Source organism: Streptomyces sp. NPDC048002 (genome assembly GCF_040653275.1).
Classification (GTDB): Bacteria; Actinomycetota; Actinomycetes; order Streptomycetales; family Streptomycetaceae; genus Streptomyces.
Genome location: NZ_JBEZNL010000006.1, coordinates 54,472 through 111,250, shown reverse-complemented (window position 1 = coordinate 111,250; position 56,779 = coordinate 54,472). Strand labels below are relative to the sequence as shown.

At 71.6% G+C, this 56,779-nt stretch carries 49 protein-coding genes, 1 tRNA gene and 1 pseudogene (1 of these 51 cut by a window edge); 15 read left to right on the top strand and 36 right to left on the bottom strand.

Features of this window, described 5'->3' with window-relative positions:
- From AB0E07_RS11065 to clpS, 4 genes are all read right to left on the bottom strand, one after another.
- Positions 1-134, bottom strand: the 5' end (the start) of a protein-coding gene (locus AB0E07_RS11065; RefSeq protein ID WP_362248525.1) for a M67 family metallopeptidase. The gene continues 289 nt to the left of window position 1, outside the view; the window shows 134 of its 423 coding nt (coding positions 1-134); its start codon is at positions 132-134; its stop codon lies off the left edge, out of view.
- Between the two features lie 98 nt (positions 135-232).
- Positions 233-1,657, bottom strand: coding sequence for an amino acid permease (locus tag AB0E07_RS11060; protein ID WP_362248522.1), 1,425 nt, complete (start codon positions 1,655-1,657; stop codon positions 233-235).
- 331 nt (positions 1,658-1,988) lie between these two features.
- Positions 1,989-2,591 carry a DUF2017 domain-containing protein gene (locus AB0E07_RS11055; protein ID WP_362248519.1) on the bottom strand — a complete coding sequence of 201 codons (603 nt, stop codon included), beginning with the start codon at positions 2,589-2,591 and terminating at the stop codon, positions 1,989-1,991.
- A 12-nt stretch (positions 2,592-2,603) separates the two neighbouring features.
- Positions 2,604-2,921, bottom strand: a complete 318-nt coding sequence (clpS, locus tag AB0E07_RS11050) for an ATP-dependent Clp protease adapter ClpS (RefSeq protein WP_351701234.1) — start codon at positions 2,919-2,921, stop codon at positions 2,604-2,606.
- A 58-nt stretch (positions 2,922-2,979) separates the two neighbouring features.
- Here clpS and AB0E07_RS11045 point away from each other — a divergent pair, with 58 nt between their 5' ends.
- From AB0E07_RS11045 to AB0E07_RS11035, 3 genes are all read left to right on the top strand, one after another.
- Positions 2,980-4,326 (top strand): nicotinate phosphoribosyltransferase, encoded by a 1,347-nt coding sequence (locus AB0E07_RS11045; RefSeq protein ID WP_362248515.1) that lies wholly within the window; start codon positions 2,980-2,982, stop codon positions 4,324-4,326.
- 101 nt (positions 4,327-4,427) lie between these two features.
- The gene (locus tag AB0E07_RS11040; protein WP_362248512.1) at positions 4,428-5,018 is read left to right on the top strand and encodes an isochorismatase family protein; all 591 of its coding nucleotides are present in this window, start codon (positions 4,428-4,430) and stop codon (positions 5,016-5,018) included.
- Between the two features lie 44 nt (positions 5,019-5,062).
- Positions 5,063-5,937 (top strand): IS5 family transposase gene (locus AB0E07_RS11035; RefSeq protein ID WP_362248509.1). Its coding sequence is split into 2 segments (ribosomal slippage): positions 5,063-5,450 and positions 5,450-5,937, totalling 876 coding nucleotides; the frame shifts between segments, so codons are not numbered across the junction.
- A 41-nt stretch (positions 5,938-5,978) separates the two neighbouring features.
- Here AB0E07_RS11035 and AB0E07_RS11030 read toward each other — a convergent pair.
- Together AB0E07_RS11030 and AB0E07_RS11025 are read right to left on the bottom strand one after the other, a co-directional pair.
- Positions 5,979-6,326 carry a hypothetical protein gene (locus tag AB0E07_RS11030; RefSeq protein ID WP_362248506.1) on the bottom strand — a complete coding sequence of 116 codons (348 nt, stop codon included), beginning with the start codon at positions 6,324-6,326 and terminating at the stop codon, positions 5,979-5,981.
- Between the two features lie 121 nt (positions 6,327-6,447).
- Complete coding sequence (locus AB0E07_RS11025; RefSeq protein WP_362248503.1) at positions 6,448-8,802, bottom strand: immune inhibitor A domain-containing protein; 2,355 nt, start codon at positions 8,800-8,802, stop codon at positions 6,448-6,450.
- A gap of 398 nt (positions 8,803-9,200) precedes the next feature.
- On the opposite strand from AB0E07_RS11025, the gene AB0E07_RS11020 reads away from it, so the two are divergent.
- Positions 9,201-9,479, top strand: a complete 279-nt coding sequence (locus AB0E07_RS11020; protein ID WP_362248500.1) for a hypothetical protein — start codon at positions 9,201-9,203, stop codon at positions 9,477-9,479.
- An 87-nt stretch (positions 9,480-9,566) separates the two neighbouring features.
- Here the strand turns inward: AB0E07_RS11020 and AB0E07_RS11015 are convergent, their stop codons facing one another.
- Together AB0E07_RS11015 and AB0E07_RS11010 are read right to left on the bottom strand one after the other, a co-directional pair.
- Positions 9,567-10,241 (bottom strand): RDD family protein, encoded by a 675-nt coding sequence (locus tag AB0E07_RS11015; protein WP_362248497.1) that lies wholly within the window; start codon positions 10,239-10,241, stop codon positions 9,567-9,569.
- 95 nt (positions 10,242-10,336) lie between these two features.
- Positions 10,337-12,163: an RDD family protein gene (locus AB0E07_RS11010; protein ID WP_362248494.1), complete on the bottom strand. Its 1,827-nt coding sequence runs from the start codon at positions 12,161-12,163 to the stop codon at positions 10,337-10,339.
- Between the two features lie 272 nt (positions 12,164-12,435).
- Here AB0E07_RS11010 and AB0E07_RS11005 point away from each other — a divergent pair, with 272 nt between their 5' ends.
- Complete coding sequence (locus AB0E07_RS11005; protein WP_362248491.1) at positions 12,436-12,912, top strand: SsgA family sporulation/cell division regulator; 477 nt, start codon at positions 12,436-12,438, stop codon at positions 12,910-12,912.
- 25 nt (positions 12,913-12,937) lie between these two features.
- Here AB0E07_RS11005 and AB0E07_RS11000 read toward each other — a convergent pair whose 3' ends face one another.
- Positions 12,938-14,326 carry an FAD-linked oxidase C-terminal domain-containing protein gene (locus AB0E07_RS11000; RefSeq protein WP_362248488.1) on the bottom strand — a complete coding sequence of 463 codons (1,389 nt, stop codon included), beginning with the start codon at positions 14,324-14,326 and terminating at the stop codon, positions 12,938-12,940.
- A 98-nt stretch (positions 14,327-14,424) separates the two neighbouring features.
- On the opposite strand from AB0E07_RS11000, the gene AB0E07_RS10995 reads away from it, so the two are divergent.
- Complete coding sequence (locus AB0E07_RS10995) at positions 14,425-15,843, top strand: tetratricopeptide repeat protein (protein ID WP_362248485.1); 1,419 nt, start codon at positions 14,425-14,427, stop codon at positions 15,841-15,843.
- Here AB0E07_RS10995 and hppD read toward each other — a convergent pair whose 3' ends face one another.
- Positions 15,844-16,989 carry a 4-hydroxyphenylpyruvate dioxygenase gene (hppD, locus tag AB0E07_RS10990; protein WP_362248482.1) on the bottom strand — a complete coding sequence of 382 codons (1,146 nt, stop codon included), beginning with the start codon at positions 16,987-16,989 and terminating at the stop codon, positions 15,844-15,846.
- 123 nt (positions 16,990-17,112) lie between these two features.
- On the opposite strand from hppD, the gene AB0E07_RS10985 reads away from it, so the two are divergent.
- Genes AB0E07_RS10985 through AB0E07_RS10965 form a run of 5 tightly spaced genes read left to right on the top strand, consistent with a single transcriptional unit; the run spans position 17,113 to position 21,326 of the window.
- Positions 17,113-17,592, top strand: a complete 480-nt coding sequence (locus AB0E07_RS10985; protein ID WP_362248480.1) for an Lrp/AsnC family transcriptional regulator — start codon at positions 17,113-17,115, stop codon at positions 17,590-17,592.
- 33 nt (positions 17,593-17,625) lie between these two features.
- On the top strand, positions 17,626-18,273 hold the full coding sequence (locus AB0E07_RS10980) for an ABC transporter permease (protein ID WP_362248477.1): 648 nt from the start codon (positions 17,626-17,628) through the stop codon (positions 18,271-18,273).
- Entirely contained in the window at positions 18,266-19,504 is a 1,239-nt protein-coding gene (locus AB0E07_RS10975) for a betaine/proline/choline family ABC transporter ATP-binding protein (protein ID WP_362248474.1), read from the top strand. Before AB0E07_RS10980 ends, AB0E07_RS10975 begins: the two co-directional genes overlap by 8 nt.
- Positions 19,501-20,364, top strand: a complete 864-nt coding sequence (locus AB0E07_RS10970; RefSeq protein WP_362248470.1) for an ABC transporter permease — start codon at positions 19,501-19,503, stop codon at positions 20,362-20,364. Before AB0E07_RS10975 ends, AB0E07_RS10970 begins: the two co-directional genes overlap by 4 nt.
- Positions 20,361-21,326, top strand: a complete 966-nt coding sequence (locus AB0E07_RS10965) for a glycine betaine ABC transporter substrate-binding protein (protein ID WP_362248467.1) — start codon at positions 20,361-20,363, stop codon at positions 21,324-21,326. The genes AB0E07_RS10970 and AB0E07_RS10965 overlap by 4 nt, the downstream gene beginning before the upstream one ends.
- Positions 21,327-21,347: 21 nt before the next feature.
- Here AB0E07_RS10965 and AB0E07_RS10960 read toward each other — a convergent pair whose 3' ends face one another.
- The 4 genes from AB0E07_RS10960 to AB0E07_RS10945 form a co-directional block, all read right to left on the bottom strand.
- A complete protein-coding gene (locus AB0E07_RS10960) occupies positions 21,348-22,139 on the bottom strand; it encodes a S16 family serine protease (RefSeq protein ID WP_362248464.1) in 792 nt (263 codons plus the stop codon).
- Positions 22,140-22,261: 122 nt separating this feature from the next.
- Positions 22,262-22,903 carry a helix-turn-helix domain-containing protein gene (locus tag AB0E07_RS10955; RefSeq protein ID WP_362248462.1) on the bottom strand — a complete coding sequence of 214 codons (642 nt, stop codon included), beginning with the start codon at positions 22,901-22,903 and terminating at the stop codon, positions 22,262-22,264.
- A gap of 309 nt (positions 22,904-23,212) precedes the next feature.
- Positions 23,213-25,006, bottom strand: a complete 1,794-nt coding sequence (locus tag AB0E07_RS10950) for a DEAD/DEAH box helicase (protein ID WP_362248459.1) — start codon at positions 25,004-25,006, stop codon at positions 23,213-23,215.
- A gap of 103 nt (positions 25,007-25,109) precedes the next feature.
- Positions 25,110-26,618, bottom strand: a complete 1,509-nt coding sequence (locus AB0E07_RS10945; protein WP_362248456.1) for an MFS transporter — start codon at positions 26,616-26,618, stop codon at positions 25,110-25,112.
- Between the two features lie 189 nt (positions 26,619-26,807).
- Between AB0E07_RS10945 and AB0E07_RS10940 the strand changes: the two genes are divergently transcribed.
- Positions 26,808-26,882 (top strand) — tRNA-Cys (locus AB0E07_RS10940).
- 73 nt (positions 26,883-26,955) lie between these two features.
- Here the strand turns inward: AB0E07_RS10940 and AB0E07_RS10935 are convergent.
- From AB0E07_RS10935 to AB0E07_RS10890, 10 genes are all read right to left on the bottom strand, one after another.
- A complete protein-coding gene (locus AB0E07_RS10935; protein ID WP_362248454.1) occupies positions 26,956-27,486 on the bottom strand; it encodes an SUKH-4 family immunity protein in 531 nt (176 codons plus the stop codon).
- Positions 27,487-27,566: 80 nt separating this feature from the next.
- Positions 27,567-29,879: a molybdopterin cofactor-binding domain-containing protein gene (locus tag AB0E07_RS10930; protein ID WP_362248451.1), complete on the bottom strand. Its 2,313-nt coding sequence runs from the start codon at positions 29,877-29,879 to the stop codon at positions 27,567-27,569.
- Positions 29,876-31,516 (bottom strand): 2Fe-2S iron-sulfur cluster-binding protein, encoded by a 1,641-nt coding sequence (locus AB0E07_RS10925; protein ID WP_362248449.1) that lies wholly within the window; start codon positions 31,514-31,516, stop codon positions 29,876-29,878. The genes AB0E07_RS10930 and AB0E07_RS10925 overlap by 4 nt, the downstream gene beginning before the upstream one ends.
- The gene (locus AB0E07_RS10920; RefSeq protein WP_362248446.1) at positions 31,513-32,406 is read right to left on the bottom strand and encodes an FAD binding domain-containing protein; all 894 of its coding nucleotides are present in this window, start codon (positions 32,404-32,406) and stop codon (positions 31,513-31,515) included. The genes AB0E07_RS10925 and AB0E07_RS10920 overlap by 4 nt, the downstream gene beginning before the upstream one ends.
- 226 nt (positions 32,407-32,632) lie before the next feature.
- Positions 32,633-34,258 (bottom strand): beta-N-acetylhexosaminidase, encoded by a 1,626-nt coding sequence (locus AB0E07_RS10915; RefSeq protein WP_362248443.1) that lies wholly within the window; start codon positions 34,256-34,258, stop codon positions 32,633-32,635.
- Between the two features lies 1 nt (position 34,259).
- The gene (locus tag AB0E07_RS10910) at positions 34,260-35,105 is read right to left on the bottom strand and encodes a carbohydrate ABC transporter permease (RefSeq protein WP_362248440.1); all 846 of its coding nucleotides are present in this window, start codon (positions 35,103-35,105) and stop codon (positions 34,260-34,262) included.
- Positions 35,102-35,992: a sugar ABC transporter permease gene (locus AB0E07_RS10905; protein WP_362248437.1), complete on the bottom strand. Its 891-nt coding sequence runs from the start codon at positions 35,990-35,992 to the stop codon at positions 35,102-35,104. The genes AB0E07_RS10910 and AB0E07_RS10905 overlap by 4 nt, the downstream gene beginning before the upstream one ends.
- A complete protein-coding gene (locus tag AB0E07_RS10900) occupies positions 35,989-37,284 on the bottom strand; it encodes an extracellular solute-binding protein (protein ID WP_362249051.1) in 1,296 nt (431 codons plus the stop codon). Before AB0E07_RS10900 ends, AB0E07_RS10905 begins: the two co-directional genes overlap by 4 nt.
- A gap of 225 nt (positions 37,285-37,509) precedes the next feature.
- Positions 37,510-37,800 (bottom strand): DUF3039 domain-containing protein, encoded by a 291-nt coding sequence (locus tag AB0E07_RS10895; protein WP_351931262.1) that lies wholly within the window; start codon positions 37,798-37,800, stop codon positions 37,510-37,512.
- Positions 37,801-37,830: 30 nt separating this feature from the next.
- Positions 37,831-38,403: a YqgE/AlgH family protein gene (locus tag AB0E07_RS10890; protein ID WP_362248433.1), complete on the bottom strand. Its 573-nt coding sequence runs from the start codon at positions 38,401-38,403 to the stop codon at positions 37,831-37,833.
- Positions 38,404-38,655: 252 nt separating this feature from the next.
- Here AB0E07_RS10890 and murA point away from each other — a divergent pair, with 252 nt between their 5' ends.
- Complete coding sequence (gene murA, locus AB0E07_RS10885; RefSeq protein WP_362248430.1) at positions 38,656-40,002, top strand: UDP-N-acetylglucosamine 1-carboxyvinyltransferase; 1,347 nt, start codon at positions 38,656-38,658, stop codon at positions 40,000-40,002.
- A gap of 153 nt (positions 40,003-40,155) precedes the next feature.
- Here murA and AB0E07_RS10880 read toward each other — a convergent pair whose 3' ends face one another.
- The 6 genes from AB0E07_RS10880 to AB0E07_RS10855 all read right to left on the bottom strand — a co-directional run bounded on the left by AB0E07_RS10880 (position 40,156) and on the right by AB0E07_RS10855 (position 47,206).
- Positions 40,156-40,437 carry an HU family DNA-binding protein gene (locus AB0E07_RS10880; RefSeq protein ID WP_007382399.1) on the bottom strand — a complete coding sequence of 94 codons (282 nt, stop codon included), beginning with the start codon at positions 40,435-40,437 and terminating at the stop codon, positions 40,156-40,158.
- 330 nt (positions 40,438-40,767) lie between these two features.
- A complete protein-coding gene (locus AB0E07_RS10875) occupies positions 40,768-42,192 on the bottom strand; it encodes an NAD-dependent malic enzyme (protein WP_362248427.1) in 1,425 nt (474 codons plus the stop codon).
- Positions 42,193-42,558: 366 nt separating this feature from the next.
- Positions 42,559-44,856, bottom strand: a complete 2,298-nt coding sequence (locus tag AB0E07_RS10870) for a UvrD-helicase domain-containing protein (protein ID WP_362248424.1) — start codon at positions 44,854-44,856, stop codon at positions 42,559-42,561.
- Positions 44,857-44,939: 83 nt separating this feature from the next.
- Positions 44,940-45,701: a zf-HC2 domain-containing protein gene (locus AB0E07_RS10865; protein ID WP_362248421.1), complete on the bottom strand. Its 762-nt coding sequence runs from the start codon at positions 45,699-45,701 to the stop codon at positions 44,940-44,942.
- Between the two features lie 50 nt (positions 45,702-45,751).
- Positions 45,752-46,336: a sigma-70 family RNA polymerase sigma factor gene (locus tag AB0E07_RS10860; RefSeq protein ID WP_186287205.1), complete on the bottom strand. Its 585-nt coding sequence runs from the start codon at positions 46,334-46,336 to the stop codon at positions 45,752-45,754.
- Positions 46,337-46,603: 267 nt separating this feature from the next.
- Positions 46,604-47,206: a CGNR zinc finger domain-containing protein gene (locus AB0E07_RS10855; protein ID WP_362248417.1), complete on the bottom strand. Its 603-nt coding sequence runs from the start codon at positions 47,204-47,206 to the stop codon at positions 46,604-46,606.
- A gap of 166 nt (positions 47,207-47,372) precedes the next feature.
- On the opposite strand from AB0E07_RS10855, the gene AB0E07_RS10850 reads away from it, so the two are divergent.
- On the top strand, positions 47,373-47,939 hold the full coding sequence (locus AB0E07_RS10850; RefSeq protein ID WP_362248414.1) for an anthrone oxygenase family protein: 567 nt from the start codon (positions 47,373-47,375) through the stop codon (positions 47,937-47,939).
- Positions 47,940-48,416: 477 nt separating this feature from the next.
- Here AB0E07_RS10850 and AB0E07_RS10845 read toward each other — a convergent pair whose 3' ends face one another.
- The 3 genes from AB0E07_RS10845 to AB0E07_RS10835 all read right to left on the bottom strand — a co-directional run bounded on the left by AB0E07_RS10845 (position 48,417) and on the right by AB0E07_RS10835 (position 52,012).
- On the bottom strand, positions 48,417-49,577 hold the full coding sequence (locus tag AB0E07_RS10845) for a uroporphyrinogen-III synthase (protein ID WP_362248411.1): 1,161 nt from the start codon (positions 49,575-49,577) through the stop codon (positions 48,417-48,419).
- Positions 49,578-49,698: 121 nt separating this feature from the next.
- Complete coding sequence (locus AB0E07_RS10840; RefSeq protein ID WP_362248408.1) at positions 49,699-51,081, bottom strand: nitrate/nitrite transporter; 1,383 nt, start codon at positions 51,079-51,081, stop codon at positions 49,699-49,701.
- 166 nt (positions 51,082-51,247) lie between these two features.
- A complete protein-coding gene (locus tag AB0E07_RS10835) occupies positions 51,248-52,012 on the bottom strand; it encodes a hypothetical protein (protein WP_362248406.1) in 765 nt (254 codons plus the stop codon).
- A gap of 81 nt (positions 52,013-52,093) precedes the next feature.
- Here AB0E07_RS10835 and AB0E07_RS10830 point away from each other — a divergent pair, with 81 nt between their 5' ends.
- Positions 52,094-52,243, top strand: a complete 150-nt coding sequence (locus tag AB0E07_RS10830; RefSeq protein ID WP_362248403.1) for a hypothetical protein — start codon at positions 52,094-52,096, stop codon at positions 52,241-52,243.
- A 63-nt stretch (positions 52,244-52,306) separates the two neighbouring features.
- On the opposite strand, the gene AB0E07_RS10825 is transcribed toward AB0E07_RS10830, so the two are convergent.
- From AB0E07_RS10825 to AB0E07_RS10815, 3 genes and pseudogenes are all read right to left on the bottom strand, one after another.
- The gene (locus tag AB0E07_RS10825; RefSeq protein WP_362248401.1) at positions 52,307-53,611 is read right to left on the bottom strand and encodes an acyltransferase; all 1,305 of its coding nucleotides are present in this window, start codon (positions 53,609-53,611) and stop codon (positions 52,307-52,309) included.
- The gene (locus tag AB0E07_RS10820) at positions 53,608-55,773 is read right to left on the bottom strand and encodes a glycosyltransferase (protein ID WP_362248398.1); all 2,166 of its coding nucleotides are present in this window, start codon (positions 55,771-55,773) and stop codon (positions 53,608-53,610) included. The genes AB0E07_RS10825 and AB0E07_RS10820 overlap by 4 nt, the downstream gene beginning before the upstream one ends.
- Positions 55,773-56,779, bottom strand: a pseudogene (locus AB0E07_RS10815) (hypothetical protein); the annotation flags it as partial. The gene AB0E07_RS10820 and the pseudogene AB0E07_RS10815, both read right to left, overlap by 1 nt.

The following is a 56,779-nucleotide window of genomic DNA, read 5'->3' as shown; positions in this document are numbered from 1 at the left end:
TTCAGCATGGGGATGAAGCGCTCGGGTCGGTCGGCCCCGGCCGCCCCGGCGACGACGCCGCACGCCTCGTCGGGGTGGTCCTTGCGCGCGTGCGCGACGATCCGGTCGACCAGGTCCTGGGTGATGGTCAGCATGCGAGCAGGATAAGCAGAAGGGCCACCCCGTACCGAAGAGTGGTACGGAGCAGCCCAAATGCCGGACAACTGAAGCCCCCAGGGGCGCGGGGCTCCGATCAGCCGATCTTCTCGAACTCCGTCTCGCGGCGCCGGGTGGCCTCGGGGTTGCGGGACCTCAGGGCGTACCAGCCGATGCCCAGGGCCGCGGCCCAGCCGGCCATCACGTACAGGCAGATCCTGGAGTCCGCGTCGTAGGCGATGAGGCCGGTGACGAAGAGGAGGAAGACGATGGCGACCCAGCTGCACCTCGCGCCGCCCGGGGCGGGGAAGGACGAGGCGGGCAGGCGCCCGGCGTCGACCGCGCGGCGGTACCGGACGTGGCTGATGAGGATCATGAGCCAGGTCCAGATGCCGGCCGCGGTGGCGACGGAGACGACGTAGCCGAAGGCCTTCTCCGGGACGATGTAGTTCAGGACCACGCCGATGCCCATGAAGACGACCGAGATGCTGATGCCGAGCGCGGGCGTCCTGGTGGAGGACAGCCTGCTGAAGACCTTCGGGGCCTCGCCGTTGTCGGCCAGCGTGCGCAGCATGCGGCCGGTGGAGTACATGCCCGAGTTGCAGGAGGACAGGGCGGCGGTGAGGACGACGAAGTTGACGATGCCCGCGCCGGCCGGGATGCCGATGACCGCGAAGGCCTTCACGAAGGGGCTGACGCCTTCCGCGAACTCGGTCCACTCGACCACGCACAGGATGACGGTGAGGGCGCCGACGTAGAACAGGGCGATCCGCCAGGGCAGGGTGTTGATCGCCTTGGGGAGGGTCTTCTCCGGGTTCTCGGACTCGCCCGCGGTGACGCCGACGAGTTCGACGGCGAGGTAGGCGAACATGACGCCCTGGAGGGTCATCAGGGACGAGCCGATGCCCTTGGGGAAGAAGCCGTCGAAGGCCCAGAGGTTGGAGACGGCGGCGGTGTCACCGGCGGAGCTGAAGCCGAAGGTGAGCACACCGAGACCGATCACGATCATGCCGATGAGCGCGGTGACCTTGACCATCGAGAACCAGAACTCGATCTCGCCGAACAGTTTCACCGAGATCAGGTTCGCGGCGAACAGCACCAGCAGGAACACCAGGGCCGTGACCCATTGCGGGACTTCCGGGAACCAGTAATTGACGTAGATCGCGGCGGCCGTGAGTTCGGCCATTCCGGTGACGACCCACATCAGCCAGTACGTCCAGCCGGTGAAATAGCCGAAGAACGGGCCGAGGAATTCGCGGGAGTACTCGGCGAAGGAACCCGAGACCGGGCGGTACAGGAGCAGCTCACCGAGCGCCCGCATGATGAAGAAGATGATGACGCCGGCGAGGGCGTACATGAGGATGAGGCTGGGGCCGGCCTTGGCGATGTTCGCCCCGGCGCCCAGGAAGAGGCCGACGCCGATGGCGCCGCCGATGGCGATCATCTGGACCTGGCGGCTGCCGAGGCCGCGCTCGTAGCCCTCTTCCGGAGCCTTCTCCGTGTCGGCCTGAGCGGAGGTCATGTATTCGTGCGCCTTTCTCCACGCCGGACCGGGCCTCTGGTCGGCCGCGGACCGGTTTTCGATCCCCCCGGATTGATGGAGCTTTGTGCCTGACCGGCGGTCTGCCGGTGAGTGGCGCACCCGGGCGGAACATGGGTGGTGTTCGCCGGGCGATCATGAAGATCTATCACGATCGCAACGGAGTTCACCTTGGCGCACTGTGGCTCACACCACAGGGAGAAGAGGGCAAAGGGGACACAAAAGGGGCACAGCACGCCGGGAGGGTGACGTGATCGTTATCCGGATTTGAGCGTCCGCTGAGCGAACGCAAACGCCTGTGCGCGGGGTCCGGTCAGGGCAGCAGCGTGGCGACCAGGGTCTCCTGGAGTCCGCCCAGCCAGAGGTAGGCCATCACCATCGGCTTGCGGGGGTCGTCGTCGGGGAGCCGGTAGAGCAGGTCGGTGTCGTCCTCGTCGAGGATGTCCAGCCGCGAACCGATCGCCAGCCGCAGGTCGTTGAGGGCGCTGAGCCACTGCTTGGAGTCCTCGGCGGACAGCTTCAGCACCGCGCCGCCGTCGCCGGCGGAGCTGAGCCCGTCGAGGGAGCGGATCACCGCGAGGGCGTTCTCCCGCTTGCCGGCCCGCAGGTCGTTCTCGGTGTACCGGCGGAACTCGGCGGAGTACGCGCGCTGCTCCTCGGCCTCCTGGGGGCCGGGGGTGCCCTCGGGGTCGCCGTAGGCGTCGGGGAAGAGCCGGCGCAGCACCGGGTCGGCGGGCGGCTCGCTGGGGCCGTCGGCGAAGAGTTCGGCGAGGGGGTCCTCGGGGCTGTCCCCGCCGGGCCCCGGGCCGATCAGCTCCAGGAGCTGGACGGCGAGGGACCGGATGATCGAGATCTCGACGTCGTCGAGCGCGACGGCGGCGCCGCCGCCCGGGAGGGGTTCAAAGGTTCCTGGCATCAGCGGTGGTCGCTACTTCCGGTCCTGCTGGAGGGTGGCCCACAGACCGTAGCCGTGCATGGCCTGCACATCGCGCTCCATCTCCTCGCGGGATCCGCTGGAGACGACCGCCCGGCCCTTGTGGTGGACGTCGAGCATGAGCTTGGTGGCCTTGTCCTTGGGATAGCCGAAGTACGTCTGGAAGACGTACGTCACGTAGCTCATGAGGTTGACCGGGTCGTTGTGGACGATCGTGACCCAGGGGACGTCGGGCTCGGGTACGGCGAAAACCTCTTCCGCCGACTCGGTGCGTTCGATCTCTACGGGAGCGGGTGACGTCACATGGCCCATGCTGCCACGCGCACGACAAATCGTCACACTGACGCGAAGTGGGTGTAGCATGCTTGCCATGAACACAGCGGACCTTGGGCTGCCGGTGGACGTTCCCTCTACGGCGCTCTTCACGGACCAGTACGAGCTGACCATGCTCCGGGCGGCTCTGAAGGCGGGCACGGCCGAACGGCGGAGCGTCTTCGAGGTCTTCACCCGACGGCTGCCGAACGGCCGCCGCTACGGCGTGGTGGCGGGCACCGGCCGGGTGCTGGACGCCGTGGAGAACTTCCGCTTCGACGCGGACGTCATCGCCTTCCTGCGCGAGCGTGCCGTCGTCGACGAGGAGACCCTCCAGTGGCTCGCCGACTACCGCTTCGGCGGTGACATCTGGGGCTACCCCGAGGGCGAGGTGTACTTCCCCGGTTCGCCGATCATGCGGGTGGAGGGCTCCTTCGCCGAGTGCGTGCTGCTGGAGACGGTGATCCTCTCGATCCTCAACCACGACTCGGCCATCGCCGCCGCGGCCTCCCGGATGTCCTCGGCGGCCGGGGAGCGGCCGCTGATCGAGATGGGCGCCCGCCGCACCCACGAACTGGCCGCGGTCGCCGCCGCGCGCGCCGCGTACATCGGCGGCTTCGCCACCACCTCCGACCTCGCGGCCGGCTTCCGCTACGGCATCCCGACCGTCGGCACCTCCGCGCACGCCTTCACCCTGCTGCACGACCGCGAGCGGGACGCCTTCCAGGCCCAGGTCGACTCGCTCGGCCGGGGCACCACCCTGCTGGTGGACACCTACGACGTGACCGAGGCGGTCCGTACGGCGGTGGAGGTCGCCGGGCCCGAGCTGGGCGCGGTCCGCATCGACTCCGGTGACCTGCTGCTCGTCGCGCACCGGGTGCGGCAGCAGCTGGACGAGCTGGGCGCCCGGGACACGAAGATCGTCGTGACCTCCGACCTCGACGAGTACGCCATCGCCTCGCTGGCCGCCGCCCCGGTGGACGCGTACGGGGTCGGCACCCAGCTGGTGACCGGCTCGGGGCACCCGACGTGCTCGATGGTCTACAAGCTGGTCGCCCGCGCCGAGTCCGCCGACCCGGCGGCGCCGCTGGTGCCGGTGGCGAAGAAGTCCTCGGGCGGCAAGACCTCCGTGGGGGGCCGCAAGTGGGCGGCGCGCCGGCTGGACCCGTACGGCGTGGCGGAGGCCGAGGTGGTCGGCACCGGGGAGGTCCCCGGCGAGCTGGCCGACCGGCAGCTGCTGGTGGAGCTGGTCAAGGGCGGCGAGGTGGTGGCCCGTGAGCCGCTGGACGTCGTACGGGACCGGCACGCGGCCGCCCGGGCGGGGCTGCCGCTGTCCGCGACCCAGCTGTCGCGCGGGGAACCCGTCCTTCCGACGGAGTACCTCACGGGGCGCTCGGGTAGCTAAAGCTGGTGCGCCCTCCCGTAGTGCCCTCGCAGTCCCTAGGCTCGTAAGTTCACTCTCCCCCGGGTTTCGGAAGAGCCGGGGCCCATCGAAGGACGTCCACCATGCGCCGCGCCTTGATCGTCGTTGACGTGCAGAACGACTTCTGCGAGGGGGGCAGCCTCGCGGTGGCCGGCGGCGCGGATGTCGCCGCCGCCATCACCGAGCTGGTCGGGCAGGCCGCCGGTACCGGCTACCAGCACGTGGTCGCCACCCGTGACCACCACATCGCACCCGGCGGTCACTTCGCCGACAATCCCGACTACGTCCACTCCTGGCCCGCGCACTGCGTCGCGGGCACGGAGGGGGTCGGCTTCCACCCGAACTTCGCCCCGGCGGTCGCCTCCGGCGCGATCGACGCCGTCTTCGACAAGGGCGCGTACTCCGCGGCGTACAGCGGCTTCGAGGGGGTCGACGAGAACGGCGCGACCCTGGCCGACTGGCTGCGGGCCAGGGAGGTCACCGAGGTGGACGTGGTCGGCATCGCCACCGACCACTGCGTACGGGCCACGGCCGTGGACGCGGCCCGGGAGGGCTTCCGTACGCATGTCCTGCTCGACCTGACAGCGGGGGTCGCCGAGGAGACCACCGAGCGGGCGCTGGAGGAGATGCGCACGGCCGGCATCGAACTCACCGGCAAGCCCGTCGTCGCCTAGGGTCTGTTGCGAAAGTGGATCTTGTTCGGTGATGATCACGTCCTGTGGGACGTGGGGATCTGACGAACGGCCAGTGGGCCCGGCTTGAGCCTCTGCTGCCGACGGGCATCAAGCCGGGTCGGCCGCAGGTGTGGACGCGGCGGCAACTGATAGACGGCATACGGTGGCGGACCCGGACCGGTGCTCCGTGGCGGGACGTGCCCGAACGTTATGGGCCGTGGGACCGGGTCTATGACCTGTTCCGGCGCTGGCAGCGCGATGGCACCTGGGCGCGGATCCTCACGCAGCTCCAGGCCGAGGCGGACGCGAAGGGCCTGATCACCTGGGAGGTCAACGTCGACTCCACCGTCTGCCGGGCCCACCAGCACGCCGCCGGGGCGGCGAAAAAGGGGAGCTCCAGAAGGAGCCGCCCGGCGGAATCTTCGTCGAGCCGGCCGACCACGGCCTCGGACGCTCCCGCGGCGGACTGACCAGCAAGATCCACCTCGCGGTCGAGCAGGGGCAGAAGCCCTTGTCGATAGTGATCACGGCCGGGCAGCGGGGCGACTCCCCGCAGTTCGAGCCGGTCCTGGAAGCCATCCGAGTGCCGAGGCTGGGGCTCGGCAGGCCCCGCAGACGTCCGGACCGGGTCCGGGCCGACAAGGCGTACGACTCCCGCAGCAACCGCTCCTACCTGCGCAGACGCGGGATCAAAGCCACCATCCCGGTTCCGGCCGACCGGGTCCGCAACCGCCTCAAGCGCGGCTCGCGCGGCGGACGGCCGCCGAAGTTCGACAAGGACGACTACAAGCAGCGGCACGCGGTCGAATGCGGGATCAACCGGCTCAAGCGCCATCGGGCCGTGGCCACTCGGTACGACAAACTCGCCGTCCGCTACGAAGCGACCGTGCTGGTCGCAGCCATCAACGAGTGGCTGTGACCAGCACTTTCGCAACAGGCCCTAGGCCGTTTCGGCGAACCCTAGGCGGGAGCCGTCGGGCGTCTGAGCAGGGATCTGATCGGGCGCCACAGCTCCTGCGCGGGCTGCGGGCAGGCCGCCGCGACAGCGTTGTCCGGTGTCGTGCGCCATATGAGGCCGTCGGGATGGTGCAGGACCGCGGTGATCTCGTCCGGGGTGGGCGGTGCCGCGTTGCCCCGGAGGTAGACCGCGCGCAGCCCGAGGTTCCGGAGCCTGGTCAGGGCCCGGGCCCGGTTGCGGGCATGGACGAGGACCCGGACCGAGCCGATGCCGTCCACGGTCGGTTCGGGCAGGTTAAGCGCCACCACCACGCTGCCGGTCGGCAGCTTGCAGAAGCCTCCTGCGGCCATGCGGTCACACCCCCGTGTGCGTCGGTGTCAATAAGAGAGTCACAGGACGCACCTAAACACGGATCGGCGGCAACCCGCCAGGGTTTGCCGCCGATACGCTTCTGACCTGCGAATATGTCGTTTACTTGCCCGCGGGGCCGACCTCGACCGAGATCGTGGAGCCGTTCTTGGCCTCCTTGACGATCTTGATCTTGGTGTTGGTGTCAGTGATCTTGACACCGGCCAGCGGGGTCGCCGCGTCGTAGTAGGTGCTGGTGCGGTCGTTGAAGACCGGCACACCCTTCGACCCCTTGATCCGGGTCTTGACGTCCGCGTTGTGCAGCGTGATGCCGTCGGTGCCGTAGAGGCTGAACGGCGAGTCGTACGCCTGGATCCGGCTGCGCATCGGCGTGCCGTCGGCCCACTTCAGCGCCTTGTAGTGGGAGTCGACCGGCAGGATCAGACCGGTGCCCGGGTGCTGGCTGGTGTTGTTGTCCGCCTGGGAGGTGTCCCACTTCCAGATCAACAGACCGTTCTGGTACGGGTAGTGCTCCACCCAGCTCGGACGGGTCGTGGAGAAGCCGAAGTTGTACGGGCCGACCTTGAGGGTCTTGTCGTACGAGACGTACTGGCGGTTCTCCGCGATGTAGTACTGGGCGTAGTCCTTGGTGAAGGAACCACCCATGCGCTGGAAGCCGTTGGCCGTCCAGGCGGCGTCCGCGGTCTCGGCGTTGTCGGTGAACAGCGCCGTGCCGTCCGCGGTGACCGAGATGCGGTCGGCCGCGAAGCCCTTCTCGGCCACGCCGCCGTCGGTGGCGTAGCGGAAGCGCAGGTCGATCTTCTGGCCGGCGTAGGCGTCCAGCGGGAAGTTCAGCTTCTTGTAGGTCTCGGAGAAGCCGTCGAGCGCGGGCTTGTCGCTGCCGTCCCGGGAGATCGGCGAGCCGTCGGCGGTGCCGTCCAGGGCGGTCCAGTTGGCGCCGCCGTCGGTGGACACCTCGGTGTAGAGGTAGTCGTAGCCCGCCTCGATGGCCCACCAGCCGTCGAGGGTCAGCGCCGCCGAGGACTTGCCGGTGAGGTCCACCGAACGGGTCAGCGTGTTCTTGAGGTTGTCGCCGCTGCCGCTCCACCACTGCTGGGTGCCCTCGGCCGGGGCGACGATCTCGGTGGTGACCGCCTTCTTGGGCAGTTCGACGACGAGCGCCTGCTTGTTCTTGGTGTTGTACTCGGCGACGCCCAGCTTGTGCTTGGACTTGGTCGCGGCCTTGGCCGTGGCGAAGTCGAGCCAGCCCAGCTGGAGCTTGTCCCAGGCGGTCATGTCGCCGGGGAGGTCACCGATGGCCTCCTTGCCGGTGCCGAGCCAGGAACCGGAGGACATCAGGGTCCAGAAGCCGGTGGAGTTCTCACCGCCGCCGGAGGTGTCGTAGTGGTCCGGCAGACCGAGGTCGTGGCCGTACTCGTGGGCGAAGACGCCGAGTCCGCCGTTCTCCGGCTGGACCGTGTAGTCGCCGACCCAGATGCCGGTGGAGCCGATCTGCGCGCCGCCCAGCCGGTTGTCGTCCGGGCCGGTGGCGCCGGCGTCGGTGCCGAAGGCGTACCAGCGGTGCGCCCAGATGGCGTCCTCGCCCTGCGCGCCGCCGCCGGCGGACTCGTCCTCACCGGCGTGCACGACCTGGAAGTGGTCGATGTAGCCGTCGGACTCGTTGAAGTCGCCGTCGCCGTCGAAGTCGTAGCGGTCCCACTGGTCGAACTGCTTGACGTCGGCCGCGATCTGGGCGTCGGTCCGGCCGGCCGCCTTCTGCTGCGCGACCCAGGCCGTCACACCGTCGCTGACGATGTTCCAGACGCTCGTGCAGTTGGTCTGGCCGCAGGCGTTGTTGCCGTAACGGGCCTCGTTGTAGGGGACCTTGACCCAGTCGGAGACCTCGCCCTCGATGGAGTAGCGGCCCGAGGACTGCTTCTCGTAGTACTTCTTCATCGACTCGGCGCGCTTGCCGGTGCCGAAGTAGAGGTCCTCGAAGTGCTTCTGGTTGTAGTCCGCCTGCCAGGCCGTGCTGTTGTCCTGCGCACGGTCCGGCTCGGCTATCTGGTTGTGCAGCGGGCCGGGCGTGCCGCCGAACTCGGGCTTGGTCTGGTCCCCGAACTCGACCAGGATCGTGAAGATCTTGTCGGTCTTCTCGCGGCCCAGCTCGACGTACTTGCTGTCGCCCTTCTTGCTCTTGAGCTCGACGACCTGGGAGCCGCCGCGCTCCTTCACCTGGGCCTTGCCGGATATGACCTGCTTCAGCGCCTCTTCGCGCTGGGCCTCCTGGGTCCGGCTCAGCGGACCGTCGAGGTCGTGCTCCTGTTCCTGGTGCACCGGCGCCGGGTCCTGCCGGTCGATGCCGCTCGCGGCCGTGTCGTCGGCCTGAGCCATGGTGAACGTCGAGAACGTGGCGGTGGCCGCCGCGAAGGCGACAGCCGTCGCGGCCGCTCTGAACGTCCAAGATCTGCTGGTCACTTGAGATCCTCCCCCGCGTTCTGGCGCGCGCGACGGGGGGTCCTGGTCATGGAGATTCGCGCACGCGTGATCAACGCGTGTAGTCAAGTGACGACATTTGACTAGAGGTTCAGGAGAAAAGACAGACCTTGACTTGAACAGGTCAACTGCACTATGCGGAGTCGAGATCCGCTTTACGGACACCCGCGGACCGCTCGACGGGCGCGCGACCCCGTCCACGTGGTGGACGTCATGACTCCGTGCGCCCCCCGTGCACCGGTACTGTTGGTTAGGTCACGCTTACTGTTCGTTCCGCTCGGGCATGCACGCGGTTAGAGTCAGCTGGCGGAACGCCCGGAAGTTGGCGGAATGCCAGGCCCACACCCCCGTGTACCCCCGATTCCGAGGACACGATTCACATGCCTCGTCCGACCGCCGCACAGCTCGCCTACGGTTCGTGCACCGTGCTCTTCTCGACCCTTGCCATGCTGCTGCTGTCACAGACGAGTTCGGCCGTGGGGATCTCGCTCGTCGCCTTCGCCGCACTCGCCCTCGGCCTGCTGGTCGCGCTGGCCGTACCCACCCCCAAGGCCCGCGTGATCGCCTTCCGCAAGCCGGCCCAGGCCCACACGTCGGCACCCGGGCCGGCCCCGGTCGCCGTGGCGCCGGAGCCGGTGCGCGAACGCGCGGCGTCCTAGCACCAGGGCGTGTTGGGAAAGTCCCGTCGTTCGCCCGAAGGGCGGGGCAGGCGGGACTTTCGCAACACGCCCTCGGCGTGCTCGGGCTCAGCGGGTGCTGACCACGACCGTCTTGGCCGCCTTGTCGTGCAGGCCCTGCTTGTAGGGCTTGTCGAAGTAGCTCCAGCCGCCGCAGATCGCGGTCCAGACGCAGGCGCAGCAGAACGCGAACGGGATCCACAGCACCAACGAGCGGACCAGCGCGGTCTGCACGGAGGGCGTGGAGCCGTTGTCGAGGTTGGCCACCCGCATGCCCAGCCACTTCTTGCCGAGCGTCTGGCCGGACCTGGAGATCATCACGGTGTCGTAGCCGACGTAGAGCAGGGCCGCGATCAGGGACTGGCCGAAGGACTTGCCGTAGTCCATGTCGTCGGCGTTCACGTCCAGTTCGTTGACCCGGAACACCAGGGTGAGCAGCCACACCACGACGGCCACCATCACCATGTCGATGATCCGGGCCAGGGTGCGCCTGCCGCTCTCGGCGAGCGGCGGCATGCCGGCCAGCGGATCGGCCGGGTATCCGCCGCCGCCGTAGGGGTCACCGCCCTGCGGACCACCGCCGTAGGGACCACCGCCCCCGTAGGGGCCGCCCTGGTACGGAGGCGGCTGACCGCCGTAGGGCGAGCCGCCGCCCGCACCGGAGTCGCCGGACGGGGGCTGCTTCCTGAACGGGTCGTCTTCCGGCGGCTGGCCACCGGAGCCGGGGGGCGGTTCGCTGCTCATGGCCCGAGTCGACCGCGAACCCTCCCTCCGCGCATCCGGCGAGGGGCCGTCCGGGCTACGGGATCACCCGGACCCCGCGCCGGCGGCTCACCGGGTCATCCCGTGACGAACGTATGGGCCGCCTTGTCGTGCCAGCACTGGCGCCACGGCTTGTCGAACAGGCACCACAGGACTCCGACGACTCCGATCACCAGCAGCCCGGGGACGCTGTACACGAGCCAGCGGCGCAGCGCCCCGCCGAAGGTCGGCGGCTCGTGCGCCTCGATGTCCCGCACCTCCAGGCCGAACAGCCGCTTGCCCAGGGTGCGGCCCCACTTGGCGGTGGGCAGCGCCTCGTAGAGCGCGCCGAAGACCAGCAGGACGGCCAGCACGATGCCGAGGTACACCGACGTCGTGCCGTCCAGCAGCCACACCGTGACGGTCTCGCCGGACGCCTTCGCCGCGTCGATCTTCGCGTCGACGTGGTCGATCGCCCGGGTGCCGAGCGGCACGGCGGCCGCGGCGGTGACGCCGAGGAGCACCACGGTGTCCAGCAGACGGGCGGCGAACCGCTTGCCGAGGGAGGCGGGGCGGGCGGCCGCCTGGCGTCGGGCCGCCGCCTGGAAGACGTCCTCGACCGGGGGCTTCCAGGGCGCGACGGGCTGGTCGTCGTCGGAGGCTCCGGCGAGCCGGTGCACCTGCTGGGCCCAGGAGGGCTGTCCGCCGCCGACTCCGGTGGTCACCGGGGCGGAGCCGGGCGGGCCGTCCCCCGCACCGGCCGCCGGAGCGGGCTGCGCGGGCGCCTGGGAGACCGGCTGCGGGCCGGACTGCTGGGGAACGGAAGGGGCGGCCTGCGGGCCGGAGAGGCCCGTGGGGGCGGCGGCCTGCGCCCGCTCGGCGGCGGCCTTGCCGGCGGCGAAGCCGGGCCCCTGCGGGGCGGCTGCCGCGGCGGCGCCGGCGTGAGCGGCGGGCGCGTGGCCCGCCGGGCCCTGCGCGAGCGGGCCCTGGGCCCCGTGACCCACCGGGCCCTGCGGGGAGGGGACCTGGCCCACGGGGCCCTGGGCGGCCGGTGCCTGGGCAGTCGGGCCCTGGCCCGACGGGCCTTGCGAGGCCGGGCCCTGTGCCGCCGGGGCCGGGGCGCCGGCTCCCTGCGCCGGGGGGCCGAAGTTCGTCGGAGCCGGGCCGAAGCCCTGGGCCGGACCACCGGCGGCGGACGCCCCTGGCCCGGTACCCGCACCCGCGCCCGCGCCCGCACCACCCGATGCCGAGGGAGCCGGCCCGAAGCCCGCCGCACCCGCACCACCGGCCCCCGCGGACGCGGAACCCCCCGACGGGGCGGCCGTGCGCCCCTGTTGTGCTCCGGGCGCGTCGTCCTGGGCGCCCGTGCGCGGGGACAGCGCACGGAAGGTCATGGTGCCCTCGTCGCCCGCGGGGCGGGAGGCGTCCACCGCGGCGGGACCGGGCGTAGGCCGCCGGAAGACGAAGGTGTTGCCGCCGGCCTGCGCCGCGTCGGCGGGCGGGATGGTCGCCGTGCCCTCCGTCCCGGTCGTCGCGCCCTCGGCCGGGGCCGGGGTGCGCGGGTCGGGCGTACCCCAGGAGACCCGGCGGTCCGGGTCGCCGCCGAAGCCGGACTGGCGGGCCCGGTCGGCGCCCCACGCCGAGGCGGGCTCGGGACGGCTGCCGTGCTGGGAACGGCCCGGCTCGGACCCGGGCGGGCCGACCGGGTCCTCGTCGAAGAAGTGCGGGCCCGTCTCCTCGACCGGCGCCGGAGCGGGCGCGCCGGACGGCGGGCTGAGCGGTTCACCGCCCGCCGGCGCCGGACGGCTGGTGCCCGGTACCCACGAGGCACCGTTCCAGTACCGGACATATCCAGGAATGGACGGGTCCGGGTAATACCCTTCGCGGGGCCTGTCGTCGCCGGGGGCCGGGGTTGGGGCGCTCATGTCCGTCGTCCCGTATCTGCTCGGGGGTCATTTGGGGGGCTCCACATCTATCAGACGCGGGCAACCCCCACCGCCAGTCCCGCGGTACCCGCCCCTTTCCGGGCAAGCTCGCGCACCGCGGCCACAGGCCCGGAAGGAAGTGTGGAAAAACTTTCGCGAACCCGCGTAATGCCACGGGCCGAACCCGCTCTCCACTCGTACGGGCCCGCTTCGGGATCCGTACCAGAGCCAGACGAGAGCCATGAACGTCGTGAGAGAGGACACCGGACGTCATGTACCCCACCGTGGTTGAGCGGGAGCTGGAGCTGAAGCTCGTCCTGTCGCCCGAGCGCAGCATCCCCGTGCCCGCCCTGCTGAGCTACACCAGCGACGACCCCTTCGCCGTGCACATCACCTTCCACATCGGCTCCGACCACCCCGTCAACTGGACCTTCGCCCGCGAACTGCTGGTGGAGGGGGTGTTCCGGCCGTGCGGCCACGGTGACGTGCGGGTCTGGCCGACGAAGGTCGAGGGCCGCAGCGTCGTGCTGATGGCGCTGAGTTCGCCGGACGGCGACGCCCTGCTGGAGGCCCCGGCGGCGCAGGTGTCGGCGTGGCTGGAGCGGACCCTGCGGGTGGTCCCCCCGGGCTCTGAGGCCGAGCAGCTCGGTATCGACGACGGCCTCGCCGAGCTGCTCGCCCCCACCCCGGCCGACGACCTGTGGCTGGGCGACCCGTGGCCGGGCGACGAGTCCAAGGACGGTGAGTGACGGCCGCCCGGCGCGGCCCGGGGGGTCAGAACAGCTTGCCCGGGTTGAGGATGCCGAGGGGGTCGAAGACCTGCTTGACGGCCCGCTGCATCTCCAGGCCCACGGGGCCGATCTCGCGGGCCAGCCACTCCTTCTTCAGGACGCCGACGCCGTGCTCGCCGGTGATGGTCCCGCCGAGTTCCAGGCCGAGCGCCATGATCTCGTCGAAGGACTCGCGGGCGCGCCGGGACTCGTCGGCGTCCTGGGCGTCGAAACAGACGGTGGGGTGGGTGTTGCCGTCCCCGGCGTGCGCCACGACCCCGATGGTCAGCCGGTACTTCTCGGCGATCCGCTCGACGCCGTCGAGCATGTCGCCGAGCCGGGAGCGCGGCACGCACACGTCGTCGATCATCGTCACCCCGCGCACCGCCTCCAGCGCGGTCAGGGACAGCCGCCGCGCCTGGAGCAGCAGTTCGGACTCCGCGGTGTCCTCGGCGGGGACCACCTGGGTGGCGCCGGCCGCCTCGCAGAGCGCGCCCACCGCGGCGAGGTCGGGTCCGGGGTCGGGGGTGTCGAAGGCGGCGAGGAGCAGCGCCTCGGTGGACTCCGGCAGCCCCATGTGCGCGAGGTCGTTGACGGCCTTGACGGTCGTGCGGTCCATCAGTTCGAGGAGGGACGGGACGTGCCCGCCCGCCATGATCCGGCAGACCGCGTCGCAGGCGGCGGCCGCGGACGAGAACTCCGCCGCCAGCACCAGTTGCCGGGGCGGGCGGGGCCGCAGTGCCAGGACCGCCCGTACGACGACGCCGAGGGAGCCCTCGGAGCCGACGAACAGCCGGGTCAGGTCGTATCCCGCGACGCCCTTCGCGGTGCGCCGGCCGGTGCTCATGAGCCGTCCGTCGGCGAGGACGACGTCGAGGCCGAGCACGTACTCGGCGGTCACCCCGTACTTCACGCAGCACAGTCCGCCCGAGGCCGTGCCGATGTTGCCGCCGATCGTGCACTGCTCCCAGCTGGAGGGGTCCGGCGGGTAGTACAGGCCGTGTTCGTCGACGGCGCGGGACAGGGCCGCGTTGACCACGCCCGGCTCCACCACGGCGATCCGGTCGACCGGGCTGATCTCCAGGATCCTGTCCATCCGGGTCAGCGACAGGACGATGCAGCCGTCGGTGGCGTTGGCGCCGCCGGACAGTCCGGTGCGGGCGCCCTGCGGGACGACCGGCACGCGCAGCTCGGTGGCGGTGCGCATGACGTGCTGCACCTGTTCGACGGTGCGGGGCAGGACCACCACGGCGGGGGCGCCGGCCGGGCAGAAGCCGGCCATGTCGTTGGCGTAGGAGGCCGTGACGTCGGGATCGGTGAGCACGGCCTCGGCGGGCAGACCGGCGAGCAGCCGGTCGGTCACATCGGCGTGCGGCACTTGGCTGTGGCTCATGATCACAGCGTCGCACCGGGGGCCATCGGTGTGAACCCCGCAAGCGGGGGGCTTTCGGTGCGGGAACGGGGTCGCCGTGCTGACGCACAGTGAGCGCCATGGAGAAGCAACAGCAGGAGCGGCGCCGGCGGCCGAGCCGACGGGTGCTGGCCGGTTCGGTCGTGGGGTGTGCCGTGCTCGGGGGCGTGCTGACGCTGCTGCCGTGGGGGCAGCGGACGGGCCCCGCCGCTCCGGCGCCGGGGGCGCAGGCGCTGGCCGCGGTGACCACGGGGGTGCCGGCCGCGCTGCCCGATCTGGCGGTGCTCATCGAGGAGCGCGAGAGCCATCTGCGGGAGCATCCCGAGGACGCCGAGTCCTGGGCGGTGCTGGGGTCGGCCTATGTGGAGCAGGGGCGGCGCACCGCGGACGCGGGGTACTACCCGCGGGCGGAGCGGGCCCTGCGCAGGTCGTTGCAGGAGCGCGCCGGGGGCAACGTGGAGGCGCTGGGCGGGCTGTCCGCGCTGGCCGGCGCCCGCCGGGACTTCCCCGCCGCGCGGAAGTGGGGCGAGGCCGCGCTGAAGGCGGCGCCGAAGCGGTGGACGACGTACCCGCCGCTGATCGACGCCTACACCGGGCTCGGCGACCACCAGGCGGCGAAGAAGGCGCTGGACCGGCTGCTGGAGCTGCGCACCGGACCCGCGGTGCTGGCGCGCGCGGGCGGTGTGTACCGGGACCACGGCTGGCGGGAGGACGCGGCGGCCTCCCTCTCCGACGCGGCTGCGGGCGCCGAGACCCCGGCCGAGCGGGCGGCGTACCTGGAGCGGGGCGGGCAACTGGCCTTCGAGCGCGGCGACCGGAAGGCGGCACTGCGCCACTTCCAGGAGGCGGTGCGGCTCGACCCGGACCAGCGGGCCGCGCTCGCCGGACAGGGCCGGGCACTGGCGTCGCTGGGCCGTACGACGGAGGCGCTGAACGCCTACCGGGTCGCCCTGGCCAAGCAGCCGCTCCCCCAGTACGCGCTGGAACTGGGCGAGCTGTACGAGTCGCTCGGGCTCGGGCAGGCCGCCCGGGTGCAGTACGACACCCTGCGCGACCAGGTGCGGCGGGCCGCGGCGGGCGGGGTGGACGGGGAGCTGGTGCTGGGCCAGTTCGAGGCGGACCACGGTGACCCGGAGTCGGCGGTGCGGCGGTTGCGGGCCGAGTGGCGGCGGCAGCCGGGGATCGCGGTGGCGGACGCGCTCGGGTGGGCGCTGCACCGGGCCGGGCGGGACCGGGAGGCGTTGGGGTTCGCGAGGATCGCCACGGACGGGACGAAGGGCGGCGGGGTGCGCAGCGCGCTGTACACGTACCACCGCGGGATGATCGAGCGTGACCTGGAGCTGACCGGTTCCGCCCGCCGTCATCTTCAGGAGGCGCTGCGGATCAATCCGTGGTTCTCCACGCTGCACGCCCCGCGGGCCCGCCAGGCCCTCGTGGGACTCGGCGAACCCGCGGACGTGCCGCTGCCCGGGGAAGAGGGCGCGGACGGCGAGGGCTAGTCAGAGGTTGCCGCGCTTGGCCTGCTCGCGCTCGATCGCCTCGAACAGGGCCTTGAAGTTGCCCTTGCCGAAGCCCATGGAGCCGTGGCGTTCGATCAGCTCGAAGAAGACCGTCGGGCGGTCCTGGACCGGCTTGGTGAAGATCTGGAGCAGGTAGCCGTCCTCGTCGCGGTCGGCGAGGATCTTCAGCTCGCGGAGGGTGTCCACCGGGACGCGGGTGTCGCCGACCCACTCGCCGAGGGTGTCGTAGTAGGAGTCCGGGGTGTCGAGGAACTGGACTCCGGCCGCGCGCATGGTGCGGACGGTGGCGACGATGTCGTTGGTGTTCAGCGCGATGTGCTGGACGCCGGCGCCGCCGTAGAACTCCAGGTACTCGTCGATCTGGGACTTCTTCTTGGCGACGGCGGGCTCGTTGATCGGGAACTTGACCTTGAGCGTGCCGTCGGCGACCACCTTCGACATCAGCGCGCTGTACTCGGTGGCGATGTCGTCGCCCACGAACTCCTTCATGTTCGTGAAGCCCATGACCTTGTTGTAGAAGCCGACCCACTCGTTCATGCGGCCGAGTTCCACGTTGCCGACGCAGTGGTCGACCGCCTGGAAGGTGCGCTGGGAGGGCGGCTCGACCATCGGGTTCGCGGTGACGTAACCGGGCAGGTACGGGCCGTCGTAGCCGGTGCGCTCGACGAGGGTGTGGCGGGTCTCGCCGTAGGTGGCGATGGCCGCGAGGACGACGGTGCCGTGCTCGTCCTTCAGCTCGTACGGCTCGGCGACCGAGCGGGCGCCGTGCTCGATCGCGTAGGCGTACGCGGCGCGGGCGTCCGGGACCTCGATGGCGAGGTCGACGACGCCGTCGCCGTGCTCGGCCACGTGCCGGTGGAGGAAGTGGCCCCACTCGGTGGCGGGCTTGATCACCGAGGTGAGGACGAACCGGGCGGAGCCGTTCTCCAGGACGTACGAGGCGGTCTCGCGGGTGCCGTTCTCCGGTCCGGAGTAGGCGACCAGCTTCATGCCGAAGGCGGTGGAGTAGTAGTGCGCCGCCTGCTTGGCGTTGCCCACGGCGAAGACGACCGCGTCCATTCCCTTGACCGGGAAGGGGTCGGCCTGCCGCGCGGTGTCGGGGGTGTGGTCTGTGGTCTGCGTCATAGCGGCAGCCTGGCCGCGCCCCGCAAGGTGCGCAATAGTTCGCGTATTCGCTGGGCATTGTGCACAGCGACGGGCCCGGCTCTGCGGGCTTTCTGTACAGGATGACCAGTGCCGGGAGGCCCTGTGGCGATCGATCGTCTGGACGGCCGCATCATCGTGCTGCTCGCGCGCGAGCCGAGGATCGGGGTGCTGGAGATGTCCCGGCGGCTGGGGGTGGCCCGCGGGACCGTGCAGGCGCGGCTGGACCGGCTTCAGTCGAACGGAGTCATCCGGGGTTTTGGTCCGCAGGTGGAACCGGCGGCGCTCGGCTACCCGGTCACCGCCTTCGCCACGCTCCAGATCCGGCAGGGCCAAGGGCCGGACGTACGGGCCCACTTGGCGACGGTTCCGGAGGTGCTGGAGCTGCACACGACGACCGGCAGCGGGGACATGCTGTGCCGGCTCGTGGCCCGCTCGAACGCCGATCTGCAACGGGTCATCGACCGGGTTGTCGGTTTTGATGGGATTGTCCGGGCCTCGACCGCGATCGTGATGGAGAACCCCGTTCCGCTGCGGATCATCCCGCTGGTGGAGCAGGCGGCGGAGGACCGGGAGAGGAGCTGACGGGCACGGCCGACCGACGGGTGGTGTGAGCGAGTGAATTTCTGGGAGTACCTGAGCACCACCCACCAGCAGTTGCTCGCGGACGCGTACCAGCACGCGAGCGCGGTGTTCCAGTGCATGGTCGTCGCGACCCTGCTGGGCGTGCTGATCGGTGTCGTCACCTACCGCAGCGAGTGGGCCGGGAACCTCGCGACCACGACCACCTCGACCCTGCTGACCATCCCCTCGCTCGCCATGATCGGTCTGCTCATCCCGATCGTGGGCCTGGGCGTCCCGCCCACGGTGATCGCGCTGACCCTGTACGGGCTGCTGCCGATCGTGCGGAACTGCATCGTCGGGCTGCGCGGAGTCGATCCGACCCTGGTCGACGCGGCCACCGGCATCGGCATGTCCCGCCCGATGCGGCTGCTGCGGATCGAGCTGCCGCTGGCCTGGCCGCCGATCCTGACCGGTATCCGGGTCTCGACGCAGATGCTGATGGGCATCGCGGCCATCGCCGCCTACGCCTCCGGGCCCGGTCTCGGCAACGAGATCTTCCGCGGGATCGCCTCCCTGGGCAGCAAGAACGCCCTCAACCAGGTGCTCGCGGGCACGCTCGGGATCATCGTGCTGGCCCTGCTGTTCGACGCCGCGTACGTCCTGCTGGGACGCCTGACCATTCCGAGGGGGATCCGTGTCTGAGTCCGGTGCGTCCGGCGCCTCGATCGAGCTGGAGAGCCTCACCAAGCGGTACCCGGGCAACCCCAGCCCGGCCGTCGACAACGTCTCGATGGAGATCCAGGCGGGCGAGACGGTCATCTTCGTCGGCCCGTCCGGCTGCGGGAAGTCCACGACGCTCAAGATGATCAACCGGCTGATCGAGCCGACCGGCGGCCGGATCCGCATCAACGGCGAGGACGTCACCGACATCGACCCGGTGAAGCTGCGCCGCAAGGTCGGCTACGCGATCCAGTCGGCCGGTCTCTTCCCGCACATGACGGTCGCGCAGAACATCGGGCTGGTGCCGAAGATGATCGGCTGGTCCAAGGCGCGGATCAGGAACCGGGTGGAGGAGCTGCTGGACCTGGTGGGACTGGACCCCGGCGAGTTCCACGGCCGCTATCCGCGCCAGCTCTCCGGCGGCCAGCAGCAGCGGGTCGGGGTGGCGAGGGCGCTGGCCGCCGATCCGCCGGTGCTGCTGATGGACGAGCCGTTCGGCGCGGTCGACCCGATCACCCGCGACCACCTCCAGGACGAACTGATCCGGCTCCAGCACGAACTGCACAAGACGATCGTCTTCGTCACCCACGACTTCGACGAGGCGATCAAGCTGGGCGACCGGATCGCCGTGCTGCGCGAGCGCTCGCACATCGCCCAGTTCGACACCCCGGAGGCGATCCTCACCAATCCGGCCGACGACTTCGTCTCCGGGTTCGTCGGGGCCGGGGCCGCGCTGAAGCGGCTGAACCTGACCCGGGTGCGGGACGTGGAGATCACCGACTATCCGACGGTGACCGTGGACGACCCGCTCCAGGAGATCTTCAACCTGCTCCGCTCCAGCGGCACCAACGAGATCCTGCTGCTCGACAAGCGCCGCCGCCCCTACAAGTGGCTGCGCCGCGGCGACCTGATGCGGGCCAAGGGCTCCCTGGCCAGGGCGGGCACGCTGGTGCACGACACGGTGACCCGGGACGCCACCCTGCGCGACGCACTGGAGGCGGTCCTCACCGACAACGCGGGCCGGGTCGCGGTCACCGGGCGGCGCGGCGAGTACGAGGGCGTCGTGGACATGGAGACGCTGATGAACTCCGTGCACGAACTGCTGGAGGCGGACCGACTGGAGGCGATGGAGCACCAGCACGAGCTGGAGCACGCCCGCGCCGAGCGGACCCACGCCGAGCAGGAGGGCGACGGAGGGGAGGCGAAGGCGTGACGAGCCCCGCGCAGTCCCCCGAGCACCGGCGCCCCGAGGGCGAACACGAGGTCAAGGGGCTCGCCTTCCGCGACGAGGGCGAGGCCGAGCAGGAGGCTCCCCCGCCCCCGGCGGTCGCCTCCCGCCGGGTGACCTGGCAGAAACTGACCTTCCTGCCCTCGGTCCTGGTGGTGCTGCTGCTGGTGACCTGGCTGTGGTTCCAGCAGGCCGACCTGGACCCGATCTCGGAGAACGCGCTGTCGAACGGCGTGGTCTCCGAGGCGCTGTGGCAGCACATCGAACTGACCGTGATCTCGACCTTCTTCGTCCTGATCATCGCGATCCCGCTGGGCATCCTGCTGACCCGCAAGGCGTTCCGCAAGGCCACCCCGATCGCGATGACCATCGCCAACATGGGGCAGGCGACCCCGGCGATCGGCCTGCTCGCGCTGCTGGTGATCTGGCTGGGCACCGGGATGAAGGCGGCCCTGATCGGCATCACCCTCTACGCCATCCTGCCCGTGCTGTCGAACACCATCGCGGGCCTGAAGGCGAACGATCCGAGCCTGCTGGAGGCGGCGCGGGGCATCGGGATGTCCGCCACGGGCGTGCTCTCCCGGGTCGAACTGCCGCTGGCGGTCCCGCTGATCCTCGCGGGCGTCCGTACGGCACTGGTCCTGAACGTCGGTACGGCGACCCTGGCGACCTTCGGCGGGGGCGGCGGCCTGGGCGTGCTGATCACCACGGGGATCACCACCCAGCGCATGCCGGTGCTGATGCTCGGCGCGATCCTCACGGTGTCGCTGGCGCTGCTGGTGGACTGGCTGGCATCCCTGGCCGAACTGCTGCTGCGGCCGCGGGGCCTGGAGGTGGGGACATGAGACGCCGTACCTGTGCGGCGCTGGCCGCCGTCCTGGTGGCGGCCTCCGGCTGCGGTCTGACCAGCGGATCGCCGATGGTCGACGACGTGGTGCCCGGCACGATCGGCCGGGGACAGCCGCTCAAGGGGGCCGAACTGACCGTGACCTCCAAGGAGTTCACCGAGCAGCTCATCCTCGGCGCGATCATGGGCATCGCCTTCGAGGCGGCGGGCGCCGAGGTACTCGACCGCACCGGCATCCAGGGGTCGATCGGGGCGCGCGAGGCGGTGAAGTCCGGGGACGCGGACGGGATGTACGAGTACACGGGCACCGCCTGGATCACGTACCAGGGCAACAGCGAGCCCATCGACGACCCGCGCGAGCAGTGGGAGGCGGTGCGCGACGCCGACCTGGAGGACGGGCTGACCTGGCTGGAGCCCTCCGCCCTGAACAACACCTACGCGCTGGCGATGAACCAGGAGAACTTCGAGAAGTACGGCACCGAGAACCTCTCCGACGTCGCCGAGCTGGCCGCGAGCGACCCGGGCGCGGTGACGGTGTGCGTGGAGGCCGAGTTCGCCAACCGGGCGGACGGGCTGCCGGGCATGGAGAAGGCGTACGGGATGGACCTCCCGGCCAAGAACATCACGCAGATGGACACCGGGATCATCTACACCGAGGCGGCGAAGGGGAGCTGCACCTTCGGGGAGGTCTTCACCACCGACGGGCGGATCAAGTCGATGAACCTGGCCGTCATGGACGACGACAAGAAGTTCTTCCCCAACTACAACGCGGCGCCCGAGATCAACACCGACACGCTGAAGGAGTGGCCGGCCATCGCGGAGGTGCTGGCGCCGGTGACGGCGCGGCTGAACAACACGGTCGCCCAGGAGCTGAACGCCAAGGTGGACGTCGAGGGCCAGGACCCGCACGAGGTGGCGCTGGACTGGATGCTGGAGGAGGGCTTCGTCAAGGAGGGGTGAGCAGCCCGCCGGGCGGGCGGTTCAGCAGCTCGGGACCTTGCCCTTGCCGGACTCCAGGGCGATCAGGGAGTCGACGGTGGTCTTCAGGGTGGTGACCGGGATCAGGCGCAGCCCCTTCGGCAGCTCGGCCTGCGCGTCGGAGCACTCGGCCTCGGGGACCAGGAACACGGTGGCGCCGTCCCGGTGCGCGGCCTGCGTCTTCAGGGCGACCCCGCCGACCGGGCCGATCTTCCCCTCGGCGTCGATGGTCCCGGTACCGGCGATGGTGCGGCCGCCGGTGAGGTCGCCGCCGGTGCCGTCGCCGTCCAGCTTGTCGACGATGCCGAGGGAGAAGAGCAGACCGGCGCTGGGTCCGCCGACGTCGGCGAGTTCCAGGTCGACCTTGACCTCGGCGGGGTCGAGGTCGAGGTAGTTCAGGGCGGCCTCGGAGGCGGCGTCCTGGGACTCGCGCATCTGCTCGGTGTTGTACTCCTCGATCTCGTCGGTGCTCTTGCCGCCGGGGTAGACGGCGTCCTTGGGCATCACCGCGCGGTCGGTGCGGAACCAGGAGTCGAGCAGGTCGCCCAGGGAGACGTCCACGTCCGGCCCGGTGGCCTCGATGGTCGTCATCCGCAGCTGCCCGGTGGTGTCCCGGGTGGGGGCGCCGGAGATCGTGATCACGGGCTCGCCCTTGTTCTCGCCCAGTACGTTCGCCGTCATGCCGGGCTGCGTCAGCGCGAACGGCAGCGGTACGAGGGCGGCGGCGGCCAGCAGGCCCACGACCGGAAGCGCGCAGACGGCGAGGGCCCGGGGACGGGAGAGACGAGAGAGCACGGAGTCAATCTAACGTGGCCGCCGCCCGCGCTGTCCCGGCCACCCGTCCCGGCGCCCCCGGCGCCCCCTCGGCGCGGTCCCGGCCACCCGTCCCGGTAGCCCCCCGGCGCGGTGCGCGGGCCTCAGCGCAGGGCCTCGGCCACTTCCCGCGCCGCGTCCATCACCCGCGGGCCCACCCGCTCCGGTACCGCGTCCGCCAGCATGACCACGCCGACGCTGCCCTCGACGCCGGTGACCCCGAGCAGCGGGGCGGCGGCTCCGCTCGCGCCGGCCTCCAGTTCGCCGTGGGTCAGGGTGTAGCCGGGTTCCTCCTCGGGCTGGAGGCGGGCCGAGAGGATCGCCTTGCCGGCGGCGCCGCGCTCCAGCGGGTGCCGGAACCCGGCGCGGTAGGCCACGTGGTAGTCGGTCCAGGTCGGCTCCACCACCGCGACGGCGAGGGCCTCCGCGCCGTCCACGAGCGTCAGGTGGGCCGTCGCCCCTATGTCCTCGGCGAGTGAGCGCAGCGCGGGCAGCGCGGCCTCCCGGACCAGCGGGTGCACCTGCCGGCCCAGGCGCAGGACTCCGAGTCCGACCCGTGCCCGGCCGCCCAGGTCGCGGCGGACCAGGGCATGCTGTTCCAGCGTGGCCAGCAACCGGTACACAACGGTCCGGTTGACGCCCAGTTTGTGGGAAAGCTCGGTGACGGTCAGCCCGTGGTCCGTGTCGGCCAGCAGCTTGAGGACACGCAGTCCCCGGTCGAGCGTCTGGGAGGTCTCCGCGGTCACGACGCCCACTCCTTAGTGGTGAGGTCGGCGGCTCTCCGGGCGTATGCGTCACCGAGTCCCGTCGGCGACGCGCTTGTAGAGGCCGCCGATCGGCCGGCGGTCCGGCCAGTCCGGACCGCGTCGCTTCACGGCTGCGCTCCGCGGCGGCGCTGCCACGGGGCGTGTGCGTAGCGGGACATTAGCGAAGGCGGTCCGCTGAGCGGAAGGCTCCGTCCAGAATCCGGGCAACGGCCGATACGGCGCGCCGGTGTTTGTCCTGTTACGTACAGCACCCGTTACGTACAGCGCCAAGCGCCGCGCTCCCGGGGGTCACCGCATGCGGGTGGCCCACTCCTGCACCTTGGCGATGCGCTGGCGCAGCTGTCCCGCGGTCGCCTCCGCGCTCGGCGGTCCCCCGCAGACCCGGCGCAGCTCGGTGTGGATCACACCGTGCGGCTTGCCGCTCTGGTGGACGTAGGCGCTGACCATCGTGTTGAGCTGCTTGCGCAGCTCCATCATCTCCTTGTGCGAGACGACGGGCCGCCGCTCGGCGGGGAGTTCCAGCAGGTCCGCCTCGGAGTCCGGCTTCTTGCGGCTGTGCGCGATCTGGCGGGCCTGCCGCTTCTGGAGCAGCATCTGCACCTGGTCCGGTTCCAGCAGTCCGGGGATGCCGAGGTAGTCCTGCTCCTCCTCGCTGCCGGGGTGGGCCTGCATGCCGAACTCGGCGCCGTCGTAGAGGACCCGGTCGAAGACGGCCTCGGACTCCAGCGCCTCGAAGGAGAACTGCTCCTGCTCGCCGGTGTCCTCGTCCTGCTCCTTGTTCGCCTCCTCCATCTCCTTCTCGGACTCGGCGTAGGGGTCCTCCTCGCCCTCCTTCTTCGGCTTGTCGAGGGCGTGGTCGCGCTCGACCTCCATCTCGTTGGCGAAGGTGAGCAGGTCCGGCACGGTCGGCAGGAAGACGGAGGCGGTCTCGCCGCGGCGGCGGGAGCGCACGAAGCGGCCGACGGCCTGGGCGAAGAACAGCGGGGTGGAGATGGTGGTGGCGTAGACGCCGACGGCGAGCCGCGGTACGTCGACGCCCTCCGACACCATGCGGACGGCGACCATCCACCGGTCGTCGCCCTCGCTGAAGTCGTCGATCCGCTTGGACGCGCCGGTGTCGTCGGACAGGACGAGCGTGGCCTTGCTGCCGGTGATCTCGCGGATGAGCTTGGCGTAGGCGCGGGCGGAGTCCTGGTCGGAGGCGATGACGAGGGCGCCCGCGTCGGGGATGCCCTTGCGGACCTCGGTCAGCCGCTGGTCGGCGGCGCGCAGCACGCTCGGCATCCACTCGCCGCGCGGGTCGAGCGCGGTGCGCCAGGCCTGCGACACGGCGTCCTTGGTCATCGGCTCGCCGAGCCGGGCGGCGATCTCGTCGCCGGCCTTGGTGCGCCAGCGCATGTTGCCGCTGTAGGAGAGGAAGATGACGGGCCGCACGACGCCGTCCCCCAGGGCGGACCCGTAGCCGTAGGTGTAGTCCGCGGCCGACCGCCGGATACCGGCGTTGTCCTCCTCGTACGTGACGAAGGGGATGGGGTTGGTGTCGGACCGGAACGGGGTGCCGGTCAGCGCGAGCCGGCGGGTGGCGGGCTCGAACGCCTCCAGGCAGGCCTCGCCCCAGGACTTGGAGTCACCGGCGTGGTGGATCTCGTCGAGGATGACGAGCGTCTTGCGCTGCTCGACGCGGTTGCGGTGCAGCATGGGCCGTACGCCGACACCGGCGTAGGTCACGGCGACGCCCTGGTAGTCCTTGCCGAGCGGGCCCGCGCTGTACTCCGGGTCCAGCTTGATCCCTATCCGCGCGGCGGCGTCCGCCCACTGCTTCTTCAGGTGCTCGGTCGGCGCGACCACGGTCACCTGCTGGACGACGTGGTGGTGCAGCAGCCAGGAGGCCAGCGTCAGCGCGAAGGTCGTCTTGCCCGCGCCGGGGGTGGCGACCGCGAGGAAGTCACGCGGTTGCTCCTGGATGTACTTCTCCATCGCCCCCTGCTGCCAGGCGCGCAGCTTGCTGGCGGTACCCCACGGGGCCCGGCCGGGGAAGGCGGGGGAAAGGTGGTGGGAGGTGGAGGCGGCGGTAGTAGTCACGGTCTCCGGTTCTCGGCAGCGTACGACGACCGGGTCACCCTACCGGCGCCCGCACCCCGTCAACGCGCGGACGGGGCCGGGTCGCCCTTGGGTGGGACGGAGGTCACAACTCCCGCAGCCGCTCGGCGATCTCCGGGATCGCGTCGGCCGTCGGTGTCGCCGAGGGGGCCGGGCCCGGTCGTGCGGTGAGGCGGGTCGTCACCCACACGCCCGCCAGGGCCACCGCTGCCATCGGCAGGAAGACCGCCGCGAAGGCCGCCGGGTGGGAGCCGGTCGCCCCGGCCGCCGCGTGGCCCGCCGTGCCGCCGCCGAGGGCCGCGAAGGCCGCGCCGCCGAGGGAGAGCAGCACCACGTTGGAGAGGGCGTCGGAGATCTGGAGGGAGGCGGAGTTGGTGCCGGCCTCCTCGGGCGCGGAGAGCTTCAGCAGCAGCACGCTGGCGGAGGAGATCACCAGGCCCATGCCGAAGCAGCCGACCGCCCAGGCCGCGGCCAGCGTCCAGACCGGCACGGACTCGATCAGCACGCTCGGCGCGGCGGCGATGGCCGCGGCCACCAGCACCATCCCGAACGTCGTCAGCCGGTCCCGGTACGGCTCCAGGCGCGGCCGGGACTGCACCCAGGAACCGGCGGCCCAGGTCAGGCCGCCCGCCGCGAGGGAGAAGCCGGCCAGCGTCGGCGACAGCCCCCGCTGGGTGACCAGCATCAGCGGGACGAAGGACTCGGCGGCGATGAACGACCCGGAGGCCACGCCGCGCAGCAGCACGACGGAGGGCAGCCCGCGGGCGGCCCGGTAGGTGCCGCGCGGCAGCAGGCCGAGGACGGCCGGGACCAGCAGGGCGGCGCCCGCGGCGGCGGGCAGCAGGGACAGCGGGCGCAGGTCCTGGGCGGCGTACTGGAGGAGTCCCGCGCCCAGGGAGATGCCGAGGGCGAGCCGGATGCGGCGGCGGTCGAAGGAGGGGTCCGTACCGGCCACCGGACCTGAGGCCCGCTGCCTTATCTGCGGCAGGGCGAGCGCGAGCGGGAAGACCACGAGCGCCGGGATCCCGAGGAACACCCAGCGCCAGCCGATGTGCTCGGTCACGGCGCCGGAGGCGAGCGGGCCCACGATCGACGGCACGACCCAGCTGGCGGCGAACGCGGCCACGATGGCGGGCCGCAGCCGTTCCGGGTAGGCGCGCCCGATCACGACGTACAGCCCGACGATCACCAGGCCGCCGCCGAGCCCCTGCACGGCCCGGCCGAGGACGAACAGCCACATCGCGCCGGCCGTCCCCGCGAGCAGCAGTCCGGCGGCGAAAGCGGCGATGCCGGCCGTCACCGGCCCGACGGGGCCGCGCCGGTCCGCCCACTGCCCGGCGAGCACCATCCCGAACAGCGAGGTGGTGAAGAACCCCGAGAACGCGAACGCGTACAGGGACACCCCGTCCAGTTCGCGGGCCGCGACCGGCATGGCCGTGCCCACGGCCGTGGCCTCGAAGGCGATCAGCAGGACGACGGAGACGATCCCGATGCTCAGCGCCCGGTAGGAGCGGCTCAGCACGGTCTCGGTCCCGAGGGCGTCGGGCGGCGCGGCGGGGGCGACGTCGGTGTCGCGGGGGTCGAGGGCGGTCATGCCCGTCAGCGTAAGGCGCAACCACCGCTTTTACCCCTGTCCGAAGGTCGTCCGCCTCTGAGACCTTGGTCGTAGGACCGGCCGCCTCCGACCCGCGTTTCATGAACGCGGTATGGCGGTCCTGTTGCACCGCCCGGTGATCCCTTGAACCCCTCCCCCGCGCCCGCCTACGGTCGGATCACCGAACACGGCCGTGTGCCCGAGTGGTTCAGGGGCTCGCCTGCAAAGCGAGTTACGTGGGTTCGAATCCCGCCACGGCCTCCAGGTCCTGCGAGTCCCGCAGGGCCCGCAAGTCCCCCGCCCGTCCCGGGTGCGGCGCATCCCGGCGTCGTGTCCGTCAGGCTCCCGCCGGATCCCGGTGCAGGAGCCACAGGGTGAAGGCCAGGGTGGAGACGTCGGCGTCCCGTGCGTGGGGCGTCGGGTCCGCCGGGGTGCGGGTCAGCAGGGTGCCCGTCGTGCCGTGCAGGAGCACGGTGGTGGGGGCCGCCGGCCCGTCCAGGTGGCCGAGGACGATCAGGTGGTCCGCGTCGGGCGGGAGGTCCGGGGCGGCATCGTCCGCGTGGGCCTCCGTCAGCGTCGGCAGCACCGCCTCCGTGTCCAGCCGGAACAGGGCGTGCTCCTCGGGCAGGCCCGTCTCGCGCAGGAAGCGACGGGTCGGCTCGTGGGTGAGCGTCGCCGGGAAGTCGACGTCCTCGAAACGCACCAGCCGGCCGCGCCCGAACTCCTCGGCGAGGAGTCTGCGCGGGACCGACACGGCGAGGCCGGACGCCTCCCGGCGGTCCGGCTCCGGGCCCGCGACCAGGGCCAGCGTGGTGAGCAGCCGCTCCCCGCAGCGCGGCGGCTCCGGCCTGGTCAGCGTCGCGATCATGGTGTTCCCCCGTTCGTGCCCCGACACTGCGAAGCACTCGGAACACTACGCCGCACCACTGACAACGCCCGATCAGCGCCTCACGTGCCGCCGGTCACCACGGCCGCCTGCGGACGGATCGGCAGCCGGTTGACCGGACGGCCCGTCGCCGCGCGCACGGCGGAGGCGATGGCGGCCGGGGAGGTCACCACCGGCGCCGCGCTGACCGGCTTCGCGCCGAACGGCGCGACCACGTCCCGCTCCTCCACCAGCTTCACGATCCGGATGTCCGGCGCGTCCAGCGCGGTCGGCAGGGCGTACCCGGTCAGGTCGGGGTGCCGGATCGCGCCGCGGGCGGTGCGCAGGTTCTCCGTGAGCGCTATGCCGACGCCCTGCGTGACGCCCGCCTCGATCCGCGCCGCCAGCTGGGCGGGGTTCAGCACCCGGCCCACGTCCTGGGCGAGGGCCATCTCCACCACCCGGACCGAGCCGAGTTCGATGTCGACGTCCACGACCGCGCGGATCGCGCAGAAGGCGAGGCCGACGAAGGCGTCGCCCTGGCCGTGCTCGTCGAGCGGCTCGGTGGGGTGCGGACGGCACTGCGCGGTCGCCCACAGCTCCTTGCCGTCCATCGCCTCGGTCACGGTCGTCGACAGCACGCCGTCGTACGAGGTGATCTTGCCGTCGGTGATCTGGAGCAGCTCGGTGGACATGCCGAACTTGTGCGCCAGCGGCTGGAGGAGCTGGGTACGGACCATCTTCGCCGCGCGCTCCACCGCGCCGCCCGAGACCCAGGTGTGCCGGCCGCGGCAGCCCGCGCCCGCGGGCGGCTGGTCGGTGTCGACGGGGGCGACATGGACCTCGTCGATGCCGAGGGTCTCCTGGACGATCTGCCGGGCCAGCGTCGTGAAGCCCTGCCCCGTCTCGACCGCCGCGCACAGGACGGTGGCGATCCCGTCCTGGACCTTGACGGTCGCCGTGGAGACCTCGTCCGCGCCCTCCGCGCCCAGCATGTGCACCATGGCGAGCCCGTAGCCCACACCGCGGCGCACCGCGCCGGGTTCGCCCGCGCCCTCGGGCCCGCCGGGCAGCAGCCACTCGTCCTCGGGGGTGTCCTTGGGCAGCGGCGGCAGCGGGAAGTCCCGGACCGCCTGGAGGAGTTCGGCGACCGGCGCCGGGCAGGTGACGGTCTGCCCGGTGGGCAGGACGTCACCGGTGGCGAGCGCGTTGCTCAGCCGGAGTTCCGCCGGGTCGACGCCGAGCTTCTTGGCCAGCTTGTCCATCTGGGCCTCGTAGGCGGCGGCGACCTGCATGGCGCCCTCTCCGCGTACGTGGCCGGACGGCGGGTTGTTGGTGCGGACCGCCCAGCCCTCGATGAAGGCGTTGGGCACCACGTACGGGCCGCAGGCGAACGAGACCGCGGCGGCCAGCGCCTCGGCGGAGGTGTCCGCGTACGCGCCCGCGTCGAGCAGGATCTGCGCCTCGACCTTCACCAGCCGGCCGTCGGCGTCGGCGTGGTGGCGGTAGCGCAGCAGCGTGGGGTGGCGGTGGACGTGCCCGAGGAAGGACTCCTCGCGGGTCGCCGTCAGCTTCACCGGGCAGCCGGTCTTCAGTGCCAGCAGACCGAGCGGGAGCTGGAAGCCCTGGTCCTCGCGGTCGGCCGTGGCGCCGGGGACACCGGTGACGACGATCTTCACACGGTCGGGGGCCAGGCCGTAGCAGGCGGCGGCGGCATCGCGGTCGGCGTGCGGGTCGGTGGAGGCCAGGTACAGCTCCACTCCGCCGTCCGGACGCGGCACCGCGAGGCCGGCCTCCGCGCCGATGGGCGCCGGGTCCTGGCGGCCGATGCGGTACAGGCCCTCCACGACGATCTCGGCGGCCGCCTCGGGGTCGCCGTGGCGCAGCGGGATGTGCCGGATCAGGTTGCCGTCGGGGTGCAGCGGCTCGGCCTCGAAGGCCAGTTCGGGGTCGGTGACCGGGTCGAGCACCTCGTACTCGACGATGACGGCCGCGGCGGCCATGCGCGCGGTGTCGGGGTGGTCGGCGGCGACGGCGGCGATGGGCTCGCCGTGGTGGCGCACCACCTCGGAGGCGAACACCGGGCGGTCCGCCGTGCCGCGGCCGTGCAGGGGCGTGCCGGGGACGTCCTCGTGGGTGACGACGGCGTGCACGCCGGGCATCTCGCGCGCGTGGCTGGTGTCGATGGACACGATGCGCGCGTGCGCGTGCGGGGCGCGCAGCACGGCCGCCCACAGCAGTCCCTCGGCCCACAGGTCGGCCGCGTAGGGGAAGGTGCCCTCGGTCTTGGCGCGGGCGTCGGCGGCCGCCAGGGACGCGCCGAGGCCGTGCGGGATCGGCTCGGGGGCGGGGGCTGCCTCCGCGGGAGTGGGCGCGGTGACGGCTTCGTTGCTCACGCCTGGCCTCCGTCCTGTCCGTACGCCTGGTCATGCGGTGCCGGGGAGCCGGTGCCCTCGAACGCCGACGCGTGGACCCCGCCCGCCCCGGGGCCCGCCTGGTGCGGGATCCGTGCCTCTTCGGAGTCGTCCTCGTCGGCGGCGCTGTGCGCCTCGCGTTCGGCGACGACGTCCTTGACGGCGTCGACGACACCCCGGTAGCCGGAGCAGCGGCAGAGGTTGCCGCAGAGCGCCTGCCGGGTCTCCAGTTCGGTGGGGGCGGGGTTGCCCTCCAGCAGGTCGTGCACGGTCATCGCCATGCCGGGCACGCAGAAGCCGCACTGCACGGCGCCGCAGCGGGCGAGGGCGCGCTGCACGTCGGAGGGCTGTCCGTCGACGGCGAGGCCCTCGACGGTACGGACCTCGCTGCCGGCGGCGGTCACGGCGGGCACCAGGCAGGAGGCGACGAGCCGCCCGTCGACCTGGACGTTGCAGGCGCCGCACTCGCCCTGCGAGCAGCCGTCCTTGGCGCCCGCGAGACCGAGCCGCTCGCGCAGCACGTACAGCAGCGACTCGCCGATCCAGGCGTCCGTGACGGGCCGGTCGACGCCGTTGACCCGCAGCACGTAGGAGGCGAGGGGGTGTTCCTCCCCGGGCAGGGAGGGCTCGGCGGCCGCCTCGGTGTCCCCGTCGGCGAAGTCCGGGGAGTCCCCGGTCTCCGCGGTCTCCGAGGTGCCCGCGGTGTCGCCCGTGGCAGCGAAGTCCGGTGACTCCGGGGCCTCCTGTGGGCCCTCCGCGGCGTTCTCCGGCTCGTGGGCGTCCTCGTCGGCCCCGTCGGCCTCACGGGCCTCCGGAGCGCCCTGTGAGCCCGCTGGGGCGCCCTCGTGGGCCTCCTGCGCGTGCTGCGCGGGTACGGGCCCGCCGGGCGCGTGCGCGTGCGGGGCGTCCGGCTCGCCGGTGTGCTCGGCGGGCGCGTCGGCCGGCCGGCCCCACGGCTCGCCGATCGACTGGTTCGCCCAGGGCGCGGGCGCGCCGCCGGGCAGGGTGGCGGGCGCATTGCCGCCCCACTGCTCCACCAGCGACGACGTGGTGAACTCGCCCGATTCGTCGGGAAGGTCGCCGCCCGCGAGGGGGATCGACCACTGCCCGGTGACATGCTGGCCGGCGTCCTCACGACCGCCGCCGTCATGCCCGGCGCCCGGGTGGCCGCCGCCCGGGTGGCCGGGCGCGTCGCCGGCGCCGGAGGCGTCCTCGAAGGTCCACTGTCCGGTGTTGCCGGGGTGGTAGGTGAACCGGTCGTCGCCGGCCTCCTCGCCGCCGACACCGCCCGCACCACCCGCACCGCCCGCACCACCCGCGCCGCCCGGGTGCCCGGTGTTCGCCTCGGGCCACTGGACGCCGCCCGCGGGCATCGACCAGGTGCCGGTGGCCGCCGGGTCGGTGCCCGCGGTGCCGGTGGGCGTGACCGTGATGGGCGGCGGCACATAGCCGTGGCCGGGCGCGGCCAGGGGGCTGTCCAGCCCGGCCAGCAGGGCGTCGATGCCGCCCTCGGGGAGCTTGACGAAGGCGGTCGCCCCGTCGTCGTAGTCGCCCTGCGGCAGCGGATCCCAGCGGGCGGGCCCCTGCGGGGCGCCCTCTCCGTGCTGGTCGTCGGTCACGACAGCGCCCTCCCCAGTGCTCGTCGGGCCAGCGCGGCGACGGTCCGCCGCAGGTGCAGTACGGCGGGCGGAAGCGGGTCCACGGTGCCGTCCTCGGCCGGCACCGGATCGGGGATGCAGGCCGCGGCGACGTACTCGCCGAAGGCGGCCAGCGCCTCCGGGACGATGGCGCGGTCGTTGTCCCAGTCGATCAGCTGCGCGACCCAGTTCTCGGCGTCCAGGGGCCGCAGCGGCATCGGCGCTATGGCACCCACGGCGCAGCGCACGCCCCGGCGCGCGGGGTCGAGGACGAGGGCGACGGAGGCCGTGGCCCGGCCGGGCCCGGTCCGCCCGGTCGCCTTGAGGAAGACCTGGGGGGCGTGCAGCAGCGGCACGCGCACGTAGCCGATGAGTTCGCCGGCCCGGAGCATCTCCATCCCGGCCAGCAGGTGCGACACCGGGATCTCCCGGCGGGCCCCGTGCTCCCCCGCGACGATCAGCGTCGCCTCCAGGGCGGCCAGCACCGGCAGCGCGTCACCGGTGGGCGCGGCGGTGGCGATGTTGCCGCCGAGGGTTCCGGCGTTGCGGATCTGCGGCGGGCCGGCGGCGCGCGCGGACGCGGCGAGCGCCGGGATCAGGGCCGCGAAGTCCGGGCGGCCCATGCGCGCGTGGGTGAGTCCGGCGCCCAGCAGGGCGTGCCCGTCCTGGTACTGCCAGCCGCGGATCTCGCTGATCCGGCCGAGGCCGACCAGCGCGGTCGGCCTGAGCTGTCCGGAGTTGACGGCGGCCATGAGGTCGGTGCCGCCGGCCACGGGGACGGCGGCGGGCATGGCGGTCAGCGCCGCCACGGCCTCGTCGAGTGTCGTGGGCAGCGTGACGGCCTGCCCCGCCTGCGGTGCGTGCGTGGTCAAACCGGCTGCCCCTTCCCGCTGCCCCACCTGGTCCCACCTGTTGCTGCCGTACGGTACGTGCTGACAGGGCGGACGTGGCAACTCTGGCACATCTTCGCGGGAGCCGAACGCGGGGGTCCGCTAGGAGGCATTCGCCCACTTCACCGGCGAGATGGTCCGTTTTGGCACATCTTCGCCGGTGGGCGGGAATTGCCACTCTTCGGTGATTCCTGGCGCGGTTCCTCCGCTACCTCTTCGGAGGCGTTCCCTCCATGGGCCGGCCGAGCACTCCGGGGCGCCGCTGCCACGGCAGCGGTCCGGACGGCGGCCGGTAGGCGACCCCGAGGGCGTCGAGCCGCCGGTAGTGGACCGCCATGCGCCGCTCGAAGCCGGCGAAGTCCCGTTCCCCGGGCGCCGGAAGGTCGCTCCAGGCCACCTCGGCGAAGGCCGCGAGCCGGGGGAACACCTGGTAGTCCACGCGCGCCTGGTCCTCCATCACCTCGGTCCACACGTTGGCCTGCGTACCGAGCACATGGCGGGCCTCCGCCTCGGTCAGCTCCGCGGGCACCGGCTCGAAGCGGTAGACGTCCTCCAGGGTGCGGACGTAGGCGATCGGTACCGGTTCGCCCTCTTCCGGTGCCTGCCGGTAGTCCAGGTACACGTGCTGCTCGGGGCACATGACGACGTCGTGGCCCGCGCGGGCGGCGGCGATCCCGCCCCCGTACCCGCGCCACGAGGAGACCGCGGCGCCCGGGGCGAGGCCGCCTTCCAGGATCTCGTCCCAGCCGATGAGCCGGCGCCCGCGCGCGGAGAGCCAGGTGTCGAAGTGCCCGATGAACCAGGCCTGGAGTTCGTCCTCGCCGGACAGACCGAGTTCCGCGATACGGGCCTGCGCGGCCGGGGAGCCGCGCCACTGCTCCTTGGGGCATTCGTCGCCGCCGACATGGACGAACTCCGAGGGGAACAGCTCCAGGAGTTCCTCGAACACCCCCTCGTAGAAGCGCAGGGTGCGGTCGGTGGGGGCGAGTACGTTGGCGGAGATTCCCCAGTCGTCCCAGACGCCCAGGGAGGCGGTGTCGACGACGTCGGTGTTGCCGAGTTCCGGGTACGCGGCGATGGCGGCCTGGGAGTGGCCGGGTACGTCGATTTCGGGGACGACGGTGATATGCCGCTCGGCGGCGTAGGCGACGATCTCCCGGATGTCGTCCTGGGTGTAGTAACCGCCGTGCGGCTTCTCCTCCCACAGCGGTGAGGCGCGGTGGCCGAATTTCGTGCGGGGCCGCCAGGAACCGACCTCGGTGAGCCGGGGGTACTTCCTGATCTCGACGCGCCAGCCCTGGTCGTCGCTCAAGTGGAAGTGGAGGACGTTGAGTTTGTGCGCGGCCATCAGATCCAGGTAGTGCAGGACGCCTTCCTTGGGCATGAAGTGCCGGGCCACGTCGAGCATCAGGCCGCGCCAGCGGAACCGGGGCGCGTCCTCGACGGTGACCTGGGGCACCGCCCACACGCGGGCGGGGTCCAGCGGTGCCCTGCGGTGGGCGTCGGGGCCGAGGAGCTGACGCAGGGTCTGGGCGCCGTGGACGACGCCGGCCGCGTCGCCGCCCTCGATGACCACACCGTCGTCGCCGCCGGTCAGGCGGTACTCCTCGGGGCCGAGTGCCGGGTCGAGCAGCAGCGCGATGCCGTCGCCGCGGGCCTCGGCCGGCTCCCGCGCCTCGCGCAGCGGCAGCCCGGTGGACTGTCTGAGGACGGCCGTCAGCCAGTGGCCGGCGCGCTCCGTCCCGGGGGCGGCGTAGAGCCGGGAGCGCGCGGTCAGCCGCACCTCGCCGGAGCCCTCGGCGACCTTGCGGGGAGCCGGAATCAGTTCGGTCACGTCAGTCCTTTACCGCTCCGCCCAGTCCGGAGACCAGCCGTCGCTGTACGAGTACGAAGAACACCAGCACCGGAATCGTCATCACCGTGGAGGCGGCCATCACGCCGCCCCAGTCCGGCTCGTCCGGCTTGTAGAAGACCAGCAGCGCCATCGGCAGGGTGGACTGCGAAGTGTCGCTGATGATGAACGACTTGGCGAAGAGGAAGTCGTTCCAGGCGGAGATGAAGGAAAAGACGCTCGTGGCCACCAGGCCGGGCAGCACGAGCGGGAAAAGGATCTGCCACAGGAATCGCGCCCGGCTCGCCCCGTCCAGGTACGCGGCCTCCTCCAGGGACTCCGGTACCGCCTTCACGAAGCCGCGCAGCATCCAGATCGCGAAGGGCAGCGAGAAGGCGATGTGCGGGAGGATCAGCGAGCCCAGCGTGTTCAGCTGACCGGCGTCCCGCATGAGGAAGAACAGCGGGATCGTGAGGGCCTCGACGGGCACCGTCTGGGCCACCAGAAACATGACCAGCAGGGTGGTCCGGAAGCGGAACCGGAATCGGGTCACGGCGGTCGCCGCGAGAAAGGCGATGAGTGCCGAGGCGATCACCACGGCCCCCGCGACGACAAGGCTGTTGACGAAATACCGGCCGAATTCCTGTTGTTCGAACACGCGCCGGAAGGAATCCAGGGAGGGCGCGGTCGTCCAGGGCCGGGCCTCGGTCGACTCGATCTCCCCGGCCGGTTTGAAGGCGCTGAGCACCATCCAGTAGAGCGGGAAGGCGACCACGGCGGCGATCAGCAGGGCGGCGGTCTCGGCGGCGAACCGCCACGGGCGGGCCACAAGGCCCCGAAGAGGATTCACAGCTCCTCCCCCTGGCGGCGCAGCAGTCGCAGGTACCCGAGGGTCACGGTGAGCAGGATCAGCAGCATCACGACGCCGATCGCGGAGCCCAGGCCGTACTCGGAGGAAGCGAAGGCCCGTTGGTAGGCGTACACGTTGAGCACCAGGTTCTGGCCTGCGATGCCGCCGCCGTTGGTCATGACGTAGATCTGGGTGAAGACCTTGAAGTCCCAGATGACCGACTGGATGGTGACCACGACCAGGATCGGCCGCAGGATCGGGGTGAGCACGGACCGCCAGATCCGCCACTGCGAGGCGCCGTCCAGGGCGGCGGCCTCCAGCACCTCGGCCGGTACGGCGCGGATGCCGGCGTAGACGGTGACCATCACGAACGGGAAGGAGCACCAGACCACTTCGAGCAGGACGAGCAGGAAGGCGCTGTACCTCCCGTAGGTCCACGAGTGGTCGCCGAGGCCGAGGATCCGGTTGACGGGCCCGAAGTCGGCGTCGAAGAGCAGCAGCCAGACGGTCGAGCCGGTGACCGCCGGGGTGGCCCAGGCCCCGAGGGCGGCCAGCATCAGCACCAGCCGGGGCACGGCCCGTACCCGGGTGAGCAGGACCGCGAGGGCGCATCCGACGGCGAGGGTCGACACCACGCAGGCGGCGGCGAACACCACGGTGGCCAGCAGGACCTCCCAGAACTGGGGGTCCCCGAACAGTTCGGCGTAGTTCCCGAGCCCTTCGAAGGTGGTCGGCTCGCCGCCGCTGACCTGGGCCTGGGTGTAGTGGAAGAGGGAGATCAGGCCGAGCTGGTAGATGGGGTAGGCGAGCAGTCCGCCGAGGACGACCAGGGCGGGGACGAGATAGAGCCAGGGGGTCCAGGTGGTGCGGTGGGTCACCGAGGTCACCCGGCGGACCCGAACGCGTCGTTCATCTTCGCCGCCGCGTCCCCGGACGCCTCGGCGACCGACTTCCGGCCGCTGACGATCTCCTGGAACATGGTCGGCAGGACCAGCGAGGAGTCGATCCCGGACCAGGCCGGTGAGGCCGGCACGAACTTCGTGCCCGGTGCGAGGGTCTCGACGAAGGGCTTCACGAACGGCTCCTCCGCCGCCGCCTGCTGCCGTACGTCGGAGTAGGTGGGCAGGAAGCCCATCGCGTCGAACATCTCCGCCTGGGTCCGCTTCGACGCCAGCCGCCGCGTCAGGTCGACCGCGAGGGTGCGGTGCGAGGTGCTCCTGAGCACGCCGAGGTTGTTGCCGCCCGCGAAGGCCGGAGCGGTCTCGCCCTCCTTCACCCCGGGCAGCGGGACGACCGCGTACTTGCCCTTGACCTCGCCCGCCTCCACGGCCGCGTGGCTGAAGTCGCCGCCGATCGCCATGCCCGCCTTGCCGGACGCGAACGCGGTCACGGTGTCGTTGCCGCCCATCCCCGCGCAGGTCTTCGCGGGACAGTTGTCGTCACCGAAGAGCGAGGTGTACGCCTTGATGCCCTTCCGCGCGGCGGGGCTGTCGATGGCGGAGGCGTACGAGCCGCCCTCGCCGGTGGCGAGTTCGCCGCCGTGGGCCCAGACGAAGGGCATGGCGCCGTAGGTGTACGCGCCGCCGACGGCGAGGCCGTACAGGTCGGGCTCGGCGGCCCGTATCTCCTTGGCGGTGGCGATGAGTTCGGCCTGGGTGCGCGGGACGTCGAGGCCGAGGTCCTCGAAGACGTCGGTGCGGTAGTACAGGGCGCGGACGCCGACGAAGTAGGGGGCGCCGTAGACCTTTCCGTCGACGGTGACCGACTGCCGGGCGGTGGGGTCGGTGTCCGCGGTCTCGTCCCAGGCGCCGAACTCCTCGGTGATGTCGAGGAGTCCGCCGTCCTTCACATAGCCCGCGGTGTCGGTGTTGCCGTACTCGATGACGTCGGGGGCGCTCTTCGGGTCGTTGAAGGCGGCCTTGATGCGCTGGGCGCGGGTCTCGACGGGGATGTACTCGACCGTGACGTCCGTGTCCGCGTGCTCCTTCTCGAAGGCGGCGAGGACGGAGTCGACGACCTTCTCCTTCGGCTTGTTGCCGACCTCCTGGAAGAGCCAGACGCGGAGCGTGCCGGTCCGCTCGTCCTGGTCGGAGGCGGAGTTGTCGGACGTCCGGGGCGTACAGGCGGCGAGCACCGCGGCGGCGGCCAGGACGGCCGCGAGGCGCGGGGCGGACTTCACGGGCTTCACGGACTTCACGGACTTCATGCAGTGAACCTCCGGACACAGGGAGCACGTTGCATCATGTGCAACGTTCGTTTCGCCATGCACAACCCTCCGGAGGCTAGGGAGTGCAGGAACATGTCCACAAGAGGTCTCAACCAGTTCGTGACACGCGAGAGGCCCCCGGTCGCGCCTGAGCGCGGCCCGGGGGCCTCTCGTGGATCGTCGGACGACGAGCGGGGACTACTTCTTCTTGTCGCCGCCCTTGCCCTTGTCGTCGCCGCCGGAGCCCATGGACTCGTAGATCTCCTTGCACATGGGACACACGGGGTACTTCTTCGGGTCGCGGCCGGGCACCCAGACCTTGCCGCACAGCGCCACGACGGGAGTCCCGTCGAGGGCGCTCGCCATGATCTTGTCCTTCTGGACGTAGTGGGCGAAGCGCTCGTGGTCGCCGTCGCCGTGGGACACCTGCGGCGTCGGCTCTACGAGTGTCCCCGTACCAGTCCCGCGCTCGGGCTCAAGAGTGCTCATAACAACCAAGAGTACTGAAGCTCACAGGGGTCAGTTGAGCGAAGGGTCGTCGGGATACGTGGCCACCATCGCGAGTTCGTTGCGCTGGCGGCGCAGGACCGACCGCCAGAGTCTCTCGGGGGCCGGCGAGGAGACGTCACCGGGCTCCGACTCCACGACGTACCAGGCGCCCTCCACCAGCTCGTCCTCCAGCTGGCCCGGTCCCCAGCCCGCGTACCCGGCGAAGATCCGCAGCGAGCCGAGCGCCGAGGCGAGCAGTTCGGGCGGCGCCTCCAGGTCCACGAGTCCGATCGCGCCGTGCACCCGGCGCCAGCCCAGCGGGACCGTGTCGCCGGCCGCGCCGCCCGGGATGACGGCGACCCCGAGCGCGGAGTCCAGCGAGACCGGGCCGCCCTGGAAGACCACCCCGGGTTCACCGGCCAGGTCGCCCCAGCCCTCCAGGATGTCGCCGACGCCCACCGGGGTCGGACGGTTGAGGACGACACCCAGCGAGCCCTCCTCGTCGTGGTCGAGAAGGAGCACCACCGCACGGTCGAAGTTCGGGTCCGCCAGGGCGGGCGTTGCCACGAGCAACCGCCCTGTGAGCGAGGACACCTCGGTCATGCCAGACATGATCCCGCATCTTTCCCCCGCATGGGGAGGCAATCCCGGTAAGGGAGTGAACGCAGCTCAGCGCCGGATCGGGCGCCCCCGCCGCGCGCCCTCCACGGTGACCCCTCGTGCCCGGCGACGAACCGTTCGTGTTGTGACACAGCTATGACGTATCTGGGTGGTCCTTGGGCTTACAGAAGGGGGGTGCGCGGCGATTACCCTGTTTCCTTCGGCCCCTGCCCCACTCATCGGAACGCGAGATACATGACCGTCAACGGCAATGACGACGTACTGCTCGTCCACGGCGGAACCCCGCTGGAGGGCGAGATCCGTGTCCGCGGCGCGAAGAACCTCGTGCCGAAGGCCATGGTGGCCGCCCTGCTGGGAAGTGAGCCAAGCCGGCTGCGCAATGTTCCGGACATCCGTGACGTGCGCGTCGTACGCGGTCTGCTCCAGCTGCACGGGGTGACGGTCCGTCCGGGCGACGAGCCCGGCGAGCTGGTGATGGACCCGTCGCACGTGGAGAGCGCCAACGTCGCTGACATCGATGCCCACGCGGGTTCGAGCCGTATCCCGATCCTCCTGTGCGGTCCGCTGCTGCACCGCCTCGGGCACGCCTTCATCCCGGGTCTCGGCGGCTGCGACATCGGCGGCCGGCCCATCGACTTCCACTTCGAGGTGCTGCGGCAGTTCGGCGCGACGATCGAGAAGCGCGCCGACGGCCAGTACCTGGAGGCACCGCAGCGGCTGCGCGGCACCAAGATCCGGCTCCCCTACCCGTCGGTGGGCGCGACCGAGCAGGTGCTGCTGACCGCGGTGCTCGCGGAGGGCGTCACGGAGCTGTCCAACGCGGCCGTGGAGCCCGAGATCGAGGACCTGATCTGCGTGCTGCAGAAGATGGGCGCGATCATCGGCGTGGACACCGACCGCACCATCCGGGTCACCGGTGTCGACCAGCTCGGCGGCTACACCCACCGCGCGCTTCCGGACCGCCTGGAGGCCGCCTCCTGGGCGTCCGCCGCGCTCGCGACCGAGGGCAACATCTACGTCCGCGGCGCCCAGCAGCGCTCGATGATGACCTTCCTGAACACCTACCGCAAGGTCGGCGGCGCCTTCGAGATCGACGACGAGGGCATCCGCTTCTGGCACCCGGGTGGCCAGTTGAAGTCCATCGCGCTGGAGACGGACGTGCACCCCGGCTTCCAGACCGACTGGCAGCAGCCGCTGGTGGTGGCGCTCACGCAGGCCACGGGCCTGTCCATCATCCACGAGACGGTCTACGAGTCCCGGCTCGGCTTCACCTCCGCGCTCAACCAGATGGGCGCCCACATCCAGCTCTACCGCGAGTGCCTGGGCGGCTCCGACTGCCGCTTCGGCCAGCGCAACTTCCTGCACTCGGCCGTGGTGAGCGGTCCGACCCGGCTCCAGGGCGCCGACCTGGTCATCCCCGACCTGCGCGGCGGCTTCTCGTACCTCATCGCGGCGCTCGCGGCGCAGGGCACCTCCCGCGTCCACGGCATCGACCTGATCAACCGCGGCTACGAGAACTTCATGGAGAAGCTCGTCGAACTCGGCGCGAAGGTCGAACTCCCGGGCAAGGCCCTCGGCTAGCGGTCACACGAACGCCGAAGGGGCGGCACCCGGATCCGGGTGCCGCCCCTTCGGCGTTGCTGAAGCGCCCTCAGGGGCGCGGGGAACTGCGCGACCAGCCACAACGGGCCCGCAGTCGCCCACCGCGCCGAACCATGACGGCGAACAGGCGCCTTACTTACCCTTGGCGGCTTCCTTGAGCTTCGAGCCCGCGGAGACCTTCACGCTGTAGCCGGCCGGGATCTGGATGGGGTCGCCGGTCTGCGGGTTGCGCGCGGTGCGAGCGGCACGGTGGGTGCGCTCGAAGGTCAGGAAGCCGGGGATGGTGACCTTCTCGTCGCCCTTGGCGACGATCTCGCCGACGGTCTCGGCGAACGCGGCCAGAACGGCGTCGGCGTCCTTGCGGGTCACCTCGGCGCGGTCGGCCAGCGCGGCCACCAGCTCACTGCGGTTCATGTTGTTACTCCCGTGTTCTTCTTGCTGTTGAGGCGTGCCACGCGGCAAAGCCGCACAGTGGGCACAGCGAAGCCGATGCTGCCAGGGTCCTCGGACAGTCCCCGGACCGGGTCCCGTCCTCAGACCCTCGCGCCCAGAGACGCATCCTGCCCCTACCTGCGGCGGGAAAGCCAATCCGGCACCCGTCCGAGTCGTGAGAACACCCTTGGGAGTCACACGAAGCGAGGGCCTGGGCCTGGCGGACACGATAAACGGCCCGCACGGGCCCCCGGTTCCGCGACGCGCCGCGACAAGGGCTTGCCGTGGCGATCGTCACGTCCTTTCGGCGGCTCAGTTCCCGGCCGCGCCGGCCCCGGCCGCCTTCGCCGCGTTGCGCACCGCACCGGCCACCGCGCCCGCGACCTTGTCGTTGAAGACGCTGGGGACGATGTAGTTCGGGTTCAGCTCGTCCTCGGTCACCACGTCCGCCAGCGCCTTCGCGGCCGCGAGCATCATCTCGGTGTTGACCGTGCGGGACTGGGCGTCCAGCAGGCCGCGGAAGACACCCGGGAAGACCAGCACGTTGTTGATCTGGTTCGGGAAGTCGGAGCGGCCGGTGGCCACAACCGCCGCCGTCTGACGGGCGATTGCCGGGTCCACCTCGGGGTCGGGGTTCGCGAGCGCGAACACGATCGCGCCCTCCGCCATCGCGCCCACGTCGTCGCCGTCGAGGACGTTCGGGGCGGAGACGCCGATGAAGACGTCCGCGCCGCGTACGGCCTCCTTCAGGGTGCCGGTCAGACCCTCGGGGTTGGTGTTGTCGGCGATCCAGCGCAGCGGCGAGTCGGAGGCGGCGTCCACCAGGTCGGCGCGCCCGGAGTGGACGACACCGTGGATGTCGGCGACCACCGCGTTCTTCACGCCGGCGGCGATCAGCAGCTTCAGGATGGCCGTACCGGCCGCGCCCGCGCCGGACATGACGACCCGGATGGACTCGATCGACTTGCCGGCCACGCGCAGCGCGTTGGTCAGGGCCGCGAGGACGACGATCGCCGTGCCGTGCTGGTCGTCGTGGAAGACGGGGATGTCGAGGGCCTCGCGCAGCCGGGCCTCGATCTCGAAGCAGCGCGGCGCGGAGATGTCCTCCAGGTTGATGCCGGCGAACCCGGGGGCGATGGCCTTGACGATCTCCACGATCGCGTCGGTGTCCTGGGTGTCCAGGCAGATCGGCCAGGCGTCGATCCCGGCGAACCGCTTGAACAGGGCGGCCTTGCCCTCCATCACGGGCAGCGCGGCCTTGGGGCCGATGTTGCCGAGGCCGAGGACCGCGGAGCCGTCCGTCACGACCGCGACGGAGTTGCGCTTGATGGTGAGGCGGCGGGCGTCCTCGGGGTTCTCGGCGATCGCCATGCAGACCCGGGCCACGCCGGGCGTGTAGACCATGGAGAGGTCGTCACGGTTGCGGATGGGGTGCTTGGACTGCATCTCGATCTTGCCGCCGAGGTGCATCAGGAACGTACGGTCGGAGACCTTGCCGAGGGTGACGCCCTCGATCCCGCGGAGCTGCTGGACGATCTCGTCGGCGTGTCCGGTGGACGTGGCGGCGATCGTGACGTCGATACGGAGCTTCTCGTGCCCGGACGCGGTGACGTCGAGGCCGGTGACCGAGCCTCCGGAGGACTCCACGGCGGTGGTGAGCTGCGAGACGGCGGTTCCGCTCGCGGGCACCTCCAGCCGGATGGTCATCGAGTAGGAGACGCTGGGCGCCGTTGCCATGGCCGACTTCCTCTGCTTTCACCGTGTCGCTAGTTGTGCCGTCTGATCGTCGCACCTACCGCTGAGTACGCGGTAGCCGCCCCGGATTGCGGACTTTTTGTTCACCGGGTGGCGACGATTGCGGAAAACATCTTCCACGATGCGAGAATCCATCGGCCAGTCCTGGAGCGGCAAAGAGGCCCACGTCACATTCGACGTGGGCCTCTTCGTTGCCTTTTCGCTGGCTGAGTGACACCGGCCCGCCATGCTCGCCTCGCGGCAAGTGGTCGCTCGTAGCGACGAAGGTTGGGCCCGGGGGCTTGGATCGGGCCGGTGTCACACCCAGGCTAACAAACCGATCCCGTAAGACCATTCCCGCACCGGCGGTCAGTCCCGGAGAAGATCCGGCACCCCCGACGCGTCCGGCTCGTCGCGCTCCGCCGAGACCACCGTGAGCTGCTGGGTGGCCCGGGTGAGGGCGACGTAGAGCACCCGCAGACCGGCCGGTGACTCGTCGGCGATCTCCGCCGGGGAGACCACGACGGTCGCGTCGTACTCCAGGCCCTTGGCCTCCAGGCTGCCGAGGGCGACCACCCGGTCGCCGAGTCCGTCCAGCCAGCGGGCGGCCTCCTCGCGGCGCTGCATGGCGACGACCACGCCCACCGTTCCGTCGACCCGCTCCAGCAGCCGGGCGGCCTCCTCGCGGACGGTCCGGCCGAGCGAGGGGTCCACCACCGCGAAGCGCGGCCGGACGCCGGTGGACCGCACGGCCGAGGGCGAGGTGGAGCCGGGCATCGCCAGCGCCAGGACCTTCGCGGCCAGTTCGGCGATCTCCGCCGGGTTGCGATAGTTCACGGTCAGCTCGAAGCGGCGGCGCGGGCGGGTGCCGAGCGCCTCGTCGCGGGCCTCGGCCGCCTCGTCCGGGTCGGACCAGGAGGACTGGGCCGGGTCCCCGACGACCGTCCAGGTGGCGTGCCGGCCGCGGCGGCCGACCATGCGCCACTGCATCGGGGTGAGGTCCTGGGCCTCGTCGACGATCACATGGGCGTACTCGGTGCGCTCCTGGGCGAGCCGCTCGGCCCGCTCGCGCTGGGTCTCCTCGCGCACCGGCATCAGCTCCTCCAGGCCGGTGAGCTGGTCCAGCGGGTCCAGTTCGCGCTTCTTGCGGGGGCGGGCCGGGGTGCCGAGGATCGCCTGGAGTTCGTCGAGCATCGCGATGTCGTGCACCGAGTGGCCCTCGCGGCGCAGCGAGCGGGCGACCCGGCGCACCTCGCCCGGGTTCAGGATGCGCCGGGCCCAGCGGCCGAGGCGCTTGTCGTCGGCCATCGCCGCGAGGACCGCCTTCGGGGTCAGCTCGGGCCACCAGGCGTCGAGGAACTCGATGAAGGAGTCCTCGGTCGTCACGTCCTCGTCGAAGGAGGAGCGCAGTTCGGCGGCGAGTTCGGGGTCGCTGTGCCGGGTCGCGCCCCCGGACCGCGCCCACAGCGCGTCCAGGAGGAGCTTGCGGGCGCGCGGGCGCAGCAGGTTCACGGGGGCGGTGCCGCTGAGGGCGTTGCGGCGGACCGCCTCCAGTTCCTGGTTCTCCAGTTCCAGCCGGCGGCCGAAGGCGACCACGCGGAGCCGGGTCGGGGAATCGTTCATCTCCAGGGCGCCGCGGGCGGCCTTCCGCAGCACCTTGAGCATCCGGTACGAGCCCTTGGCGCGGGCCGTGGAAGGGGAGTCGTACAGCCCGGCCTCCGCGCCGTCGACCAGGGAGCCGATCGCGCGGATCGCGACCTGGCCCTCCTCGCCGAGCGAGGGCAGCACGCCCTCGGTGTACGCCACCAGCAGCGGGGTCGGGGAGACGATCAGGATGCCGCCCGCGTACCGGCGCCGGTCCTGGTAGAGCAGGTAGGCGGCGCGGTGCAGCGCGACGGCCGTCTTGCCGGTGCCGGGGCCGCCCTCGACGTAGGTCACGGAGGCGGCGGGGGCGCGGATGACGAGGTCCTGCTCGGCCTGGATGGAGGCCACGATGTCCCGCATGGAGTGGGTGCGGGCCTGTCCCAGGGCCGCCATCAGGGCGCCGTCGCCGATCACGGCCAGTTCGGCCCCGTGCAGCGACGCCTTCAGCTCGGGGCGCATCAGGTCGTCCTCGACGCCGAGGACCCGGCGGCCCTTGGAGCGGATGACGCGGCGCCGCACGACCCGGCCGGGGTCGACCGGCGTGGAGCGGTAGAAGGGGGCGGCGGCCGGCGCCCGCCAGTCGATGACCAGCGGGGCGTAGTCGTGGTCGAGGACGCCGATCCGCCCGATGTGCAGGGTCTCGGCGATGTCGGCGGTGCCGTCGGCGCGGACCGCGCCCTCGGCGGGCTCCACGGCGGTGTACGCGCCGTCCGGGCCCTTCTTGCCGTCCTTGCCGGCCAGCAGGTCGATCCGGCCGAAGAGGAAGTCCTCGTACTCGTTGTTCAGCCGGTTGAGGTGGACGCCGGCGCGGAAGACCTGGGCGTCCCGCTCCGCGAGTGCGCCGGGGGTGCCGACCTGGCCGCGCTGGGCCGCGTCGTGCATGAGGAACTCGGCCTCGTGGATCTTCTCATCGAGGCGCCGGTACACCTGGTCCAGGTGTTCCTGTTCGACGCTGATCTCACGGTCCCGGACCGAATCCGGAACCGAGTCGACCGCGGTTTCCTGCTGAGCCTGTGCGGCCACCGGGCCCCCTTCTGACGTGCTGGGCAGCCGTCAACCGTACGCGAAGGGGGCCCCTGGAAGCTATGCGTCCGCGGTGTGTGGCCTCACACGGCCACCTCGACCAGCCGTTTGCCCTCGAAGGTCATCACCTCGAAGCGTTCGATCTCCTCGGGGGTGAAGGCGGCCCCGCCGTGGACGTAGAGCGGCTGCCTGGCCTGCTCGGTCTCGGCGTCGGGGATGCCGTAGCCCCACTTGGGGACGGACCAGGAGGTGATCGTCTCGCGTTCGCCGTTCTTGCCGACGGCGATCAGGGAGCACTTCTCGGGGCCGGTGACGTTCTTCAGCTCCAGCACCGCGTGGGTGCCCCAGGCCTTCGGCTCCATGGCGACGGTCGCGGTGACCTTGGTGCTCGCGTCGCGGCCGGCGACCCGGTCGGTCATGGCGTCGAAGGCGTCCTTGGCGGGGCTGGTGGAGTGCGCCTCGGTGCTCGTGCCGCTGTCGTCGCCGGTGGTGGCAATGGCCGCGACCGGGCCTCCGATGATCAGTGCGGCGGCCGCGGCGACCATGTAGAAGCTGCGGCGGCGCGTCATCGCGCGGCGCTCGGCGATCTCGTCGACCAGGTTGTTGACCAGCCTCGGGCTGGGCTTCGCCGACAGCGACTCGCCGATGGCGGGCGTGCCGGTGCCGGGCAGGTCCGCGAGCGCGGCCAGCATCGGCTCCATCCCGGCCAGTTCGTCGAGCTGCTGGGCACACCATTCGCAGGTCGCGAGATGGGCCTCGAAAGCGGTTGCCTCGGAGTCGTCGAGAATCCCGAGGGCGTAGGCGCCGACGGTCTCGTGCTCGTTCGTGCCCGAAGATCCCTGCATGGAGCCAGACATACCCGGACCCCCTGCTCCGTATCCCCCGTATGTGTTCATCACGCCGTCACCCCCCGCTCCTCCAGTGCCAGCTTCATCGACCGCAGGGCATAGAACACCCGGGAACGGACAGTGCCGCTCGGTATACCGAGCGTCTCGGCCGCCTCATTGACGGTACGCCCCTTGAAGTACGTCTCGACGAGCACCTCCCGGTGGGCGGGGGTCAGGTCGTCGAGCGCGTCCGACAGCGTCATCAACCACAGCGCCTTGTCGATCTCGTCCTCCGCGGGGATGACCTCCAGCGGCGACGGATCGACCTCCTGCGGCCGGGCCTGCCGGCTGCGGTGGCCGTCGATGACGATGCGCCGGGCGACCGTCACCAGCCAGGGGCGTACCGAACCGGTCGCTCGATTGAGCTGGCCGGCGTTCTTCCAGGCACGGATGAGCGTCTCCTGGACGACGTCCTCGGCGCGCTGCCGGTCTCCGGCGACCAGGCGCAGGACGTACGCGAGCAGGGGTCCCGCGTGCTCTCGATAGAGAGCACGCATCAGCTCCTCGTCAGGTTCGACCGAGGGCTGGGACATGCGATGTCGGGCCCTCGATCCACGTTCCTTGGCCACGGCCGCATCCTTCCGCACGCCCACCTCCGATGTCCCCGTTTCGCCTGGGCGAGCCCAGTCGGTCGCTCCACCACCCGTACGGACCCGACGGGTTGCGTGTTCAAAGTGGGGTGACAGTTTTCTTCGGGATGACATGACGGAGGGGACACCGAGGCACATTCCCACCTCAAAGTCTTTACAGTTCCCTCACTTGAGGACGGGCCGACCGCGTGACGCAACCCCTGGACCGGTAAACCCCATGTAATCGAAATCACTTCGACAGTCGCGCCGCACAACGGACATAAGGAACCGTCAGGCGCGGGCGAGCGCCGCCCGCCGCCGGTGCCGGGCGACCCGCTCGCGGTTTCCGCACACCTCGCTGCTGCACCAGCGGCGGCGCCGGCCGCGCGAGGTGTCGAGGTACACGATGGGGCAGTTGTCCCCCTCGCACTCCCTCAGCCCCGCCCGCGTGGGCGGGTCCGTGAGCAGTTCCACCGCGTCCCGGGCGACGGCCGCGAGCAGCGCGGACCGCTCCGGCGGTCCCGCCAACTCCCTTACCAGTGTGCCGTCCTGGGCGCGGACCGCGCGGGGGGCCGGCGGCGCGGTACGGGCGGTCTCGTTCACCCGGGCGAGCGCCGGGCCGTACGAGGGGCGGGGCCCGGCCTCGGTGCGGAGCGCGCCGCGGACCAACGGGTCTATTCGGTCGCGCAGTTCACGGAAGCCGAGGAGCCAGGTGTCGTCGGCGTGGCCGAGCGGCGTCCCGGGCGGGACCAGCCCGGACCCCGTGATCCACGCGCACAGCACCTCGACGGAGTCGAGCCGTTCCACGGGGTGGGCGGTGACGAGGAGATCGAGACAGATCCGCCCGGCGTCGAAACGCAGCTCGTACGGGGCCGTGGCCGTACCCAGTGCCATGTGCCTGTCACCGCCTTGGGGTCACCCCGGGTCCGGCCCCGGACGAACCGTTCCCTCTAACAGTGCCTGCCCGCTTCCGCGCCCGGAACCCCTCGTGGGACGCGCGCGTATGCGGGCGCGCGTCACGGCCATGTCCCCGGTGCCGCGCGCGGACTTGACTGAGGGCATGACGACGACGCGCTCACGCACTGCCGTACTGACCGCGGCCACGACCACCACGGGCCTGCTCGCCGGCTCCTTCTACGTCTTCGCCTGCGCGGTGATGCCGGGTCTGGCCCGCAGCGGGGACGCGGTGTACGTGGCGGTGATGCGGGACATCAACGAGGTCATCCAGAACCCGGTGTTCCTGACGAGTTTCCTCGGCGCGCCCCTGCTGACGGGGCTCGCGGTGTGGCGGGCCCGGGGCGAGCGGCGGGGCCTGCTGTGGGCCGCCCTCACGGCCAACGTGCTCGCACTGCTGGTGACGGTGACGGTGAACGTCCCGCTCAACGACCGGCTGGCCGGGTCGGGAAGCGCGGCTGCCCTCCGGGCGGGGTTCGAGGGGGCGTGGGTGGGGTGGAACGTGGTGCGGGGCGTGCTGGTGACGGTGGCACTGGTGTGCCTGACGGCCCACACGGCCACGACTCGCCTTCCGGCGGGGGCGGACCGGGGGTTCACCCCCGGTGGGGGGAGCCGTCCGGCGGGGTTGAGCGCAGCGGCCGACGGGATGGAGCGCTCCGTCCGGCGGGATTGAGCGCTCCGTCGGCGGGGTTGAGCGCTCCGTCGGCGGGGTTGAGCGACGGTCCGGCGTGGCGGCCCGGCGTGACAGGCCGGTTCGGCGTGACAGGCCGGTTCGGCGTGACAGGCCGGTTCGGCGTGACAGGCCGGTTCGGCGGCCGTCGTGCGAGGGCCGGGTGGGCCGTGGGCCCTGGGCCTCGCGGAACACGCGACCGGGACCGGCCGGGACCGGGTGGCCAGGTGCCCGCCCGGCGGGGGGCTCCGCACGCAGCGGGTTGAGCGACAGCCCCGAATGACGGCCGTCCCCCAAGAGCCCGGTGGGCCGTGGGCCCTGGGCCTCGCGGAACACGCGACCGGGGCCGGCCGGGACCGGGTGGCCAGGCGCCCGCCCGGCGGGGGATCCGCACGCAGCGGGTGAGGGCCCGCCTGGGTGCGCGACCGCCCCGGGGTACGACGAGGTGCCCGCCGACGAAGGAGGTGCCCGCCGGGGGCGTTACACGTCCGCGTACTTGGAGTCCGCCGCCGGGTCCAGGGCCAGGCGGTAGCCGCGCTTGACCACGGTCTGGATCAGCTTCGGGGTGCCGAGGGCGGTACGGAGGCGGGCCATCGCCGTCTCCACCGCGTGCTCGTCGCGCCCGGCGCCCGGGAGCGCCCGTAGGAGGTCGGCGCGGGCCACCACCCAGCCGGGCCGCCGGGCCAGCGCCCGCAGCAGGGACATACCGGCCGGCGGAACGGGTCGCAGGGCCCCGTCGACCAGGACCGCGTGCCCCCGGATCTCCACCCGGTGCCCGGCGATCGGCAGCGCACGGGCCCGCGTGGGCAGTTCCTGGCACAGCAGCTGGACCAGCGGCCCGAGCCGGAACCGCTCGGGCTGGACCGTGTCGATGCCATGGGCTTGCAGCGGCAGCGCGGTCACCGGACCGACGCAGGCCGGAACGACGTCGTGGTTCAGCGCGGCGAGCAGTTCCGGCAGCAGCCCCCGCTCCTCCGCCCGGGAGATCAGCGAGGCCGCAGCCGGGGCACTGGTGAAGGTCAGCGCGTCAAGCCCCCTGGACACCGTCGCGTCCAGCAGACGGTCGACCGGGCTGAGGTCCTCCGGCGGCATCCACCGGTACACCGGCACCCCCACCACCTCCGCGCCCCCGGCCCGCAGCGCCTCGACGAAACCGGGCAGCGGCTCCCCGTGCAGCTGCACGGCGATCCGCCGGCCGTCGATGCCCTCCTCCAGCAGCCGGTCGAGCACCTCGGCCATGGACTCCGACGACGGCGACCAGTCCTCGGTCAGCCCGGCGGCCCGGATCGCGCCCTTGACCTTCGGGCCGCGCGCGAGGAGTTCCACACCGCGCAGCCGGTCCAGCAGGGACTCGCCGAGCCCCCAGCCGTCGGCGGCCTCGACCCAGCCGCGGAAGCCGATCGCGGTGGTGGCGACCACGACGTCCGGGGCCTGCTCCACGATGTCCTTGGTCGCGGCGAGCAGTTCACCGTCGTCGGCCAGTTGCACGATGCGCAGGGCGGGTGCGTGCAGGACGCCCGCGCCGCGCCGCTGGAGCAGTGCCGCCAGTTCGTCGGCCCGGCGCGCGGCGGTGACCCCGACGGTGAACCCCGCGAGGGGACCGTGTTGCCCTTGACCGGGCTTGTGCTGTTCGTCGTACATAACTCTCGTCCCGGGCTCGAGTCGTCACATATCGGGCGTCACCCGCATGCCGACCGAGCCTGTCAACGGTCCGTGACAGGCTCGGTTCGGCTTGATGTCGGCAGTGTTACGTCACACCGGCTCACACCTCGGCGTAGCTGAGCTGCGACTTCTCCTCCGAAGCGGTTGCCTCGGCCTGGGGCTGCGCGGCCGGGCGGCGAAGGTATACGGCCCAAGTGACAGCGAAGCAGGCGCCGTAGAAGGCGAGGAAGGCGACGAAGGCTCCGGTGCCGGAACCCACCGAGAGGAAGGACTGGCGGAAGGCGAGGTTGATGCCGAGTCCGCCGAGCGCGCCCACCGCGCCGATCAGGCCCATGGAGGCGCCGGACAGCCGGCGGCCGTAGACCGCGGCCTCGTCCCCGGTGAGCCCCTTGGCGAGGGCCTTGGCGTGGAAGATGCCCGGGATCATCTTGAACGTCGAGCCGTTGCCGAGGCCGGTGAGGACGAACAGGGCGATGAAGGCGGTGGTGAAGAGCGGCAGCGACTCCTGCATCGAGGCCACGATGATCACCGCGGTCGCGGCGGCCATGCCCACGTAGTTCCACAGCGTGATCTTCGCGCCGCCGTACCGGTCGGCGAGGGCGCCGCCCACGGGCCGGATCAGCGAACCGAGCAGCGGGCCGATGAAGGTGACGTACGCGGCCTGGAGCGGGGTGCGGCCGAACTGCGTCTGGAGGACCAGGCCGAAGGCGAAGCTGTAGCCGATGAAGGAGCCGAAGGTCCCGATGTAGAGGAAGGACATGATCCAGGTGTGCGCCTCCTTGACGGAGTCCCAGGCGGCGCCGGTGTCGTTCTTCACCGAGGTGATGTTGTCCATGTACATCGCGGCGAGGACGGCGGCGATGACGATCAGCGGGATGTAGATGCCGAGCAGCACGCGCGGGCCGCCGCTCGCGCCGATGACGGCGAGACCGATGAGCTGCACGACCGGCACACCGATGTTGCCGCCGCCGGCGTTCAGGCCGAGCGCCCAGCCCTTCTTCCGCAGCGGGAAGAAGGCGTTGATGTTGGTCATGCTGGAGGCGAAGTTGCCCCCACCGATACCGGCGAGCATCGCGCACAGCAGGAACGTGGTGAAGGACGTCCCCGGTTCCATCACGATGAACGCGGCGACCGTGGGCAGCAACAGCAGGGACGCCGAGATGACCGTCCAGTTCCGCCCGCCGAAGATCGCGACGGCGAAGGTGTAGGGCACCCGGACGACGGCGCCGACCGCGGTCGCCATCGAGACGATGAAGAACTTGTCCGCCGGGGTGAGGCCGTACTCGGGTCCCATGAAGAGGACCATCACGGACCACAGCGTCCAGATCGAGAATCCGATGTGCTCGGAGAGGACGGAGAAGAACAGGTTCCGGCGGGCGATCTTCTCGCCCTTCTCGTTCCAGAAGGTCTCGTTCTCCGGATCCCAGTGCTCGATCCAACGGCCTCCCCTGCTCGCGGCGGGGGCAGTACTCGGGGCTGTCATGACGCCTCCACGGGGCTCCGGGCTCAGGTCGTACTCCAGGGAGTGGCTGATCCCGAAGGTAGGGAGAGCGCGTTTCCTGCCTGTGGCACCGGGTGACCGGAAAGGAACTTTGCTCTCACCTCGTGGCGAGGTGGGATGAGAGGTTCCCGTGACCGGGGCGGCCCGGTCAGGGCGCCGGAGGCTGCCAGTGCGGGTTCTGCTGGGGGTGCGGGGGCTGCTGCGGGTAGGGCTGTGCGCCGTAGGGCCCGGCGGGAGCGGCGCCGTACGGAGCACCGGCGCCGTAGGGAGCCTGGGCGCCGTACGGGCCACTCGCGTACGGGTTCGCCTGCCCGGCGACGCGGACCCCCGCCGGCAGGTACCGCAGCCGTCCGGTGGCGTCGTTCACCGGGTGGAAGCCCGCGGCCAGCAACCGCGCGGCGAACTTGGCGTTGCGTCTGCGGTTCACGGCGAAACCGACGCCGAGACCGCCCAACAGCAGCACCCACAGCCCGCCCGCGATGATCCAGGCCACGCTGCCCTGCCCCGGCCGCAGGGCGACGGCGAGACAGCCGAGGCTGCCGCCGAGGGCACCGAGGGCCATCCGCTTCTCGGCACTCTTGCCGGTGAGGTCGAAGTTGATGCGCGCCTTGAGCAGCTCGAAGGCGTCCGGCACGAGGGGCGGTACGGAGACGCCGTCCCCGGCGTTCGGGTACTGCGCCCAGTTCTGCGCGGCGCGGGCACGGGCGTGCGGGCTGTGGTCGGGCACCAGCAGCATCACGAGCGCGGAGTTGTGGCTGCCGCCCTGCCGGACGTCGGCGTACTCGTACCCGAACTGCTGGGCGATGAAGGCGAGCCGGGCCAGCTTCTTCACGGAGGCCATGGCACTGGTCAGCTCGACGGGCTCGCCACCCGCCATCAACCGCAGCATCTTCCGCACCTGCCGCTTGCTCACCGCACCCCACTCCCCCTCACACACGCAACACGCCCAGTGTTCCATGGGGGTACGACAGTCGAAGCGTGGGTGGGGGGACTCATGGAGGAGGCGTCACTCGGTGCCTTCCTGGACGAGCGCCGCACGGAACGGGACGCCGTACTGGACGCGATCCGCGCCCTGAGCGCCTTCGGCCCGGTGTTCACCCTGGTCTCGGAAGAACGCGCCCTGGACCCCCTCCTCGACCCCTGACGCTCCCCGACCCAGCACGAAGCCCGCCCCCCGGAATGTTTCGGGGGCGGGCTTCGGGGTGGGTCAGGCGTGGCGTCTGCGGCTCGGTGGGGTGGGTTTGCGGGGCTTCGAGCCGTCCGGCCACAGGCGGGGGCTGCGTTTGGCGGCCAGGTCCTCCACCCAGCCGACGGCCAGGACCGCCAGGGCTATCAGGGGCCAGACCAGGAAGAACATCCAGATCAGGTACGTCGAGTCGAGGGCCGCCACGGCCCGTTCGTTCTCCATGAGGGGGAGGTTGTAGAGGAGGTCCAGGATCGGGACCGTGGCCATGATCAGCAGGTTGTGCCACAGGTAGATCGTGACCGCGCGGTTGTTGGAGAGGGTGACCAGGCGGTCCCACTTCGCCAGGCGGCCGGGGAGTTCCTGCCAGGACGGCGAGTAGATGAGGAGGATGACGACGAAGCCGAAGGACCAGGTGGCCTGGGAGAGCGGGATGTCGTTGAGGTCCCAGCCGTCGGGGCCGAGGTGGTTGGACGCCCACCACAGGCCGAAGGCCATGACGAGCGACGAGGCGGAGACCGCGACATAGCGCGGGATCCTGGTCAGCATGCCCTCGTGGTGGGCGAAGCCCAGGACCCAGCAGCCGCCGTAGACCGCGAAGTCGGTGACCGCGTTGCCGGTCTCGCCGGGGATCTTCACCACGCCCGTGCCGACGACCGCGGTCAGCGCCAGCGGTGCCAGCAGGGTGGGCCAGGGGGCCCGGCGGAACGCCCAGAGCAGCAAGGGCGAGGCGATCACGAACCACAGGTAGGCGCGCAGGTACCAGAGCACGCCCGCCGCCTGGACCGCCCAGGTGTCCTCCAGCACTCCGGACTGGGAGCCGATGGACCAGGGGAACGGCGGTGCGCCGATCGGGACGATGTAGTTGAACAGCTCCACGAGGGCCCAGACCGGCCCGTCCTCGGTGTTCTTCGTCGGGTTCCAGCCGCCCGCGAACATCAGCGTCAGCACCACCGCGCTGAACACCCACAGCGGGGGCAGCAGCCGGCGGACACGGCCTCGGATCACGCCCCACGCGGGGCGCTTGAGCGAGCGGGCCATGAGCGAGCCGGCCAGCGCGAACATCACGCCCATGGAGGGGAACAGCACGGTGAGCCAGGCCCAGCCGAAGAGGTGGTACGCCACCACGCGGACCAGGGCTATGGAGCGCAGGAGGTCCAGGTAGCGGTCCCGGCCCGGCTTCTTCGGCGCGGCGGCCGCGGGCGGGGCATCGGGGACCCGTGTCTCGGGGACCCGTGTCTCAGGCACCGGGACCGCCATCGGCTCCGGCGGCGTCGGGACGCCGTACCCGTACTGCGGGTGCGACTGCTGCGGTGTGCCCTGGCTCATCCCACCGGCCTCCGTTCACGCTGGACCGGGCCGCCCGGCGCCTCGACCACGCCCGTGCGGCGCAGCTTCTGCCAGCGCAGGCGGCCGCCGGTGAGGGCGGTGATCCAGGACTGGAGGAGCACCACGTACATGAGCTGGCGGTACAGGATCTGCTGGAGCGGCAGCGAGATCAGGTGGGTCATGCGTTCCTTGTCGAGCCGGAAGGCGTAGGCCGCGCAGACGGCCTGGATGGCGAGGACGCCCAGCCAGGCGACGATCGTCTTCTGGGTCGGGCCGAAGACGAGGCCGTAGAGGAGGAAGACGTCGATCAGGGGGGCCAGCAGCGGGGCCAGCACCATGAACAGGGAGACCAGCGGCAGGCCGACGCGGCCGAAGCGCCCGGAGGGGCCGCTCTCCACCAGGGCCTTGCGGTGCTTCCAGATCGCCTGCATGGTGCCGTAGGACCAGCGGTAGCGCTGGGACCACAGCTGCTGGACCGTCTCGGGGGCCTCGGTCCAGGCGCGGGCCTTCTCGGCGTAGACGACGCGCCAGCCGTCGCGGTGCATCGCCATGGTGATGTCGGTGTCCTCGGCGAGGGTGTCCTCGCTCATCCCGCCGACCCGTTCGAGGGCCGTGCGGCGGAAGGCACCCACCGCGCCGGGGATCGTCGGCATGCAGCTGAGCATGTCGTACATCCGGCGGTCGAGGTTGAAGCCCATCACGTACTCGATGTGCTGCCAGGCTCCGATGAGGGAGTCCCGGTTGCCGACCTTGGCGTTGCCCGCGACGGCGCCGACGCGCGGGTCGCCGAAGGGCTGGACCAGTTCACGGACGGTGGCGGGCTCGAAGACGGTGTCGCCGTCCATCATCACGACGATGTCGTAGCGGGCGTTGGCCAGGCCCCGGTTGAGCGCGGCGGGCTTGCCCGCGTTGAGCTGCCGGATCACCCGCACGTTCGGCAGGCCCATCGCCTCCACGATGCGCGCGGTGCCGTCGGAGGAGCCGTCGTCGATGACGAGGACCTCGATCGGGTGCTCGCTCGCCATCAGGGAACGGACGGTGTTCTCGATGCACTTGGCCTCGTTGTACGCGGGCACCAGCACCGAGACCGGTTCGGTCACCGGCGGTCCCCAGCGGAAGCCGCGTCTGCGCACCCGGCGGGCGTGCGCGGCGGACAGCACCAGCATCAGCACGAACCGGCTGATCACCAGGAAGCCGATGACCGCGAGCCCGACCACCAGGACGGCGGTGATGTTGTCGGAGGCCTGGACCAGGAAGATCCACGCCTTGCCCTTCCACAGGTCGACGCCGGTCACCTGGCTATGCGCGCTGGGCGCGCCGAGCGCCTCGGTGAGGTTGTCGAACTCGTAGCCCCGCTTCTGCATCTGGGGCAGGAAGCGGTCGAGGGCCTCGACGGTCTGGTGCCGGTCGCCGCCGGAGTCGTGCATCAGCACGATCGCGCCCTGGTGCCCCTTGGGCGTGGCGCGCTCGATGATCTCCTCGACGCCGGGCTTGCGCCAGTCCTCACTGTCGGTGTTGTTGACGACCGTGATGTAGCCGCGCGAGCCGATGTACTCGGTCACCGGCCAGGAGTCGTTGTCCATGGCGTCGGCGAAGGAGGAGTACGGCGGCCGGAAGAGCGAGGTGCGGATGCCGGCCGCGCCGGAGATGGCGAGCTGGTTCTGCGAGAGCTCCCAGTCGATGCGCTCCTTCGACTGGTACGACAGGTCGGGGTGGTTGAAGGTGTGCAGGCCCACCTCGTGGCCCTCGTCGACCATGCGCTGGACCAGATCCGGATAGCGCGAGGCCATGGTGCCGGTGACGAAGAAGACGGCGTGCGCGTCGTACTTCTTCAGCATGTCGAGGACCTTGGGCGTCCACTCGGGGTCCGGTCCGTCGTCGAAGGTGAGGACGAGCCGCTTGTCCGGCACGCTCAGGCTCTCGGTGCGGCCGCCGCGCGCGTCGATGACCGGGCCGCCCTTGAGGATCTCCTCGGGGACCTGGTCGGAGGCGGCCGGCGGGCGGACGCGGTGGTCGGCCAGGATCTCGCTGTGCACGTATCCGCGCAGCATCAGCATGGCCATCAACGCGGCGAGGACGAGCAGGGGCAGCAGCAGGCGCATGGGCAGGCGGCGCCGGGGACCGCCGGACGCTGCGCGTCGGCGGTTGGAGCGGGAGGCCATCAGAGGGAGTACTCCGGGGACGGATCGTACGGGGTGTCGGTGTCGGCCGGTTCGGCGCCGGGGTCGTACAGGACGGAATCGGCATCGGCCGGTCCGGCGGCGGCCGTGTCGACACCGGTGCCGGCGGTGTCGCCGCCCTCGGTCTCGGTCGGTTCGGACGTGGGCTCGCCGGTCTCCGTCGGGGTGGGCTCGGGGTCGGAGGTGGTGGCCGTCCCGGTGGGCTCCGGGTCGACTGTCGGCTTGGTGCCCGTCCCGGTGGTCGGCTTCCTGGTCGCCGTCGCGGTGGGGTCGGTGGCGGTGTCCGGGTCCTCGGCCGTGGCGGAGGCGTCCGGCGCGGTGGCGTCGACGCCCGGGGCGAGCGTGACGCCGTCGCTGACGGAGGGGGAGGCACCGGGGCTGACACCGTCGGCGCCGGCGGTCGGCGCCGACTCCGCGGGGAGCGGTGTGGTGTCCACCTGGCCGGCCGGGGTGTCCTTCTTCGGGTCCTGGACGGGCAGCCAGGGCGCGTTGGAGTTGCCGGACAGCAGGGTGGCGACGATGACGACGGCGTAGACGGCACAGGCGAGGCCCACGGCCATGCCCAGGCGCCGGAAGCGGCGGCTGCGGCGGCCGGACTCGTCCACGAAGACCGGGCCGTCCGCGCCGTCCTGGCCACCGCCGTGCGCGCCGCCCTTGGCGGCCCGCAGCGAGCCGTCGAGCTGGAGGCCCACGCTGTCCAGCTGGATGGTGACCTCGTGGGGGTCGTGGGTGTGCACGGTGTCGGCGCCTTCGCCCCAGGGGTCCTGGATCCCGGCGGCGGTGTCGCGGGCGTCCATCCCTGCGGCGGTCTCGCGGGCGCCGCCCTGGGGCGGGAACCCGGAGAGGGTCTCGCGGGCGCCGCCCTGGGTCGGGAAGGCCGTCGCGGCCTCACGGGCCGTCGCGGCCTCACGGGCCGTCGCGGCCTCACGGGCCGTCGCGGCCTCACGGGCCGTCGCGGCCTCACGGGCCGTCGCGGCCTCACGGGCCG

Coding starts and splice junctions, on each gene's coding strand:
- AB0E07_RS10890 (WP_362248433.1), bottom strand. CDS start 38,403: ATGACCGAGGTGTCCTCGCTCACAGGGCGGTTGCTCGTGGCAACGCCC.
- AB0E07_RS10880 (WP_007382399.1), bottom strand. CDS start 40,437: ATGAACCGCAGTGAGCTGGTGGCCGCGCTGGCCGACCGCGCCGAGGTG.
- AB0E07_RS10945 (WP_362248456.1), bottom strand. CDS start 26,618: ATGACCGCCCTCGACCCCCGCGACACCGACGTCGCCCCCGCCGCGCCG.
- AB0E07_RS10855 (WP_362248417.1), bottom strand. CDS start 47,206: ATGGCACTGGGTACGGCCACGGCCCCGTACGAGCTGCGTTTCGACGCC.
- AB0E07_RS10820 (WP_362248398.1), bottom strand. CDS start 55,773: ATGGCCTCCCGCTCCAACCGCCGACGCGCAGCGTCCGGCGGTCCCCGG.
- clpS (WP_351701234.1), bottom strand. CDS start 2,921: ATGGGCCATGTGACGTCACCCGCTCCCGTAGAGATCGAACGCACCGAG.
- AB0E07_RS10850 (WP_362248414.1), top strand. CDS start 47,373: ATGACGACGACGCGCTCACGCACTGCCGTACTGACCGCGGCCACGACC.
- AB0E07_RS10935 (WP_362248454.1), bottom strand. CDS start 27,486: ATGATCGCGACGCTGACCAGGCCGGAGCCGCCGCGCTGCGGGGAGCGG.
- AB0E07_RS11045 (WP_362248515.1), top strand. CDS start 2,980: ATGAACACAGCGGACCTTGGGCTGCCGGTGGACGTTCCCTCTACGGCG.
- AB0E07_RS10875 (WP_362248427.1), bottom strand. CDS start 42,192: ATGGCAACGGCGCCCAGCGTCTCCTACTCGATGACCATCCGGCTGGAG.
- AB0E07_RS11040 (WP_362248512.1), top strand. CDS start 4,428: ATGCGCCGCGCCTTGATCGTCGTTGACGTGCAGAACGACTTCTGCGAG.
- AB0E07_RS10825 (WP_362248401.1), bottom strand. CDS start 53,611: ATGAGCCAGGGCACACCGCAGCAGTCGCACCCGCAGTACGGGTACGGC.
- AB0E07_RS11030 (WP_362248506.1), bottom strand. CDS start 6,326: ATGGCCGCAGGAGGCTTCTGCAAGCTGCCGACCGGCAGCGTGGTGGTG.
- murA (WP_362248430.1), top strand. CDS start 38,656: ATGACCGTCAACGGCAATGACGACGTACTGCTCGTCCACGGCGGAACC.
- AB0E07_RS10995 (WP_362248485.1), top strand. CDS start 14,425: ATGGAGAAGCAACAGCAGGAGCGGCGCCGGCGGCCGAGCCGACGGGTG.
- AB0E07_RS11020 (WP_362248500.1), top strand. CDS start 9,201: ATGCCTCGTCCGACCGCCGCACAGCTCGCCTACGGTTCGTGCACCGTG.
- AB0E07_RS11000 (WP_362248488.1), bottom strand. CDS start 14,326: ATGAGCCACAGCCAAGTGCCGCACGCCGATGTGACCGACCGGCTGCTC.
- AB0E07_RS10965 (WP_362248467.1), top strand. CDS start 20,361: ATGAGACGCCGTACCTGTGCGGCGCTGGCCGCCGTCCTGGTGGCGGCC.
- AB0E07_RS11015 (WP_362248497.1), bottom strand. CDS start 10,241: ATGAGCAGCGAACCGCCCCCCGGCTCCGGTGGCCAGCCGCCGGAAGAC.
- AB0E07_RS10865 (WP_362248421.1), bottom strand. CDS start 45,701: ATGCAGGGATCTTCGGGCACGAACGAGCACGAGACCGTCGGCGCCTAC.
- AB0E07_RS11010 (WP_362248494.1), bottom strand. CDS start 12,163: ATGAGCGCCCCAACCCCGGCCCCCGGCGACGACAGGCCCCGCGAAGGG.
- AB0E07_RS11005 (WP_362248491.1), top strand. CDS start 12,436: ATGTACCCCACCGTGGTTGAGCGGGAGCTGGAGCTGAAGCTCGTCCTG.
- AB0E07_RS10830 (WP_362248403.1), top strand. CDS start 52,094: ATGGAGGAGGCGTCACTCGGTGCCTTCCTGGACGAGCGCCGCACGGAA.
- AB0E07_RS10840 (WP_362248408.1), bottom strand. CDS start 51,081: ATGACAGCCCCGAGTACTGCCCCCGCCGCGAGCAGGGGAGGCCGTTGG.
- AB0E07_RS10895 (WP_351931262.1), bottom strand. CDS start 37,800: ATGAGCACTCTTGAGCCCGAGCGCGGGACTGGTACGGGGACACTCGTA.
- hppD (WP_362248482.1), bottom strand. CDS start 16,989: ATGACGCAGACCACAGACCACACCCCCGACACCGCGCGGCAGGCCGAC.
- AB0E07_RS10845 (WP_362248411.1), bottom strand. CDS start 49,577: ATGTACGACGAACAGCACAAGCCCGGTCAAGGGCAACACGGTCCCCTC.
- AB0E07_RS11055 (WP_362248519.1), bottom strand. CDS start 2,591: ATGCCAGGAACCTTTGAACCCCTCCCGGGCGGCGGCGCCGCCGTCGCG.
- AB0E07_RS11060 (WP_362248522.1), bottom strand. CDS start 1,657: ATGACCTCCGCTCAGGCCGACACGGAGAAGGCTCCGGAAGAGGGCTAC.